This window comes from Paenibacillus sp. SJS-P3 (assembly GCF_056711585.1).
On the sequence record NZ_CM160043.1, the window covers coordinates 857,561 to 915,231 of the forward strand.

The 57,671-nt window shown below is 53.3% G+C and carries 51 protein-coding genes, 1 pseudogene, 1 riboswitch and 1 other annotated feature (2 of these 54 running past the window's edge); of the genes and pseudogenes, 35 read left to right on the forward strand and 17 right to left on the reverse strand.

Translation table 11 applies throughout. The annotated features are described in order from the left end of the window. On the forward strand, window positions 1-665 hold the end of the coding sequence (locus AC06G8_RS03910; protein WP_480284432.1) for an MDR family MFS transporter. Its footprint begins 961 nt before the window's first position; 665 of the gene's 1,626 nt are visible here — the last part of the coding sequence; its start codon lies beyond the left edge, outside the window; it ends in the stop codon at window positions 663-665. A 293-nt stretch (window positions 666-958) separates the two neighbouring features. Continuing rightward, window positions 959-2,119 (forward strand): MFS transporter, encoded by a 1,161-nt coding sequence (locus tag AC06G8_RS03915; RefSeq protein WP_480284433.1) that lies wholly within the window; start codon window positions 959-961, stop codon window positions 2,117-2,119. Here AC06G8_RS03915 and AC06G8_RS03920 read toward each other — a convergent pair. Beyond that, entirely contained in the window at window positions 2,104-2,346 is a 243-nt protein-coding gene (locus AC06G8_RS03920; protein WP_447662395.1) for a hypothetical protein, read from the reverse strand. The genes AC06G8_RS03915 and AC06G8_RS03920 overlap by 16 nt on opposite strands. 250 nt (window positions 2,347-2,596) lie before the next feature. Between AC06G8_RS03920 and AC06G8_RS03925 the strand changes: the two genes are divergently transcribed. Beyond that, entirely contained in the window at window positions 2,597-3,529 is a 933-nt protein-coding gene (locus AC06G8_RS03925) for a manganese-dependent inorganic pyrophosphatase (RefSeq protein ID WP_447662396.1), read from the forward strand. 257 nt (window positions 3,530-3,786) lie between these two features. Here the strand turns inward: AC06G8_RS03925 and hflX are convergent, their stop codons facing one another. Continuing rightward, the gene (hflX, locus tag AC06G8_RS03930) at window positions 3,787-5,076 is read right to left on the reverse strand and encodes a GTPase HflX (protein WP_480284434.1); all 1,290 of its coding nucleotides are present in this window, start codon (window positions 5,074-5,076) and stop codon (window positions 3,787-3,789) included. Window positions 5,077-5,643: 567 nt separating this feature from the next. Here hflX and AC06G8_RS03935 point away from each other — a divergent pair. Further along, entirely contained in the window at window positions 5,644-6,471 is an 828-nt protein-coding gene (locus AC06G8_RS03935; protein WP_480284435.1) for a DUF4362 domain-containing protein, read from the forward strand. Window positions 6,472-6,597: 126 nt separating this feature from the next. Here the strand turns inward: AC06G8_RS03935 and AC06G8_RS03940 are convergent, their stop codons facing one another. Together AC06G8_RS03940 and AC06G8_RS03945 are read right to left on the reverse strand one after the other, a co-directional pair. Further along, complete coding sequence (locus AC06G8_RS03940) at window positions 6,598-8,106, reverse strand: glycoside hydrolase family 30 protein (RefSeq protein WP_480284436.1); 1,509 nt, start codon at window positions 8,104-8,106, stop codon at window positions 6,598-6,600. A 242-nt stretch (window positions 8,107-8,348) separates the two neighbouring features. Then, a complete protein-coding gene (locus AC06G8_RS03945; RefSeq protein ID WP_480284437.1) occupies window positions 8,349-9,365 on the reverse strand; it encodes a LacI family DNA-binding transcriptional regulator in 1,017 nt (338 codons plus the stop codon). A gap of 306 nt (window positions 9,366-9,671) precedes the next feature. On the opposite strand from AC06G8_RS03945, the gene AC06G8_RS03950 reads away from it, so the two are divergent. From AC06G8_RS03950 to AC06G8_RS03975, 6 genes are all read left to right on the forward strand, one after another. Beyond that, complete coding sequence (locus tag AC06G8_RS03950) at window positions 9,672-10,718, forward strand: LacI family DNA-binding transcriptional regulator (protein WP_447662403.1); 1,047 nt, start codon at window positions 9,672-9,674, stop codon at window positions 10,716-10,718. A 15-nt stretch (window positions 10,719-10,733) separates the two neighbouring features. Continuing rightward, window positions 10,734-11,648, forward strand: coding sequence for an ABC transporter permease (locus AC06G8_RS03955; protein ID WP_447662404.1), 915 nt, complete (start codon window positions 10,734-10,736; stop codon window positions 11,646-11,648). Between the two features lie 12 nt (window positions 11,649-11,660). Continuing rightward, a complete protein-coding gene (locus AC06G8_RS03960; RefSeq protein WP_480284438.1) occupies window positions 11,661-12,548 on the forward strand; it encodes a carbohydrate ABC transporter permease in 888 nt (295 codons plus the stop codon). An 803-nt stretch (window positions 12,549-13,351) separates the two neighbouring features. Beyond that, the gene (locus AC06G8_RS03965; protein ID WP_480284439.1) at window positions 13,352-14,977 is read left to right on the forward strand and encodes an extracellular solute-binding protein; all 1,626 of its coding nucleotides are present in this window, start codon (window positions 13,352-13,354) and stop codon (window positions 14,975-14,977) included. Window positions 14,978-15,187: 210 nt separating this feature from the next. After that, the gene (locus AC06G8_RS03970) at window positions 15,188-15,484 is read left to right on the forward strand and encodes a hypothetical protein (protein ID WP_480284440.1); all 297 of its coding nucleotides are present in this window, start codon (window positions 15,188-15,190) and stop codon (window positions 15,482-15,484) included. Next, complete coding sequence (locus tag AC06G8_RS03975; protein WP_480284441.1) at window positions 15,481-16,236, forward strand: Ig-like domain-containing protein; 756 nt, start codon at window positions 15,481-15,483, stop codon at window positions 16,234-16,236. Before AC06G8_RS03970 ends, AC06G8_RS03975 begins: the two co-directional genes overlap by 4 nt. Window positions 16,237-16,753: 517 nt before the next feature. Here AC06G8_RS03975 and AC06G8_RS03980 read toward each other — a convergent pair. Further along, window positions 16,754-16,912 carry a hypothetical protein gene (locus AC06G8_RS03980; RefSeq protein ID WP_480284442.1) on the reverse strand — a complete coding sequence of 53 codons (159 nt, stop codon included), beginning with the start codon at window positions 16,910-16,912 and terminating at the stop codon, window positions 16,754-16,756. Continuing rightward, on the reverse strand, window positions 16,903-17,397 hold the full coding sequence (locus tag AC06G8_RS03985; RefSeq protein ID WP_480284443.1) for a hypothetical protein: 495 nt from the start codon (window positions 17,395-17,397) through the stop codon (window positions 16,903-16,905). Before AC06G8_RS03985 ends, AC06G8_RS03980 begins: the two co-directional genes overlap by 10 nt. A 915-nt stretch (window positions 17,398-18,312) precedes the next feature. Between AC06G8_RS03985 and AC06G8_RS03990 the strand changes: the two genes are divergently transcribed. Both AC06G8_RS03990 and AC06G8_RS03995 read left to right on the forward strand, forming a co-directional pair. Continuing rightward, window positions 18,313-18,795 carry a toll/interleukin-1 receptor domain-containing protein gene (locus AC06G8_RS03990; RefSeq protein WP_480284444.1) on the forward strand — a complete coding sequence of 161 codons (483 nt, stop codon included), beginning with the start codon at window positions 18,313-18,315 and terminating at the stop codon, window positions 18,793-18,795. A gap of 135 nt (window positions 18,796-18,930) precedes the next feature. Continuing rightward, window positions 18,931-19,452 (forward strand): hypothetical protein, encoded by a 522-nt coding sequence (locus AC06G8_RS03995; RefSeq protein WP_480284445.1) that lies wholly within the window; start codon window positions 18,931-18,933, stop codon window positions 19,450-19,452. A gap of 321 nt (window positions 19,453-19,773) precedes the next feature. Here the strand turns inward: AC06G8_RS03995 and AC06G8_RS04000 are convergent, their stop codons facing one another. Beyond that, window positions 19,774-20,679, reverse strand: coding sequence for an AraC family transcriptional regulator (locus tag AC06G8_RS04000; RefSeq protein ID WP_480284446.1), 906 nt, complete (start codon window positions 20,677-20,679; stop codon window positions 19,774-19,776). Between the two features lie 121 nt (window positions 20,680-20,800). Here AC06G8_RS04000 and AC06G8_RS04005 point away from each other — a divergent pair, with 121 nt between their 5' ends. The 9 genes from AC06G8_RS04005 to AC06G8_RS04045 all read left to right on the forward strand — a co-directional run bounded on the left by AC06G8_RS04005 (window position 20,801) and on the right by AC06G8_RS04045 (window position 31,082). After that, window positions 20,801-22,183: an MATE family efflux transporter gene (locus AC06G8_RS04005; RefSeq protein WP_480284447.1), complete on the forward strand. Its 1,383-nt coding sequence runs from the start codon at window positions 20,801-20,803 to the stop codon at window positions 22,181-22,183. 83 nt (window positions 22,184-22,266) lie between these two features. Next, window positions 22,267-22,896, forward strand: a complete 630-nt coding sequence (locus tag AC06G8_RS04010; RefSeq protein WP_447662410.1) for a sugar O-acetyltransferase — start codon at window positions 22,267-22,269, stop codon at window positions 22,894-22,896. A gap of 547 nt (window positions 22,897-23,443) precedes the next feature. Then, window positions 23,444-24,040, forward strand: a complete 597-nt coding sequence (locus AC06G8_RS04015; RefSeq protein WP_480284448.1) for a TetR/AcrR family transcriptional regulator — start codon at window positions 23,444-23,446, stop codon at window positions 24,038-24,040. A gap of 39 nt (window positions 24,041-24,079) precedes the next feature. Beyond that, complete coding sequence (locus AC06G8_RS04020) at window positions 24,080-24,580, forward strand: hypothetical protein (protein WP_480284449.1); 501 nt, start codon at window positions 24,080-24,082, stop codon at window positions 24,578-24,580. Between the two features lie 445 nt (window positions 24,581-25,025). After that, window positions 25,026-26,972 (forward strand): PhoX family protein, encoded by a 1,947-nt coding sequence (locus AC06G8_RS04025; protein WP_480284450.1) that lies wholly within the window; start codon window positions 25,026-25,028, stop codon window positions 26,970-26,972. A gap of 527 nt (window positions 26,973-27,499) precedes the next feature. Then, a riboswitch (Lysine riboswitch) is annotated at window positions 27,500-27,682 on the forward strand. A 104-nt stretch (window positions 27,683-27,786) separates the two neighbouring features. Beyond that, window positions 27,787-28,611 (forward strand): transporter substrate-binding domain-containing protein, encoded by an 825-nt coding sequence (locus AC06G8_RS04030; protein ID WP_480285382.1) that lies wholly within the window; start codon window positions 27,787-27,789, stop codon window positions 28,609-28,611. A 66-nt stretch (window positions 28,612-28,677) separates the two neighbouring features. Further along, window positions 28,678-29,397, forward strand: a complete 720-nt coding sequence (locus AC06G8_RS04035) for an amino acid ABC transporter permease (protein ID WP_480284451.1) — start codon at window positions 28,678-28,680, stop codon at window positions 29,395-29,397. Between the two features lie 20 nt (window positions 29,398-29,417). Continuing rightward, window positions 29,418-30,167, forward strand: a complete 750-nt coding sequence (locus AC06G8_RS04040) for an amino acid ABC transporter ATP-binding protein (protein WP_480284452.1) — start codon at window positions 29,418-29,420, stop codon at window positions 30,165-30,167. 330 nt (window positions 30,168-30,497) lie between these two features. Further along, a complete protein-coding gene (locus AC06G8_RS04045; protein ID WP_480284453.1) occupies window positions 30,498-31,082 on the forward strand; it encodes a YdeI/OmpD-associated family protein in 585 nt (194 codons plus the stop codon). A 319-nt stretch (window positions 31,083-31,401) separates the two neighbouring features. Here AC06G8_RS04045 and AC06G8_RS04050 read toward each other — a convergent pair whose 3' ends face one another. From AC06G8_RS04050 to AC06G8_RS04075, 6 genes and pseudogenes are all read right to left on the reverse strand, one after another. Continuing rightward, complete coding sequence (locus tag AC06G8_RS04050; protein WP_447662422.1) at window positions 31,402-31,704, reverse strand: putative quinol monooxygenase; 303 nt, start codon at window positions 31,702-31,704, stop codon at window positions 31,402-31,404. Beyond that, a complete protein-coding gene (locus tag AC06G8_RS04055) occupies window positions 31,701-32,723 on the reverse strand; it encodes a helix-turn-helix transcriptional regulator (protein ID WP_480284454.1) in 1,023 nt (340 codons plus the stop codon). Before AC06G8_RS04055 ends, AC06G8_RS04050 begins: the two co-directional genes overlap by 4 nt. A 43-nt stretch (window positions 32,724-32,766) precedes the next feature. Then, window positions 32,767-33,258, reverse strand: a complete 492-nt coding sequence (locus AC06G8_RS04060) for a DinB family protein (protein WP_480284455.1) — start codon at window positions 33,256-33,258, stop codon at window positions 32,767-32,769. A gap of 293 nt (window positions 33,259-33,551) precedes the next feature. After that, window positions 33,552-33,845, reverse strand: coding sequence for a hypothetical protein (locus AC06G8_RS04065; RefSeq protein ID WP_447662425.1), 294 nt, complete (start codon window positions 33,843-33,845; stop codon window positions 33,552-33,554). A gap of 107 nt (window positions 33,846-33,952) precedes the next feature. Further along, a complete protein-coding gene (locus AC06G8_RS04070) occupies window positions 33,953-34,150 on the reverse strand; it encodes a helix-turn-helix domain-containing protein (RefSeq protein WP_480284456.1) in 198 nt (65 codons plus the stop codon). A 215-nt stretch (window positions 34,151-34,365) separates the two neighbouring features. Continuing rightward, window positions 34,366-34,788 (reverse strand): annotated as a pseudogene (locus tag AC06G8_RS04075) (AraC family ligand binding domain-containing protein); the annotation flags it as partial. Between the two features lie 133 nt (window positions 34,789-34,921). On the opposite strand from AC06G8_RS04075, the gene AC06G8_RS04080 reads away from it, so the two are divergent. The 4 genes from AC06G8_RS04080 (at window position 34,922) to AC06G8_RS04095 (ending at window position 41,291) form a co-directional block, all read left to right on the forward strand. After that, window positions 34,922-37,024, forward strand: coding sequence for a beta-galactosidase (locus tag AC06G8_RS04080; protein WP_480284457.1), 2,103 nt, complete (start codon window positions 34,922-34,924; stop codon window positions 37,022-37,024). A 64-nt stretch (window positions 37,025-37,088) separates the two neighbouring features. After that, entirely contained in the window at window positions 37,089-38,027 is a 939-nt protein-coding gene (locus AC06G8_RS04085; protein ID WP_480284458.1) for a DNA-3-methyladenine glycosylase family protein, read from the forward strand. 324 nt (window positions 38,028-38,351) lie between these two features. After that, a complete protein-coding gene (locus AC06G8_RS04090) occupies window positions 38,352-39,995 on the forward strand; it encodes a hydroxysqualene dehydroxylase (RefSeq protein WP_480284459.1) in 1,644 nt (547 codons plus the stop codon). A 24-nt stretch (window positions 39,996-40,019) separates the two neighbouring features. Further along, window positions 40,020-41,291 carry an ATP-binding protein gene (locus AC06G8_RS04095; RefSeq protein WP_447662431.1) on the forward strand — a complete coding sequence of 424 codons (1,272 nt, stop codon included), beginning with the start codon at window positions 40,020-40,022 and terminating at the stop codon, window positions 41,289-41,291. Here AC06G8_RS04095 and AC06G8_RS04100 read toward each other — a convergent pair. Beyond that, window positions 41,255-41,737 carry a hypothetical protein gene (locus tag AC06G8_RS04100; protein ID WP_447662433.1) on the reverse strand — a complete coding sequence of 161 codons (483 nt, stop codon included), beginning with the start codon at window positions 41,735-41,737 and terminating at the stop codon, window positions 41,255-41,257. The genes AC06G8_RS04095 and AC06G8_RS04100 overlap by 37 nt on opposite strands. Window positions 41,738-41,809: 72 nt before the next feature. On the opposite strand from AC06G8_RS04100, the gene AC06G8_RS04105 reads away from it, so the two are divergent. From AC06G8_RS04105 to AC06G8_RS04115, 3 genes are all read left to right on the forward strand, one after another. Beyond that, complete coding sequence (locus AC06G8_RS04105; protein ID WP_447662435.1) at window positions 41,810-42,325, forward strand: DUF6886 family protein; 516 nt, start codon at window positions 41,810-41,812, stop codon at window positions 42,323-42,325. Window positions 42,326-42,612: 287 nt separating this feature from the next. Further along, a complete protein-coding gene (locus AC06G8_RS04110) occupies window positions 42,613-47,733 on the forward strand; it encodes an S-layer homology domain-containing protein (RefSeq protein WP_480284460.1) in 5,121 nt (1,706 codons plus the stop codon). Between the two features lie 376 nt (window positions 47,734-48,109). Further along, complete coding sequence (locus tag AC06G8_RS04115) at window positions 48,110-48,640, forward strand: DinB family protein (RefSeq protein ID WP_480284461.1); 531 nt, start codon at window positions 48,110-48,112, stop codon at window positions 48,638-48,640. Between the two features lie 217 nt (window positions 48,641-48,857). On the opposite strand, the gene AC06G8_RS04120 is transcribed toward AC06G8_RS04115, so the two are convergent. Further along, window positions 48,858-49,685, reverse strand: coding sequence for an SDR family NAD(P)-dependent oxidoreductase (locus AC06G8_RS04120; RefSeq protein WP_480284462.1), 828 nt, complete (start codon window positions 49,683-49,685; stop codon window positions 48,858-48,860). A 156-nt stretch (window positions 49,686-49,841) separates the two neighbouring features. On the opposite strand from AC06G8_RS04120, the gene AC06G8_RS04125 reads away from it, so the two are divergent. Further along, entirely contained in the window at window positions 49,842-50,744 is a 903-nt protein-coding gene (locus AC06G8_RS04125; protein WP_480284463.1) for a LysR family transcriptional regulator, read from the forward strand. Between the two features lie 84 nt (window positions 50,745-50,828). After that, on the forward strand, window positions 50,829-51,323 hold the full coding sequence (locus tag AC06G8_RS04130; RefSeq protein ID WP_084781601.1) for a VOC family protein: 495 nt from the start codon (window positions 50,829-50,831) through the stop codon (window positions 51,321-51,323). A 130-nt stretch (window positions 51,324-51,453) separates the two neighbouring features. On the opposite strand, the gene AC06G8_RS04135 is transcribed toward AC06G8_RS04130, so the two are convergent. Further along, complete coding sequence (locus AC06G8_RS04135; protein ID WP_480284464.1) at window positions 51,454-52,047, reverse strand: TetR/AcrR family transcriptional regulator; 594 nt, start codon at window positions 52,045-52,047, stop codon at window positions 51,454-51,456. 154 nt (window positions 52,048-52,201) lie between these two features. On the opposite strand from AC06G8_RS04135, the gene AC06G8_RS04140 reads away from it, so the two are divergent. Continuing rightward, window positions 52,202-52,960: an MBL fold metallo-hydrolase gene (locus tag AC06G8_RS04140; protein ID WP_480284465.1), complete on the forward strand. Its 759-nt coding sequence runs from the start codon at window positions 52,202-52,204 to the stop codon at window positions 52,958-52,960. A 381-nt stretch (window positions 52,961-53,341) separates the two neighbouring features. After that, window positions 53,342-53,704 carry a VOC family protein gene (locus AC06G8_RS04145; protein ID WP_480284466.1) on the forward strand — a complete coding sequence of 121 codons (363 nt, stop codon included), beginning with the start codon at window positions 53,342-53,344 and terminating at the stop codon, window positions 53,702-53,704. 203 nt (window positions 53,705-53,907) lie between these two features. On the opposite strand, the gene AC06G8_RS04150 is transcribed toward AC06G8_RS04145, so the two are convergent. Next, complete coding sequence (locus AC06G8_RS04150; protein ID WP_480284467.1) at window positions 53,908-54,312, reverse strand: DUF1259 domain-containing protein; 405 nt, start codon at window positions 54,310-54,312, stop codon at window positions 53,908-53,910. 620 nt (window positions 54,313-54,932) lie between these two features. On the opposite strand from AC06G8_RS04150, the gene AC06G8_RS04155 reads away from it, so the two are divergent. From AC06G8_RS04155 to tyrS, 3 genes are all read left to right on the forward strand, one after another. Then, on the forward strand, window positions 54,933-56,099 hold the full coding sequence (locus AC06G8_RS04155; protein ID WP_480284468.1) for a GNAT family N-acetyltransferase: 1,167 nt from the start codon (window positions 54,933-54,935) through the stop codon (window positions 56,097-56,099). A gap of 112 nt (window positions 56,100-56,211) precedes the next feature. Continuing rightward, window positions 56,212-56,967 carry a class I SAM-dependent methyltransferase gene (locus AC06G8_RS04160; RefSeq protein ID WP_480284469.1) on the forward strand — a complete coding sequence of 252 codons (756 nt, stop codon included), beginning with the start codon at window positions 56,212-56,214 and terminating at the stop codon, window positions 56,965-56,967. Between the two features lie 156 nt (window positions 56,968-57,123). Beyond that, window positions 57,124-57,359: a binding site (T-box leader), on the forward strand. A 117-nt stretch (window positions 57,360-57,476) separates the two neighbouring features. Beyond that, window positions 57,477-57,671, forward strand: partial view of a tyrosine--tRNA ligase gene (gene tyrS / locus AC06G8_RS04165; protein WP_447662442.1) — the start only. The gene runs 1,095 nt beyond the window's last position; 195 of the gene's 1,290 nt are visible here — the first part of the coding sequence; the start codon lies at window positions 57,477-57,479; the stop codon falls past the right edge of the window.

The window sequence follows — 57,671 nt, forward strand, 5'->3', positions numbered from 1 at the left end:
TCATGACCAAGCTGAAGTACCGGACCCTCATGATGCCGACTCTTGCCATCCTCGTGCTCGGCCTCGTGCTGCTCGCGACGATCGGCGAGGGAACGAACATCTGGACGCTGAGGCTGTTCATGATTCTGGTCGGCCTGGGCATCGGCGCTTCGTTCTCGGTACTCAGCAATGCAGCCATCTTCTCCGTGCCTGTCTCGGACCGGGGGACTGCCAGCGCGACGCTGAACTTCCTGCGTTCGCTCGGCATGGCGCTCGGCATTACGGTGTTCGGCATCGTCCAGAGCCATCTGTTCAGCGGCCGCATGAAAGATCTGCTTGGCGGAGCGGCAGCCGCTCCGGGAGCGGCTGCCGGCGCCGATGCCGCTGGAGCGGGCGGCACGGCGGGCGGAGCTGTCGCAGGGGCAGCCGGAGGAGCCGGCCTGCCGGAGGGTCTGAGCTTCAAGGATCCGCGCCAGCTGCTGGATCCCGAAGCCCGCAAGCATATTCCGCAGGAGGTTCTCGACTCCATCACCTCGGCGCTCAGCTCCTCCATCGTGCATACCTTCGCTTGGGCGATCCTGCCCGCGGCCATCGCTCTTGTGTTCTCCTTCTTCATGGGCAGCGGCAGAATGGATCCGCAGGAGGTCGCCCGCCAGGAACAGGAGCATGCGGCTGCGATGCATTGATCCGGCAAGCTGAACGCTGAACGCGGAGCCTCATCAGAGCACACCGATTCGTTCGGGCCGCAGGCCGCTTCCCATCCTGATTTTCAGGATGCGGAGCGGCCTTTTTTGTGCTACACTGGCGTAATGTCTTTTGGGCTCCAGGAAAAGCAAGTTTCGATTTCGAGGAATGCAAGTTTCGATTTCAGGAAAAGCAAGTTTGAATTGCGGGTCAGCAAGTTTGAATGTAGAGAAAGCAACCTTGGCCCTACTCTAGTTCGAATAAATGGAAACCTGGAAAGAAAGAGGTACGCCCTATGCGTGGAACAGCTCCGATCAAAGCATTTAATTTTCTCTATTTCGCCCTGCTGGCCATGTTCTTATCGTTCATGCCGGTCTATCTGAGCGATCAAGGACTGAGTCCGGCCCGCATCGGCCTCATCACGGGAACGGGCGGCTTCATCACGATCATCGCCCAGCCGCTCTGGGGCATGATCAGCGACCGGATGCGCACCGTGCAGAAGGTGCTGCTCCTGCTCGTGGCCTGCTCGTCCGCCATCGGCTACTTCCTGTACGACTCCTCGAGCTTCGGCATGCTGCTGCTGTTCGCCATGCTCATGTACTTCTTCCTGATGCCGGTCGATCCGCTCATCGAGAGCCTGAACTTCCGGACCGCGGAGCGGCTGGGGACGAGCTACGGCTCCATCCGCACCTACGGAGCGCTCGGTTATGCCGTCATGTCGCTGGCGGTCGGCTACGTCATGTCTTACCTCGGAGCAGGCAGCTTGTCCTGGCTGTTCGCGGGCGCAGGCATCGTCAGCCTGCTGGTGGCGCTTATGCTGCCCGATGCCGAAGTGTCGGGCAAGCCCGTCACGGTCGCCAGCCTGCGGGTATTCCTCTCCAATCGGAGGACGCAGCTGTTCCTGCTGCTCATCTTCATCAGTGCCGTGCCGCAGCGGATCAACGATACCTTCCTCGGCGTCTACATCAGGGAGCTTGGCGGCAAGTCCGAGCTGGTCGGCCAAGCCTGGTTCCTGGCCGCCGGCAGCGAGATTGTTGTCTTCGCGCTGAGCTTCTGGTGGCTCCGCCGCGGCAAGGAGATGCTGCTCATCTCTATCGCCGGCTTCTTTTACTTCATCCGCTTCTTCCTGTCCGCGTGGATCACGGAGCCTTACGGCCTCGTTGCGATCCAGCTGCTTCAGATCGTCACGTTCCCGGTCTTCTATTCGGCTGCGATCCAGTACCTGTACCGGATCGTTCCGGAGGAATGGCGCGCGACGGGGCAGACGGTGCTCGCTCTGCTCTTCTTCGGCGTGTCGGGCATCGTCGCTTCTTACGGAGGAGGGTGGCTGTATGACCGCCTTGGCGGCCATGTGCTATACCTGACGATATCGGGCTTGTCCCTTGCCGGCCTGCTGTTCGGAATCGGGCTGTACCGAGCTTCTTCGCGGGAGGATGCAGCTCAAGCCCGGTCGTAATAGTGCTTGAACGTGTCCTCCATCACATGCCAGACGCGGAGCTTGCGCATGTCCGACCTGCGCAGGGCGTCACTCAGCTCGACCTCGGAGGAGCAGTCGCTGTCGGAGACGGCGCTGACGAGATCGAAGATCGTTTCCTTTTTCGTTATCGAGTGCCGGTAGATGAAATAAATTTGCACGACCTCCTGGGTCAGGAGATGGCGGTATTTTTGTCCGATGGCATACATGGTAGCTTCGCCTCGCTTCTGTTCATGGATGGGCAGCTGTAGAGTCCAAGTATGGTTTCGCATAAGAAATTTACCCTTGATCTCAGCATATGAAAGCTCGTACGCATCGGATTGGGCGGATCTCCTCGGAGGCTCGAAGCTAAAGATGATCGGAATGGTCGGTTTTTCGCTGCGCAGGTATGGTGACACCCGGAGATTTACGGTATAATCGGGGACGAGCTTATGAATTCATTGACGAAGGAGTACGATGATGGAAAAAGTACTTGTTTTTGGCCATAAGAACCCCGATACGGATACGATTTGCTCCGCGATCGCCTACGCGGACCTGAAAAACCAGCTCGGCTGGAACGCCGAGGCGATCCGCCTCGGAACGGTGAGCGGAGAAACCCAATACGCTCTCGACCAGTTCGGCGTCGGCGCTCCGCGCCTCGTCGAGGCTGTCGCCGCCGAGGCGAAGCAAGTTATTCTCGTCGACCATAACGAGCGCCAGCAGAGCGCATCCGATATCGACGAGGTGACGGTCATCGAGGTCATCGACCATCACCGCATCGCGAACTTCGAGACGAAGGCGCCGCTGTACTACCGCGCCGAGCCGGTCGGATGCACGGCTACGATCCTGCTGAAGATCTTCAAGGAGAACGGCCTGTCGCCGCGCAAGGAAATCGCCGGCCTGATGCTGTCCGCCATCATCTCCGACTCCCTGCTGTTCAAGTCCCCGACCTGCACGGAGCAGGACGTCGCAGCGGCGCGCGAGCTCGCTGGGATCGCCGGCGTCGACGCCGACAGCTACGGCCTGAGCATGCTCAAGGCCGGCGCTGATCTCAGCGACAAGACAGTCGCCGACCTGATCAGCCTCGACTCCAAGGAATTCTCCATGGGCGCAGCCAAGGTCGAGATCGCTCAAGTCAACGCCGTTGACCTGAACGATGTGCTCTCCCGCCAGGCGGAAGTCGAAGCGGCGCTGAACGCGATCATCGCTTCCAAAGGATTGGATCTGTTCGTGTTCGTCACGACGGACATCATCAACAACGACTCCGTCGCGATCGCTCTCGGCAAGCACACGGCTGCCTTCGAGGAAGCGTTCGGCGTGAAGCTGGACGACAACAAGGCGACGCTGAAGGGCATCGTGTCCCGCAAATCGCAGGTTGTTCCGGTTCTGACGGAAATTCTGGCGAAGAAGTAAGCGTACGAAAAGCCTCTTTCCCTTATAAGGGAAGGAGGCTTTTTTAATCCTGCTTGGCAAGGAGCTTTCGATCTGCGATGACTCGGACCGGGCGGAATTCATGACTGGAGCCGTTTCTAATCTGACCTGCGCCTTCATCCTGTATTGACCTGGGATGATGGAGATGTGCGCGTCTCGAGACGCTGTCTTTTGCGGGAAACAAAAAAAAAGCATTCCGGAAACTCTCCCGGAATGCTTTTCCTTCTTATGAGATGCTCTTAAGATTCATTCGTTTCTGGGATGCCGACCTCGCTCTTGAACCGGTTCAAGTCCGCCTCGCGGCATTCCAGCTTGAGCCGTGTTCCGCCTTCCTCGTATTCGGTTTCGAGAATATGGGCGTTGTCGTTGAAGAAGGCGACCCAGCTGCCCTTGTCGTAAGGCACGACAATCTCGGTCTCGACATAGTCGGTGAAAATGCTCTTGCGGATCGAGTCGACCAGCTCGTCGACGCCTTCGCGGCGATATGCGGACAGATAGACGCGGCTGTCCTCCACGCGCGGATAAGAGACATCCGCCAGATCCGACTTGTTGTAGGCATACAGCATCGGAATATGATCGGCGCGAAGCTCCTTCAGCGTCTCTTCCGTCACCCGGATCTGCTGCGCGTACTCGGGATTGGACGTATCGACGACATGCACGAGCAGGTCGGCTTCGGATACTTCCTCCAGCGTGGAGCGGAATGCCTTGATGAGATGATGGGGAAGCCCGCTGACGAATCCGACCGTATCGGTCAGCAGGAACGACTTGCGGTCCGGCAGCTCGATGCTGCGCACGGACGTCTCCAGCGTGGCGAAAAGCATATCCTTCGCGAGCACGCCTTTGCCCGAATCCGGATGGAAGGTGTCGACCATGGCGTTGAGCAGCGTCGATTTGCCCGCGTTCGTGTAGCCGACGAGGCAGACGACGGGAATTTCGTTCTTCTTGCGGCGCTGCCGCTGGATCTGGCGCTGGGCGACAAGCTTCTCCAGCTCGCTCTCAAGCCCGTGGATGCGCTCCTCGATCCGTCTGCGGTCCAGCTCGAGCTTGGTCTCTCCGGCACCGCGGTTGGCGAGGCCCGATCCGCCCCCGCCGCCCTGGCGGCCCAGCGATTCCCGCAGGCCGACCAGACGGGGCAGCATGTAGCTGAGCCGGGCGACTTCGACCTGCAGCTGCGCTTCTCTCGTCTGAGCCCGCTCGGCAAAGATGTCGAGAATCAGAATCGTGCGGTCGATGACCTTGGTCTTGAGCTCCGCTTCCAGGTTGCGGATCTGGGAAGGGGACAGCTCGTTGTTGCAGATGACGGTCGGCTGGTCGAACTGCTCCACCAGCGCGGCGAGCTCCTCGATTTTGCCGGAGCCGAGATAATGGGTTTTGTGGATCCGCTCCGCCTTCTGCGTCAGCTCCGTGACGGTCTCGACGTTGCAGGCTTCCGCCAGATTGCGCAGCTCCTCCATGGAGTAGGCGAATTGATGGTTGTTCTGCTCGTGGACGCCCACGAGGATGGCTTGTTCTTTTGGCGCTATGGTCATAAGGTTGATCTTCCTTTCGATGTGCGAGTGGCATTGCAGCCGCCTGGTTACATATAGGATACCCTGATTCGGGAAGCAGCAAAAAGGACACAGGCATAAAAAGCCCGTGTCCTTCGTAGGTCTGCTGGATATGGCGGCGGCAGGAAGGGCGGCGATGACAATCGCTGACCCTTCCTTTCCAGGCATAGCCTCATATAGAGCCGCCACGGCGGCCTTCCCGCACCTTGGGGGCGGATAGGCCGAAATGGAGGCAGCTAGAGCTATGTACGTGGACAGACCACATCTGAGTTCCCTGCGCAAGGCAGAACATGGGCGCTATTCAATTAGCGACGCACCGTGCGAACTCGGATGCAGTTAATCACACGTAACCCTCCGTTCAAATTCAAAGTGGTTTGAGTGTACCATATGATTCCAGGGAAACGCAACCGGGGCGCATGCCTGGACAGGGGCAGTCAAGCTCCGGATGAAGGAGCCGAGTTGGGGGAAGAGAGAGCGGAAGCAAGAAAAGGGAGTGGAGCGACAACCATTTGCCGGCTATTGCCGTCAGGGAATGTGGAGGTGTTATTTATGCGGAAATCAATCGTCTTATTGGCAGCTGCGGCCATGCTTGCCGGCGCTGGCGGCTGCGGGGATGGACAAAGTGGAGGCGGAGCATCGCCGCCAGCCGCCAGTCCCGTTTCTATCGCGGAGCCAGCTTCAGCTGCCAGGGCGGCCGACGGGGTCACGGTGAGCCGCTCGCTCCGCTTTGGCCAAGTCAATGCGGCTCTTTACGGCAGCTTTTCGGAAAAAGGTCAGATCAAAGCCTTCGAGAAGGCGATCCGATCCGCCACGAAAATCGAAGGCATTCTCGACGTGGCCCAGCCGGATTACGACGTCGCGGTCACGGAAGACGGCAAGCGGAAGGAGATTCACCTATGGCTCGATGCCCGGTCGAAGCGAGGCATGTATGCGTATGTATCCGACATGGGGACGGGCTACACGCTGACGGAGGCATCGACCCGCCAATTGTACGATCTGATCTGGGGGCTGAAGTACGGGGCGGATCAAGCGGCGGCCAACGGTGATTTCGTGAATGGCCGTGGCTTGACGAGGAACCGGGATCAATGGGGGACATTTATCGCGAATGTGGAGGCTGGCGTCCAGGACGAGCTCCAGATTGTTCATTATACGATTGAAGGCGACCCTGTCTTCGATAATCTGTCCTTTGATGGAAAGACGATCATGCACAGATACGACAATACGCATGACGCGTTCGGATCGCCTAGGAAGTCGGTTGATTTTTGCCGATCGATCGAGGGGAAGAAGAAGGATGACGGGACGGAGTACGTTCTCGCTTCCTGTGGAGAGGGCAGCGCCGAGGGCGGGAGGTTCAGCCTGTATCTGGACCATCCGTGAGGCAGACAAAAGCTGTCCATAGCAGCGGGTCGAACGAAAGCAAGACAAAAACAAGCAGCCGGGCAGGCTGCTTGTTCGTCTGTCTTCGCCGCTATGCACGAAGCTGAGGGGCGAGGAGGGTATCCGTCAGGAAGCCGTGCCGTACCATTTGTAAGTCATGGCGGATTTGGCCGGAATCGTCACGTTGAAGCTCTGGCTGCCCCACTGGATTTTCACGTTGCGGGCAGAGGTCGAGGAGTTGTAGGCGACGACGACTTTGGAGCCGTCCGGGTTTTTGAACGCGACATCCTTGATCTCGCTGCCCGTGTTCGTCGAGATCCGGTACGCGCCGGGAACGACGAATTTGCTGAAGTGCCCGAGCAGGTAGTACTGCTTTTTGTACGTGACGATATTTTCCGGCCTGCTGTTGTTGTTGTCGGAGTTCTGGATCGTAATCATGCCTTTGTTGCTGTTGTTGTCGCCGAGCAGCGAAGGGCCGTCCTTCTGGTCAAGCGCCGCATTCCACAGGATGATGGACTTGGACCAGTTGCGCGTGATGTTGATGAACTCGTTCATCATCGTATCGAAGCCTTGCGACGTGCCGTTCTGCGGATCGTTCCAGTTGCCGAAGCCGCCCTCTGTGAACCAGACATCCTTGTCCGGATGGGCATTGTGCATCGAGGTCATCTGCGAGCCGTCGCCGCTGTCGTAATGGTGGAAGGCGCTGCCGGACACATAGCCACCCTTGCCTGCATTTTTGAGGCTGGTGATGACGGTATTCGGGAAGTTCCAATCCAGATAGTTGTGGTCGAAGGCGATGATTTTCGTATTGATGCCGGCGTTTTTCAGCGTCGGTCCGAGATAGTCGCCGATGAAGCCGATCTCATCCTGGGTGTTCATGCCCATGGACGGGTAATGGGTCGGCTCATACAGCGGCTCGTTCTGCACGGTGACCGCGTAGATCGGAATTCCTTGGCCCTGATAGGCTTGAATGTATTTCTTGAAATACTCGGCGTAGGTGCCGTAGTATTCGGCCTTGAGCTTGCCGCCGTTCAGCGTCCCGGAATATTTCATCCAGGCCGGGGCGCTCCAAGGGGAAGCGAATACTTTGATGCCGGGTTTTTTGGCCTGGGCGGCCTTGATCATCGGAATGATGTACGACTGGTCGCGGCTGATGCTGAAATTGTTGAGAGCCGTATCGCCCGCCGTGTCCGCATACGTATAGGCGCTCCAGGTGAAGTCCGAGCTGCCCATCGGCTGCCGCAGGACGCTGAGCCCGATGCCTGTATTGCCGAACAGCTTCTCCATGACCTCGGCCCGCTTGTTCGCGTCGAGCTTGTAGTTCAGCAGCCAGGCGGAGGAATCGGTGAGGGATACGCCGAAGCCGTCCATCTGCTGGTAGGTCGTGCCCTCGTTCACCGTGATCGTATAATCGGCGCTGCCCGCGCTGCCGCTGAAGCTCTTGTCGCCGATCCGCGTCAGGCGGGCGCTCGGACTGAGGCCTACAGCCGGCTCGGAGTTCGGGTCGGAGGTGGAGATCCAGACTTCGACCTGTTCGCCTGCAGCCTTGGCCGGCTGAGGGGCGTAGGAGCCTCCTGCAGCGACAAGCGCCGCGGCCAGCACGACAGAGGCGGTTTTCTTTTTCCAAGCCATCATCAATCATTCTCCTTTCGGGGATAAGTGATTCAAGGTTGCATATGCCTTCGTTGAGCCGCTAGGGAAAAAATGAAATCCAGTTTCCAGCGGGGAACTATAGAGCACCTCCCATTCTGTAATCGATTACAAAATATTGGGGACAAAACCCGGATTCCCGCTTTTTTGGAAGCGTTTACCGGGTGAAAATATCGTAAGGGATCGTTATCCAAAAATCAAGGCCGAAAATTTCGGGTCCGCAGCCTTCACGATGGGTTCCGCTGGAAGGAGGATGAGCTCCGCACCAGCAGCTCGGAATCGACCTTGAACACGCGCCTATCGCTGAACAGGTCTTCGTTCATAGAGTCGATCAGCTTCTCGACGATAAGGGCTCCCATCGTATATTTCGGCTGGTTGACGGTGCTGAGCGTCGGGGTGATGTACTTGCTGATGCGGTTGTTGTCGACGCCTACGACAGCGAGGTCCTCGGGTATGCGGATGCCGCGCTCCCTGCAGCTCTTGTAGATGCCGAGCGCCATCTCGTCGTTGGCGGCATAGACGGCGGTGAAGCCGCCGGAGCGCGACAGCAGCCGCTCCATCGCCTCGTAGCCGCCTGCCTCGCTGAAGTTCCCGTTCTCGATCAGCTCGGGACGGAACGGGAGGCGATGCTCCTTGAGCGCCTTCATGTATCCTTCCAGCCGCTCGTAGCTGTCGATCGATTCCGCATAACCGCTGAGGAAGGCGATATTCGTATGGCCCATCTCGACCAGGTGGGTCACGACCTCGGTGGAAAATTTGACGTTGTCGGTATAGATGCAGGGCACGCCTTCATGCTCGATGTGGCGGCCGACGATGCCGATGGCGTAGCCTCTGCCGGCAATGTCGAGGATGTCGGAATCGGGGATCGCGGGAGCGACCAGGATCGCGGCGTCCACAGTGCGGTTCATCAGGAGCGTAAGGTATTCCAGCTCCTTGGACGGCTGGTTCTCGGCATCGCAGATCAGCACCTTGTAATGCTTCACGTAAGCCATGTTCTCCATTCCCTTGATGATCTCCGTGAAATAGGACACGTTGATATCCTGCACGATGACCGCGATGGTCTTCGTCTTCTGCACGCGCAGGTTTTTGGCGACGGCGTTGGGGTAATACCCCAACTCCTTGATCGCCTGAAGCACTTTCTCTTTGGTATTGGCCGTGACGCCGGAGCTGTCGTTCAGCACCCTGGACACGGTGGCGGTAGAGACGCCGGCTCGCTGGGCGACATCGACAATCTTCACATCCATGATAGACATCAACCTTTATAGTAGGACTAGTTCCGATCGGCTGGAAGAAGCAAAGGGAACTGTAATCGTTTTCAGCATTGCTTTCATTTTAGTCGATCCAACCCGGGAGGCACAACCTAAAAAAGTTCTTGTAATCGTTTTCCGACCTTGATATACTCCGAAATGTAACCGCTGGACAGAAATGGAATGGGAAATCAAGGAAGATTGCCCTTCTTCCTGGCGGAGCCATTTTTTTTCATTCAAAATGTAATCGATAACATTACGAGCCAAGTTGAAGCAAGAGAGAATGTGAATGAGTTGAAAGACATGAAAGCAGACAGCACGATCAGCGACGTGGCCAAGGCGGCCCGCGTATCGGTCGCTACGGTGTCCCGGGTGCTCAACGAAAGCGGGGCGGTGAGCGCCAAGACGAGATTGCGCGTCGAAGAGGCGATCCGGGAGCTGAGCTTCATGCCGAACGCTTCCGCCAAAAGCCTGCGGGCGCTGCGCACGATGACGATCGGAGTGATCGTCTCGGACATTCTGGTCTCTTACTACGCGGAAATCATCAAAGGAATCGAGAATACGGCCAATTCGCTGCACTACAAAATCATCATTTGCGACGCTCAGAACCAGAAGGAGAAGGAATCCGACTACATGACGCTCGTCATGAACCGGACGGTGGACGGCATCATTCTCATCACGCCCAAGCTGACGGATGCCGAACTGGCAGCCTACGCGGAGAAAGGCTATGCGATCGGGCTGATCGGCAGATCGATCGACCATCCGCTCATTCCTTGCGTGTACACGGACAATGTAGGAGCAGCCCAGGAAGCGGTCAGCCACCTGACGATCCAAGGGCATGAGCGGCTGGCATTCCTGAGCGGATTCGCGGATGCGACCGACAGCTACGAGCGGCTGGAGGGGTATATGAAAGCGCTCCGGCTGGCGGGACTGCCGTTCGTACCGGAGCTGATCGAGAACGGCGGCTTCAGCGAGAATGGCGGCTATGATGCGTTCCACCGCCTCATGGACAAAGGCTATCCGTTTACCGCAGTGTTTGCAGCCAATGACGAGATGGCGCTGGGCATCTATCGGGCCTGCTCCGAGAGAGGCCTTTCGATCCCGGAGGACATAGCGGTCATCGGCGTCGACAACAACCGGGTCAGCAAGTACATATCGCCGACGCTCAGCACGGTGGACCAGCCCAAGTACAGCATGGGCGCTCTGCTCGCCGAGAAGCTGATCGATCAGCTTGGCGGCAACCAGTACGCGGACAAGAGAACGTTCCAGGTGAGATCCAAGCTGCTTGTCCGGCAATCATCCCTTTTCGAGGTAAAAAGAAATCGATTACAGCAACCATCATCCGACTAAGCCGGAGGTAATCCAATGAAAGGCTTTCTCCAAGAGCTGTCCCGCAACCGAATCATGTTTCTCATGATCCTGCCTGCCCTGATCTTTTTCGTCATCTTCTCGTATATCCCCATGGTCGGCGTCTACTACGCCTTCACGAACTTCGACTTCGAGGGCGGCCTGTTCGGCAGCGAGTTCGTCGGCATGCAGAACTTCAAGTTTCTCTACGATTCGGGCGTGCTGTGGAACCTGACCAAAAACACCGTCCTCTACAATCTGGCCTTCATCCTGCTGGGCAACGCGCTCCAGCTGCTCTGCGCGATCTTCCTCAGCGAGCTGCCGGGCAAATGGTTCCGCAAGCTGACGCAATCCATCATGTTCCTGCCCTTCTTCGTCTCGTTCGTTCTGGTCGGAGCCTTTGTGTTCAACCTTTTCAACTCCAGCAACGGCGTCATCAACACGGTGCTGGTCCAGCTCGGCCTGCAGCCGTATGATTTCTACCTGCACACCGCTCCGTGGAAGTACATCATCATCTTCTTCAACATCTGGAAAGGGCTCGGCTACGGCACGATCATCTATTTGGCCGCGATCATGAGCATCAGCGACGAATACCATGAAGCCGCGAAGATCGACGGAGCGAATATTTTCAAGCGGATCCGCTACATTACGCTTCCGATGCTCGTTCCGACCTTCATCCTGCTGATCCTGCTCAGTCTGGGAGGCATTTTGAAAGGGCAGTTCGATCTGTTCTACCAGATCATCGGCAGCAACGGCGTCCTTTACAACTCGACGGACATCATCGACACGTACGTCTACCGCTCGCTTGCCGTCAACTTCGATATCGGCATGGGCACGGCCGCGGGACTGTACCAGAGCTTCTTCGGACTGGTGCTGGTCGTTACGGTGAACTACATCATTCGCAAAACGCATAAAGACTACGCGTTGTTCTAGGAGGAGCCGCTCATGAAAATCCGCACGGAGAAATCGACCCATGTATTCAACGCGATCGGATACGTCTTGATGACGCTCTTCGCCCTGCTCTGCCTGCTGCCGTTCCTGCTCATCGTGTCGGGATCGTTCTCCTCGGAGAACGAGATCATCACCGAGGGCTTCAAGCTCGTCCCGGATCAATTCTCCGTGGATGCCTACCGCGCCGTCTTCAGCGATCCGACGCAGATCTTCAACGCCTACCGGGTATCCATCCTGCTGACGATATGCGGGACGGTGCTGGGGCTGTTCCTCACCTCGATGGCGGGATACGTCCTGTCCCGACAGGATTTCAAATACCGGGGCAATCTGGCGTTCTTCATCTACTTCACGACGCTGTTCAGCGGCGGCCTGATTCCCTGGTACATCCTCATCGTCAACCATCTGCAGCTCAAGGACAACTACTTGGCGCTGCTGCTTCCAGGCCTGCTCAGCGCCTGGAACATCATTCTCATGAAGAACTTCATGAAATCGATTCCGGAGTCGATCTCCGAGTCGGCCAAGATCGACGGCGCCGGCGACTTCACCATCTACCGCAAGCTGATCCTGCCGCTGTCGGCTCCAGGCTTGGCGACGATCGGATTGTTCATGGCGCTGGCCTACTGGAATGATTGGTTCACGGCCAATCTGTTCATCACGACGGAGTCGAAGTATCCGCTGCAGTTTCTGCTGTACAAGATTCTCGCCAGCGCAGCCGTGCTCAAGACGAGCATTGCGGGCAATCTGTCGCCGGACTTCAAGCCGCCGGCCGAGACGCTCAAGATGGCTGCCGCTGTCATTGTGACGGGCCCGATTATTTTCTTGTATCCGTTCGTGCAGCGCTTCTTTGTGAAGGGGCTGACCATTGGGGCGGTGAAGGGGTGATGGCTCGCCTTTTCCGCAAACGTGGCTCGCGTAATTGCGCAGGCATGCTTCGAAGCACGCTCAGGGATTCTGCTGGGATGCTCCGAAGCACGCTCAGGGATTCCGCTGGGATGCTCCGAAGCACGCTCAGGGATTCTGCTGGGATGCTCCGAAGCACGCTCAGGGATTCTACTGGGATGCTCCGAAGCACGCTCAGGGATTCCGCAGGCGGATAGCCCTTCCAATCGCTGTTGAACCCGGATTTCTTCGATCCACTAAGCCATTCGGCTGTGGAAATCCGGCTTCAAAGGCGACCGCTGACGCTTTTCCAGAGCTATTCCGCCCGCTCCATCCCCTCGCGGATGGATTACCCCTCCGATTGCGCGAACTCGCTCCGCTCTCACGCTTGGGGAAGGGAAGGGCAACTCGCTCCGCCCTTCCGCTGAGGAGAGAAGAGAATAGCGAACTCGCGCCGCTCGTCCGCGCTAAGGGAGCAGGGGAAGAGCGAACTCGCTCCGCTCCCGAGTTAGGATCAGGAGGCGCGAACTCGCTCTGCTTCCGCGCCTTTAGGAAGAAACGGGCGCACCGACAGTCATGGGGCGGCTGAAAAGCAAGTCGGAAAGCGCTTACGACGTGGGCTGGCTCATGAAGAAGCGTCAGCGGTCGCTTTTGCAAGCCGAATGGCTCCTTTCTGCGAGTCCGGCAAGCAGACGCGATGATAAGAGAGACATGAAGGAACGAGAGCAAAAAACGAGAGCAAGGAACGTGAAAGAAAACGGATCGGGGTTGCCATTTTGCATAACCTAACTAGGAGGAAGTCTATCATGAACAAAAAGAAAACAGTCGGCCTGGCGATGACCACGGTGCTGCTGGCAGGAGTGCTGACAGCCTGCAGCGGAAACGGAAACAACGGAAACAGCGGCAACAACGGCAGCGCCGAAAACACCGGAGCTGCTGCAGCCAATGGCGGCGCTGCCGCGAACAACGGAGCAGCTCCGTCGGCTGATCCGGCGAAGATCGACACGTCCAAGAAGGTGGAGCTCGTCTGGTACGTGCTCGGCGACAGCCACAAGGACAGCCCGCAGGTACAGGAAGAAATCAACAAAATGCTGGAGAAGGACATCAACGCTACGATCAAGTTGAACTTCACGACCTGGAACGACTGGCAGACGAAATACAACCTGCTGCTGACGTCCGGCGAGAAGGTGGACATGGTGTTCGCCTCCACCTGGGCCGATTACTACAAGTTCGCGGATCAAGGCGCGTTCAAGGATCTGACGGACCTGATCCCGACGTATATGCCGGAAACGTGGAAAACCGTGCCGAAGCAGGACTGGACGGAAGCGACGGTTCAAGGAAAGATCTTTGCCGTACCGAGCACATATCCGGAGTACACGCCTGACGGGCTCGTCTATCGCGAGGACTGGCGCAAGGAGCTGAACGTGCCGGAGATCAAGGATCTCGATTCGATCGAAGCGTACCTGGAAGCCGTCAAAACGCAGAAGAAGGTCACGCCGATCAACGGCAAGGCCTGGAACGAAGTATTCACGCTTTTCAAAGCCTATGAAGGCTACGAGCAGATCGGCGGAGACAGCGGCGTCATCGTCGCAAAATCCTATGATACGCCGCGCGATATTATCAACTATGCCGAGACGCCGGAGTTCGAGCAGTTCGTCAAGCGCATGAAGACATGGTCGGAAAAAGGCTTCTGGACCTCAGATACGCTGTCCTCGCAGAAGGAAGCCGGCGATGCCCTCAAGGCAGGCACGGGCGGAGCTTACTGGCGCAACGCTCCCGGCGCCGGCGGATTCATCGTCGATGCCGAGAAGGCGAACAAAGGCGCGGCCGAGTACGGGTACTTCCCGTTCACGCGCTTCCATAACTACGCGATGCCGACGCTGTCGGTCAACAACGCGATGGCGATACCAAAAAGCTCGAAAAATCCGGAGCGCTCGCTGATGGCGCTGGAAAAAATCCGGACGGACGAGAAGTATTTCGACCTGCTCACCTACGGCATCAAGGACTTGGACTACAATCTGAGCGAAGACGGCAAGCTGGTCATTACGCCTCCAAAGGGCAAGGAAAACGACAAAACCTTCAAGAACTACGGCATTACAAGCTGGGGCTGGCGTGTGGAAAGCCTGATCAAAGAAGAGCAAGCCGGGGGATGGAAGCAATTCCCGACGCTGCTCGAGGAATTCAAGGCCGAAAGCAAGCCGAATATCTTCTCTCCGATCATCATGGACTACAAGCCGGTGAAATCGCAGCAGGCTGCGGTCAACCAGGTCATTCAGCAGTACGGTATGCCGCTCATGATGGGTCTGGTGCCGAATGTGGACAAAGCGCTGGAAACGTACCGCAAGCAGCTGAAGGCGGCCGGTGTCGATCAAGTGATGGATTACGTGAAGGAACAAGCCAACAAGTACTATGACGAGAAGGGCATTCAGTAAGGAGTTTCTGCAATTGCAATCGATATAAAGTTATTGCCTGCCGTCCCTTGGAGATGAACTCCTTGGGACCTTTTTTCTGTTCGATGTCGCGGCAGATTTATTTTTTCTATTAAAATACTTATACTTTTACAACCTGACAGGAAGCACTTTCTTTTCAGTCTGGATCCTGCCCAAGCTCTGACGGTTGCGGGGGCGACTTACCTTTCGGTAATGGATCATGTGTATGCCTACAACGCTTCAAGCTTGGTCGTCGGGCCGAACCCCATTGGGATTACGGTGACGGCTGAAGACGGCGCAAACACAGCATATGTGGTCACTGTCATCCGCAAAGATGTCATTGGAGAGCCGATCAAATTAGACCCTTCGGTCCGTACGCTGACCTACCTTGGCGGGCTCACGATCAAGCTGCCTGACGGACTGGTCATTCCCGAAGGGGCGACATTGACGGTGAAGGATTCAAACGCCGCTCCGTCGGAGCCGTCAAGCTGGCCAAAGCCGGACAAGTGATCGATTTTCAATTTGCAGGCCTAACCATCGATCAGCCTGTAGAGATTACACTCGGGTTTGACGAGAATTCAGATCGTTGCAAACTCGCTATTTTCTATTTCAACGAACGGACAGGCAAGTGGGATTATCAGCCTTCCCAAGTGTCGGGCAACGGAGTCAAGGCGTCGGTCAGCCATTTCTCCATCTATGGGGTACTTGCGGATACGACCGCGCCGGATCAGGTAACGGTCACGGCGGGTGCCGTCACGACAAGCTCCATTACGCTCCAGCTCTCGGCGCACGACGAGTCGGGTATATCCAGCTATCAGATTTTCCGCGATGGGACGCTCATTGAAGAAACGTCGGATAGCACTTATGTCGATGCCGGTCTTTCCGCTTCAAGGACGTATACCTATACCGTCAAGGCTGTTGATATGCTGGGCAATAGCTCGAATGGGAGCGAAAGCATAACGGTCGCAACGAACGGCGGCTCAACACTGACACCGAGTGACACTAACAGCGGCAGTGGCGGCTCCTCTACACCGCCGCCGGCGAGCGACTCTAGAATCATCTCCACAAACGGCCATTTAACGCTTCCCGCTGGCCAAGCGGGGGAAGTCAGCCTCGACGATGAGATCAAGATCGTCATTCCTCCTAATGCCAGCGGCAAGGAAATGGTAATAACGATTGAAAAGGTCTCCGATATCCAGACGCTGATTGCGAGCAAGGATTTTCTGCTCAGCCCGGCTGTGTTGGATGACAAGATCAAGTGACTGAAATCTTCGTTCGTCACTGTCGAACTTTCAGGTTCGAGCCGCACTGCCGCTCTGAATGGAAGATTTCTTGTGGGGCATGGGGTTTCAGAGTCTGAGCATTCGCACTGTTGGCCCGAACTGAGCCGCACTATCCAGACTGGTGAAGGAAAGTGCAGTTGAGAGCAGCGTTGGTGCAGCGGAAAGTCCTTAAGACACATGGAAGTACGTCGAGTGCAGCACTGTTGGATTGAACTGTGACAGTCGCTTGGCAATCGTTTTGTTTTGTCTAGGAGGCGCAACCACGTTGTGCCGTTTTTGGTTTGGGTTGCGAGTCTTCGACAGGGCGGCAGAGGACAGGTGAAGAGCGGCTGAAAAGTCTTGGTGCGCTTGAAAGTGCGACAGGGCGGGTGAAAGAGGAGAAGCGGTTCAGCTCACAAAAACTTTTCAACTGCCGGGCAACGGTTGTCTTCTCCAGCCGAAGAACAAGCAACTCGGACTGGAGACGCAGATCGATGGCGTGGACGGTGCTGAGGATCTATTTGACCACTTGGAGGTTGATTGGTTCCTCGCTCTTGTAGAAGAGGTCGAAAATGGCGCTTTGCGTCAGTTCGCAAGCCTCCAGCTGCTCCAAGAGGCTGTCTTCTTCTTCGACGAGTCGCTTGTACGTCTCGTATGGGTTGGTTGTCACATCCACGTTTCATCAACTCCTGCCGTCCCTAGTTTCACCTCGATCTCTTCTCGTTCTTGTGTCTTCTTGTTTGAAAATAGGTCTTCGAGCCGAATGCACAGTAACGACTCGGTCAGTTCGCTTGTCCATCGTATTGCGGTGAGAACTTGGGAGCCGTGCAACAGCGGCGCATCGGCAAAGCTTTCGTCTTCCCAGACGAATTCCACTACCTGTTGCTGTTCGTCCACTTCAAGGAAGAAGTCCGAGCCGTCAACGTACGGATTTGCTTCTTCGCCGGGTTCACGGATTCGCAGCACCACACGGACGCGATGCGAGGGTTTCGGCTCGACGAGACTGCTGTTATCACCGTTCTCGTCTTCACAAAAGGACGTTGCTGTAACGGCCATTACCCAAACGTTTCCGTTATTGCTGCTCCTGTCGAACGTTTCTTTCATTTTCTGAACGATGAGCTCACCTGTCGTCAGTTTCTTCTCGCTTGTTCGTTCAGCCATTCTTCGTCCTCCTCGTCATGTGTTCCCGCCTCTGTGAAGATTGTGCCAAGTCGTCAACATCGGTGTGTACTTTGATGATTCTCATTTAATAGTCTCCCTTCTTAAATAAAAGATAAGAGCCCTAGAACTAAGGACTCTCTCAAGTAAATAATATATATTTTAAAATTTTTTCATTGCGATTTGTTAGCACTCAATAAAATCGAGTGCTAGCGAGATAGCGCAAGATTAAGGGGGTATTTGTACCTGTTTTCGGGAAAAACAGACGAAAAAGGGCTAAAATCGCCTAATAGCGACTTTAGCCCTTTTGACTTAATTAATGGGAAAGATATACAATAAAGATGGGACAGAGTACTTCCACTTGTCCGCTCGGTAATACTCAATGTGGGGACATTGAATATTCTACTAAATGCTTGTCCGTTTCTTCTACTCAATGAATTCATAGTATCAGATGCTAGATTGGTAGACAAGAAAAACTTGATATTATGACAAAATGTTCATAAAGCGTTCGGCTTTTTGTTCGAAATAGATGATGCGGATTAGTAGAGCGACAAAAAGCTGGGGGGTCACTACATAGAAGGAAATCTTCCTGTCCCAATAAAAACAGGAGGGATCATATGTATTCAGGGCATGTATGTGTTTTAAATAGGCGGTATAATATGTCAGAACTACTCATTCAAAGGAGGTTGAAACATGGCTAGATGCACGGCTCCAGTAAGGGGACATAGCTCAGCGAGTGCCGCAGAAAATTGCCCAGCGTGTCGGGGGCGGCGTGGAGGCTATGGTGGTGGTTACAGAACCTACGAGACGTATTCGTCCCCGTCTTACACCCAGTCAAGTGGGGGCAGCCGAAGCAGTGGCAGCAGTTCCGGCAGCCGCAGTATAAAGGCGAAATGGTCGAGAGCAGATTCCACAGTGTTGTACACGCCTGCAGAAGTTCGGGCACTTACACCAATCCGCAACAACGTCGAAAAACTGGCAATTGAGAAGCCTGACCTTCGGGACGTTTTTCTCTGCCATGCATGGGACGACCGGAAGGGGGTTGCCAAGGATCTGCACGATCTGCTTGAGTCACGTGGTGTCTCTGTCTGGTTCAGCGAGAAGGACGCAATCCTTGGTGTGCCGTTGCTTCGCTCCATCGACAAGGGTTTGGCGAACTCGCGAGTTGGGATTGTGCTGGTGACCCCTGCTTTGCTAAAACGCCTTAAATCAGAGGGTATCGCAGACAAAGAACTTTCAGCACTCCTCGCTCGTGATCAACTTGTTCCAATTGTGCACGAGACCACGTATGAAGAGCTCCGCGATGTCAGTCCATTGCTCGGTTCGCGAACCGGCCTAGACACTGCAGAAGAACCAATGGCAGACGTTGCAGACAAGCTCGCAGAGCTGGTCGCCCCCTAAGAGTAAGCGTCAACTAGCCCTCATCTTTCATCTAGGTGCTTGGAACATCGTGTAGTTTAATAGTTGCAACTAGAAATATTATACTAATTTTTGGAACCTCTTTGTTCTACATGATTAGTAAAGGGAGAGACAGAAATGGGTTTGCATTTGGAGAACTTAGACAAAACAACAAGGGAATACATGATGAAAGAAATTGAACTCGATATTCAGAATGGTAGCTTATATATTAGTGGTAGACTCACAGAAACGGGTAAGATTATTTATCCAGAACTACTAAAAGAATATGCCAAGAATGGAAATGACGAGTCATTTGCAAGGAAACTCAAGGAATATATAGCGGCAAAGGAAATAGCTAGAAAGCCAGGCGGTCGAGGATTCATTGAAAAAGATGTCCCCTATACAGCGAATGAGACCCTAGCTGAAGGAGAGTTTAATTCTTATTACATTAGAGGGCTTTGTTCACGTGTAATTGATGAGAAGATAGGACATTTGCATATTTATCGAGCAAAAGAAGTTGATGACCCACGGCCAGAATCTCAAGGGATGATAGGACAACCTGTTGATGCAGCTAAATTACTTTCTACACTAAGAGATCCAAGAGCTAAATTTAACGCTATACCTAAGCCTAATTCTGGTTTGAGTGTAAGAAAAAGTTAGTGAGTTTCAAGTTTAAGGACACTTACAGGTGTCCTTTTTTGTTTTAGGTAAATGAGAAGGAGAGGTAAGAACGAATTAACCATACCTTTGCAAAACTTGCCGTTACAGACAGCGCGGAGAACCGTATCATAAATAACGGTGAAATAGGATGAAATTAGCTTTTTTGTAAATAAAATATAATGTGAGAGCAGGAGGAGACGGCAATTTAAAGATTGCAGCTTCTTCTTTTTTTGACATAACAAATGTGTAACTCCAGATTTATCTGCAAGCTTCGGTACTCAGGATGGACGTATGGGACGTGCAGGCGGCCTAGGTTCGAACTCAATCTCTATGCTCTTTAGTTGTCGATTGCAACCTTTGCTTACGGTATTCCTGCGGAACTATTCCCTTCTCCTTACGAAAAACAAATGAAAAATAACTTGCACTTTGGAAACCGCAGGATATAGCTATCTCACTTATCGTTCTATCTGTCTCTTGCAACATTTCACAGCTTTTTTGGAGGCGATATCGGGTCAGATAGGAGTTAGGTGTTTGACCTAGGCGCTTACCGAACAACTCACAACACCGACTCCTGCATACTGAACCCGCAGATGCAATTTCATCAAGCGTTATCTTGTTCTCATGATGCTTATGAATAAAGCTTATCATACTCCAGACAGTTGCCCATGACTGATCGATAGCATGATGTCCAGAATTCTGATTGATATGGTCTCCCAAACATGCACATAAAGATACAGCTTGTGACAGTAAACGTAGTGGATTGCTTGCATGATTGTGCATCTCATCGTAGATCTGATTCACCGAGAGCAGGACTTCCTGATGCCATGAAATTTGCTCTGTAAGTAAAATATAGTCTTCAGTATTTGAACCGAATTTTTCTTCCCAATATTGTTTTCCAACCCATGAATCCTTACCAACCAGTGAAGGATGTATGGCAACCACAATGTAGGTACAGTCGGTCATATTAGCAGAATAGCCGTAATGTAACCTTTCGCTGTTAACGAAAATCCCATTCCCCTTATCGATATGCACAGTTACTCCGTTTACAAAATAGTCCATCGAACCTTCAAGCACTAATATAAGCTCTAAATCGGGATGCCAATGACATGGGGCAGCATATTTATCAAATTGGTGCAGTGTGCCTTTACGCGCATAGAGCTGAAAATTCGACAAATTGTAGTTTAAACGTTCTGATAAATCAGAAAATAAAACCAGCTTTGTACGCACTCTATCATACCTCACAATAAATACAATTTTGTTAGTATTATAGACGATTTTGGATGGATTTCTCAATAATTATATACTATTTTTATATCAATACTATTTTCAGAAAGAAGGGGGGAGGGAAGTGCGACGCCGTATTCTTATGGTAACTCCTCTCGGTAATTTGAATCGTGATTTGACCAGGTTGGTAATACCCATTGCATTACAGAACCTCATCACAGCAACAGTCATTACGGTAGACGTAGTGATGTTAGGTGTAATTAGTCAGTCTGCAATGTCCGCTGTATCTTTGGCAGGTCAAATTACCTTTGTATTGACCCTATTCTATATGGGACTGTCAACAGGGGCAGGAATTCTTACTGCCCAGTATTGGGGGAAGAGAGATGTAAAGACGATACAAAGCGTCCTTAGTATCGCTTGTATATTTTCGATTTGCATATCTATTTTCTTTTTTGGATTATCACTGATTTTTCCAGATATGCTGATGCGCTTTTTTACGGATGACGAAGAGTTAATTCGATACGGCTCGGGTTTTCTGCAAGTGATCTCATTTTCTTATCTCGCTATGGGAGCTTCACAGATGTACCTGAGTGTCATAAGAAGCATGGAGAATGCACGGTTGAGTGCATGGATTAGCTCTTTGTGTCTGATTCTAAACATCCTGTTCAATGTACTTTGTATATTTGTATTTTTCCCTGACATGCCTGAAAAGGCGATAAAGGCTGTAGCTACAGCAACTGTTTGCGCACGATTCATTGAACTTGGTTGTTGTATTGTGCATTCTATTACACGGGGGAATATTAAATTTCAATGGCCTAAGCGTGATGGTATTCAGTTGAAATTGCTTAAGGATTTTTTGAAATACACTGTGCCTGTTCAGGGTAATTATATCGTTTGGGGCTGCGCTTTGACGGCATCGGCGGCGATTATAGGACATGTAAGCGCTGATATGGTTGCAGCTAATTCTGTCGCAACAGTAGTGAAAAATTTAGCCATCGTATTATGCGGAGGTATTGCGAGCGGTGGATCTGTGCTTATCGGTAAATATCTGGGCAACGGTGAACTGGATATGGCCAAAAGAGCCGGCAACAAGATAACCTTCTATGCTCTCCTATTTGGAGTTTTAGCAGGGTTCACCATTTTTCTGATAAAACCGCTGGTCTTTAGTATGGTGAGCTTAAATGATACTGCTCAAGGCTATCTTAACAGTATGCTTTATATCTGCGCTTTCTACTGTATTGCTAAATCGATAAACTCCACAACCATCGGAGGTATTTTCACTGCAGGAGGAGACGCCAAATTTGGTTTTTGGTGCGACACTGTCGCGATGTGGGGAATAATATTGCCATTAAGTTATTTGTGTGCTTTCTTGTGGCATGTTCATCCCATTGTTCTATACGCAGTAATCAGTTTAGATGAATGGATTAAGCTTCCAGCCTCAATCATTCGTTTTCGCCAGTATAAGTGGATAAAGAATATTACGAGAGATTTTGATGAAGCAAGGTAAGAACGAAGAGTTCTGTAGTTTCAATTACTTGATAATCGCTATAGGACCCTGTTTAGAAAAGCAAATATAAAGGAGTATGGCATATGAACATTAAAGAAAGAATGGCAAGCATCCAATTGTTCACCGACCATGACTCTAATTACCCGGAGCAAGCGGCCGAGCTAGCCCGTGCACGCCAGAGAGGTAAGGCTCTGTGCTTTGAAATTAATCGTTTGCATCCCGATGACACAGAAGGACGCTTGAAACTGATGAAAGAACTGTTTGGAAGCATTGGAGAGAATGTATGGATGGAGCCCCCAATCCGGATGGCATATGGTTCTAACACCACGGTAGGCAGCAACGTGTACATTAACTTCAATTTAACCGTTGTAGATGATTATAAGGTTACGATTGGAAATAATGTTATGTTTGGTCCTAACGTAACCATTGCAGTAACCAATCATCCCATACATCCCGACGTGCGCAGGGAAGGTGGAATGTTTGCCCTGCCAGTGGTTATTGAGGATGATGTTTGGATCGGCAGCGGTGCAATTATTGTCCCAGGAGTCACCATTGGAAAGGGCAGTGTCATTGGGGCTGGAAGTGTAGTTGTTAAGGATATCCCTGAAAACGTAGTTGCTGTTGGAAACCCATGTAGGGTTCTCCGTGAAATTACAGAAAACGACAGAGTTTATTATTACAAAAACATGCGTGTGGATCAGGTTCAATGGTAAATTTACTTTCAATGAAAGAATATAGTGGAGTGATTCCATGGAGCAACCAGTGGTGAACGGTCGCTCCATCTTTGATTTAGCTGAAAGCCGAATAATTTCGAGTATGCGGAGGCAGTGGTACTGCCAGCAGCAATGGTCTGGACCTCCCTTTTTTGTAAGAAAAATCGGTTCTCCTATAACCTGTGGATGCTAATAACAGGGATTCCAAATCAAAAAGGGCCGGGCTTCTCTTCGATGCCCGGCCCTCTATTCTTGTGCCTGCTTAGTAGCCAGATCCGAAAACCACGCCTTGTGGGGCAATCGCATCGATTTGGGCAAAGTCAAAGTCATCCTGTGTCAGCTCAACGTCTAGAATGGGGCATGGACAAGCCCTCGGGCAATTCCACCGAAATTCCGAGTGTGCTCTTTTTAGCTTTTTAAGTGATACGCTGAACCGTACCATAAGTGACGGCAAGTTTTTGCTGAATTAGTGAAAAGGGCACAAACCATTTTTTGATTGACTAGTTAGTCAATAATGCTATATAGTACATTCGAGGTGGTCATACCAATGTCGGCGAAAAGAAATGAACGGAATGATAAAAATAAGGAGGAGCGCAGGAATCAAATTTTGGAGGCAGCATTGGAAGTGTTCGCGCGGCGAGGCTTCGTCGGAACGAAAGCGAGCGACATTTCCAAGCGTGCTGGCCTCAGCCATGGGCTGACTTACCATTACTTTGAATCGAAGGACGAAATATTTACTGAGTTAGTCGAGGATGCTCTAAAGTCCGCGGCGATGGTCATCGACTATGCGATCATGCAGCCTGGCAATTCAGTTGCTAAGTTAAATTGGTTGACTGAAACAATTCTTACGCATACGGGGCAGAGTTCCTCCTATAATTTTTTACTTATGATGCAGGCTTTCACGATGGAATCCATTCCGCCCAAGGCCAAGGAGTTAGTGGAGCGGCATGAAGGGTTACCGAGGATAAAGATGGCGGAATTGGTTCGAAAAGGTCAAGAGGAAGGCTTCTTCATGGAAGGGGATCCCCAGCAATTAGCCTATCTCTATCTTTCCACAATACAGGGCTTGAATTTCAGTTGGTTTGCAGCGGGACAATCTTATCCCATAAACCCAGATCAAGTTAATAAGCTGCTATTAAAATAGAACGACACCCAACGAGTAGTGGGAAAGGAATGCATCATTATGAGATCATGGATGAAACACGAGGATCCGAATAATAAATACGGAGCCACGTTTACCCTCGGCGACAGGGAAATCGAACTTCCTTCAGGTGCGGTGATTTCCGTAACCAGAGGTGAGCAGTTCAATATTCCAAGGTTAATTATCAACGGGATTGTAAATCAATTTATTATGAAAGCCATGACGAAGAATGAAGATTTACTTTATGCCGAACTTAGCGGTCAGATGCAAGGGGGAATTGGCCAAACTTTAACCGTTTGGAAAGACGGAAAGCGGATGAATCGCTTTAGGACAAGCGGTTCGCACAACTTTGCACGGAAATTCTTTAGTTGGGTCTTTTATAGCGGGAAGGTACAGTCTTACTTTTTGACATGGCCGCACCAGGGGGCTCTTCCATCCTCAGAGGAGATAACGGATTTCGTTAAGATACATGGTCGGCATTTTGACGGCGGGATATTAATCAAGAAAGCAAATCATTCGATCCAATTAAAAAAAGATGCGTAATAACGGGAAAACTGACTATAAAGGCGTTGCATCAACAAACAGTTTAACTTGCCGATACAAACAGCTCGGTGAACCGTATCATAAGTAAATGAGGTTTTTTGATAGTTTGGTTTACCACTTTTTTTATAATCAACCTAAATGAATACTGCAATTCAATAAATGAGCAGGCTCATAATGGCCTGCTCATTTACTGCTTTTATGATTTAGAAACTAAATTTAAAGGTTGCTTAACCAGAAATGCCAATACCTCCGGAAGCAGCAAAGGACGTTTCAATATGATGTATCATGCATTTCAATACAATTTTCTACTAATGGAATACTATGATCCTCTCTTGATGACCGCCGCAAAAGGCTTACAAGAAATTAATATTATATTGATATTGAATTAATATTGAGCTGGTTTAATTGAATTGTATAAGATAAATCTACTAGGAGGAATATCTAGATGATTAATAAGAAAGTTGTGAAAACAGGAGCTACTCTAGCTCTTGCTTTAGCTATTACAGTTCCAGCAATATCACCGACAGCAGCGGCAGCTAAGGATAATAGTAAAATAGAATTTGTTAAATTTAACGGAATGAAAGCACCATCTACTATTGATGAAATGGTAAAAACGTATACAACTGCAACAGTTGATGTGAAATATAGCAATGGAAAAGTAAAAACATTTCCGTTGTCTTATAACTACCTTTTTAAATCGGAAGATAAGGTAGCAACAGTTAAAGGGGAAAAAATCCCTGCAGGTACACCGATTGATGTGAACGGAAATCCAATCGTTGATCCAAGTAGTACAGATGGAAAATACTTTGTTTCAGATGCTCCGGATTCAAATAGTTTATTAATGCCAAATGACGGCAAACTTTATATGGTTACACATTATGAATATCAAACAGTTGATGCTGCTGGTCAATCAGCTTACGGTTTAGTTCCAGCATCTATGTCTTTAACTGAGATGGATCAGGACAAAAAAACAGGTGAACTTAAACCTGCCAATGTTAAAAAAATTGATTTTTCAGCAGTAAATGGACTTTGGATTCCATGTAATGGATCTTTATCACCTTGGAATACACACTTAGGTTCAGAAGAATATGAGCCAGATGCTCGCCAATTTGCAGATCCTACATCAAAAACAAGAAGTCAAGTTGAAACATTTGCTCAATTCTATTTTGGAGATAAAGCAAAGGCTAATCCTTATTTCTATGGCTACACCCCTGAAATTACTGTAGATAAAAAGGGTAAAGTATCAGTTGAAAAACATTACAGCACAGGACGTTTCTCACATGAGTTGGCTAAAGTAATGCCTGATAACAAAACTGTATTTTACGGTGATGATGGCGGTAATACAGGAATGTTTATGTATGTAGCCGATAAAGCAAAAGATTTATCAGCGGGTACACTATACGCAGCGAAATTTAAACAAACAGGAACTGAGAATGGTGGTTCAGGAGACTTACAATGGATTAATTTAGGACATGCAACGGATAAAGAAGTGAAAAATATTATTGACAGCGGCATTACATTCAATGATATTTTTGAAGCTTCTGATGTACCTAAAGAAGGTTTTACAGCGATAAAACAATATTCATATGGTAAAACAGAATATCTAAAACTTAAACCTGGTAAAGAAAAAGCAGCGGCCTTCCTTGAAACACGCCGATACGCAGCAATGCTTGGTGCGACTACTGAATTTAACAAAATGGAAGGTGTAGCGTTAAACGAAAAGGATAAAAAAGTATATATTGCTATTTCCGATCAAAGTAAGAGCATGGAAAAAGATTCAACAGGAAAAGATCCAGCAGACCATATCCAATTACCAAAAATTAAAGCTGGTGTAACTTATCAATTAGATTTGCAAGGTGGTCAAAAGGATAGCGGAGGAAAAGTTATTGATAGCTCTTATGTAGCACCATCAATGCATGGATTGGTAGTAGGGGAGGATCTTCCTAAAGCTGATGCATATGGAAACACTGCAAATGTAGACAAAGTAGCGAATCCAGATAACTTAAGTTATTCAGAAGCAATGAGAACCCTCTTTATTGGTGAAGATAGCGGTGCTCACACAAATAACTTTGTTTGGGCATATAATGTTGATACGAAAGACTTGCAACGTATTTTATCTGTCCCAGCCGGAGCGGAAGCAACAGGATTATTTGCTGCAGATGACCGCAATGGTTTCTCATACATTTTCAGTAATTTCCAACATCCTGGTGATGAAGTAGATAGTAAGTCAATTACAGCTGTTAACAAAGATGAATTAGTTAAAGCTGTTGACGAACAAATTGGTATTAATAAAACAGGTGGTATTGGTTATATCTCTGGTATACCTTCTTTAACAAAATATAATAATGGTAAATATCAAAAAGACTTAGAAATAGATAATGAAGGAAAATAAGTTTAGGGAAAAGCTAAGTGAACGAGCACAAATTTAAGTATCAGCAACTGATGTAGCAGGGAATATATGTGCTTCCAGTAAACCGTACCATAATAGGTGCGGTTTTTTCTTTCATAGCTTTTAAAATCAAAGCCTTCTTTATGTCGAATTATTATCAGAATTCTGACGAGTTTAAAAGTTGCACTCTATTGGACAGCGGTACGAGAATTAGGAAAATGAATATTGACCGTGTTCTAAATAATAAATCTTAAAAAACAAACCTCATTTAGATATATCACGGTGAACCGTACGATAAGTGATGATAAAATTAGAAAACGATTCCAATAAGCCCAAGGGAACCACGACGCTAGTTGTACGAGAGGCATCAAGAATATACATGTTAGATAATGTACATGATAGTTTAGAAATGAAAGAAACATTCAAGCCGTTAGAAATGGTATATTTTCACCAATTAACCCGTGTATATACATTGACAATCCTCCGCTTCATATAGCATAGTTACTATAACTGAATATTGCCTCATGTTATGGTGAGGTAGAGGTGCGGCGTTTAACAGTTTGTAGCGGAGCTTGAGAAGGCGATGAGGCTATGAAGAAGGAAATGCCGCCGAAGTGGGTAATACGCTCCGTATTGCTTGCTGGGTCTGCAGTTAAGAGCTGCAGGACTGTCTCAATGAACCTCCCCGTTCATTGAGTTGAGCTATCTTCCCAGGGAAGCAGAGGCATGTAAGGTACTAGGCATAGTGCGGCCCGAGCTGATCTCAGGCCGCTTTTTGTTTTGAAAAAAGAGATATCGGGAGGATAAAAAAATGAAGATGAAAACAAAGGTTTTTTCGATCTTGCTGCTTTCAACGATGCTTATGATAGCGGGCTGCGGTTCAAATGGAGATTCCGGATCCACGGCTGAAGATACGTTCAAGGTTGGATTGGAAGCGGGTTACGCACCGTTCAACTGGACTCAAAAAGATGATTCCAATGGCGGCGTAAGCATCGCCGGAACTTCTGAATTCGCAGGCGGCTACGATGTGGAAATAGCGAAGAAGATCGCAGACGGCTTGGGCAAGAAGCTTGAGATTGTGAAGACGGAGTGGGATGGACTTGTTCCAGCCTTGACTTCGGGCAAGATCGACGCGATCATTGCCGGGATGTCCCCTACCGCAGAGCGCAAGGAAACGATTGATTTCTCCGAAAACTACTACAAATCCAACTTGGTGATGGTCGTGAAAAAAGGCGGGAAATATGAAGGCGCCACTTCCATCCAGGATTTTAACGGAGCGAAAGTGACGGCTCAATTAAACACCTTCCACTATTCGGTCATTGACCAAATTTCGGGCGTATCCAAGCAGACGGCGATGGACAACTTCCCGGTGATGAGAGTTGCGCTTGAGTCCGGAATGATCGACGGTTATGTCTCGGAGCGCCCGGAGGCGGTGAGCGCTTCTGCAGCCAACGGCAACCTCGTCATGGTCGAATTCAAGGATGGCTTCCAAACCTCCGAGGATGACACGGCGATTGCGGTCGGCCTCAAGAAGGGCAGCGAATATACGGCGAAAATCAACGATATTCTAAAAGGAATTTCGGAAGAGCAGCGCACAAGCATCATGGATGCAGCGATAAAAAATCAGCCTGCGTCTAAATAGTGCCAACGGAGAACCGGCTGTATGCCATACAGTCGGTTTTGTAATGAATGAATGGGAGGCATCGGCATGAGTTTGGAATGGATCTTGAAAATTGTCGAAGAAAACTGGCAGATGTTCCTGCGCGGGGCAGGGATGACGCTCTTGATCTCATTGGTGGGAACCGTCATCGGCGCCTTCATCGGCTTATTGGCAGGCGTGATAAGAACGATACCGACGCCTGGGCGTGTCGCCCAGCGAGTTTTGCTCAAGAGCGCGAACTTTCTTTTGACGGTATATATTGAAGTGTTCCGCGGCACGCCTATGATCGTGCAGGCTGTAGTCATTTATTACGGTTCGGCACTGGCTTTCGACTTCAACATGAATGTGCTCACCGCAGCATTTATTGTCGTGTCCGTCAATACGGGAGCTTATATGGCGGAAATAGTTCGGGGCGGAATTCTGTCTGTCGATAAAGGACAGTTCGAAGCGGCTCATGCGATCGGCATGAATCACATGCAGATGATGGCCAACATTATTTTACCGCAGGTCATCCGCAATATTTTGCCGGCAACAGGCAACCAATTCGTGATCAATATCAAAGATACCTCTGTACTTAACGTGATTTCCGTCTCGGAGCTGTATTTCCTGACGAAGTCGGTTGCGGGCAACAACTTCCGGTATTTTGAATCCTTCTTTGTCGCATGCGTGATTTACTTTGTCATGACCTTTACCGTCACGAGAATTTTGCGCTATTTCGAAAAAAGGCTGGATGGTTCCAAAAGCTACGAGATGGAACCCGCCCGATAAGCAAGAGGAGACAGAAACCTATGGAAAAAGTCATTGAAATCCAACATCTCAATAAAAGCTACGGCATGAATGAAGTGCTGAAAAATATCGGATTTTCCGTCCATCAGGGCGAAGTGGTCACGATTATCGGCTCCTCGGGCTCGGGGAAGTCGACGCTGCTCCGCTGCATCAACCTTCTGGAGATTCCCAGCGGCGGGGAAATCCATTATCGGGGCCAGAATATTCTGGATGGCAGCCACCATATTCCCTCCTATCGTAAAAAGCTGGGGATGGTGTTCCAGCAATTCAATCTGTTTGAGAATCATGATGTGCTGAGCAATTGCATGGTCGGCCAGATCAAAGTGTTGAAGCGCTCCAAGGCTGAAGCGGAACAAACGGCTCGGAAATATTTGAAGGTAGTAGGCATGGAAGCTTATATCAACGCCAGGCCCCAGCAATTGTCGGGCGGCCAGAAGCAGCGCGTGGCGATTGCCAGAGCGTTGTCCATGGAGCCCGATGTCCTGTTGTTCGATGAGCCTACATCTGCCCTCGATCCCGAGATGGTAGGCGAGGTGCTCAAGGTGATGAAGGAGCTGGCCCATTCCGGCCTGACGATGCTCATCGTCACGCATGAAATGGATTTTGCAAGGGAAGTGTCGGATCGGGTGGTGTTCATGGATAAAGGCGTCATCGCCGAAGAAGGGACACCGGAGCAAATGTTTAGCCGGCCTAAGCAAGAACGCACGAGGGAATTCCTGAAGAGGACATTCGTCGAGCATGATCGGGCCTGAGCTCAATGATTTAATGAGCTCTTGAAGGTCGGTCGCGTGAATGCCTTCTCCGGTCATTGCGCTAGCTGGCGACCATGAACGGAATGCGGGGGTTTGTGTACTTAAAATGGTTTTTTTGGGGCTTTCCCGTAAGCAGGGGGAAGTCCTTTCTGCTAGTTGGCCAGCGGAAGCGGCCGCGCTTCAGGTGTGATAAGATGAAACGAGCAGCTAAGGTAAACCGGAAAAGCCAACCATGATAACGAGCAGTTGGAACCGAAAACTACAGGGCAATTGTACATAGACTCATTTCGTGTCCATCCAACCTTATATGAAATCGGAGTGTTCTCAATCATGACAACGAATCCAAAAGTAGATGGATTTATTCGAAAATCTAAAAAGTGGAAGGCAGAATATGAGAAGCTGAGAACGATCGTTCTTGACTGCGAGCTGACCGAAGACTTCAAGTGGATGCATCCTTGTTATACGTTCGAGAACAAAAACATCGTGATTATCCATGGGTTTAAAGATTACTGCGCGCTTCTGTTCCACAAAGGCGTCTTATTGAAGGATGCCCATGGCATTCTCATCAAACAAACGGAAAATGTACAGGCGGCGCGCCAGATTCGGTTCACCAATCTCCAAGAAATCGTTGATAAGGAAACGATCCTGAAAGCCTATATCAATGAAGCCATTGAAGTTGAAAAAGCCGGTTTGAAAGTGGAATTTAAAAAGAACACGGAATACGTCATTACAGAAGAATTTCAAACGAAACTCGATGAGATGCCTGCCTTGAAGGCTGCTTTTGAAGCCTTGACACCTGGAAGGCAGAGGGCCTACCTTCTTTATTTTGCTGCCCCCAAGCAATCCAAAACTCGAGCGTCGAGGGTGGAGAAATATACGCAGGCCATTCTCGAAGGCAAGGGATTGAATGATTAGGGCATGTTTGCAGGGCTGAGCGGACGCAATCATTATCGGAGCAGGCTTTAACCATAACCAAGCCCCGATTCTGTTGGCAGATAGGGAAACGAGGCTCAAACGAGGCTAAATAAAACAACACAACGAGGCTGCCGCAGATTATAAGGCTGCCTCGTTTTTTTCAATTCCAGAGTGCTCATTTCATGGATGGAAGGAGCAAATAATCATGGGCATTATATTGGCAATTGGATTCATATGCATCCTAAGTTATCTTAGAGCCATCCATATCTCTCTTCAGAAAGGTTTGAAAAAGATGGATGAAACGAATCGATCTTAATGCTTACAATCCGACGCCGCCGACCGGACGGACGCGGATCGGCTCAATCTCGGCGATGAGCGGCCTCGCTTGGCCGATGACGGCAAGCACCTGCTCGTTGCGCAGGGAAGCGGCATGAGCATCCTCGTCCCGCCACAGCTCGGTAATCCAGATCGTGTCTTCGTCATCGACCGCTTCGTGGATGATGTAGAGCTCGCAGCCTTCCATCCGATCAAGGCTTTTGGAGGCATCCAGCAGAAGGCCGAGCAGCTCGGCACGCTTTCCTGGATGGGCTTTCATTTTACCGAACATCGCATATTTGCTCATGATCTCAATCCGCCTTTCGATGATATCGAGTGACGTTTCAGCATTTCGGCATAATGGGCCGCGGCTTCCGAGCTCACCTGCACCATCCGCTCGATGAGGCTGGCTGGCTCGATAATCGTCAGGGAGCGGCCGTAAGGAAGGAGGAAGTAAGGAACGAAGGTTCGGAGGGAATCCGCGCCGAGCCGCAGATGCAGCCTTTCCGGAAGCCGCTCTGCGACGGAGTGTCCGAACAGCCAGTGGCGGCACAGCTCCCCGAGCGCAAGCGGCGCTCCTTCCAGGACGACGTCGACGAGCTGCTCCTGCTCCAGCGCTCCAGGCATCAGGCTGTTCAGCAGATGCTCCTTGGCGGAGAAGCCCTCCGGCTTCTCGAACCGGAGGCTGCTGCTCTCGACGCTTCGGATACGGTCGGCACGGAAGCTTCGCAGCTCTCCGCGAAGCCTGCAGAATCCAACCGTATACCACGCCCCCTTCCAATGGACGATTCCGTACGGATCGAATTCCCGGCGTCTTGAAGCGGTGCTTGAACCGGATTTTCCGTGACCCTTGTCGTAATCCATGATGACCGTCTCGCCTGAGGCGGCGGCCTTCTCCAGCTCCCGGAGAGCTTCTTGCTCTCGCGGGCCGATCGGGGAATGGACGACTTCCAGCCCCTCCGCGTGTCTGTCCAGGCGGCTCCGCTGTTCTTCCGTGGAGTATCGCATGAGCTTGTCCAGCGCATGAGCGAGGTCGCCGCTGTAAGGATAGCCTGCTTCCCGGGCGAATACGGAGGCTTGGACGAGCGCGCGCTGCTCATTCGGATCGAAGAATAGAGGCGATTCGCTGAACGAATCCAGAATCCGGTAGCCGCCGTTCGGGCCGGAATCGGCCAGGATCGGAACGCCGCTGGCGCAAAGGGAATCGATGCAGCGGTAGATCGTGCGCACATGCACCTCCAGCGACTCCGCCAGCTGTCCGGCGGTCATCTTGCGGCCGGACCGCAGCAGCCAGAGAATCGAGAGCATATTGTCCGCTTTGGCCATTGTCCTCATTCCCTTCTCGAATATCCGTCACGTCATCTGTCATTCAGGGCAGGGGAGCCATTCCCTTCTCCACCCAGGTATCATAACTCGGGCCGTATACATCCGGAACGCGCAGGCCCGCCTGCCGCATCAGCACCGTCATCTGCCCCCGGTGATGGGCCTGGTGCATGATGGTGAAGCGGAGCGAAGCTCCGTTCGCCCAGAGCTCGCCGCCGATCTCCTGCTTTTGAAGCAAAGCCTCATCGCTCCATCCGGAGCGGACGGCATCTGCAATATCGCGGCTGACGCGCCTGTATTCCGATGCAATCCCGTCTGCGGAACCCCTCTGTCCGGCATCTGCTGCCGTGAAGTCCAATCCCATGGAAGCCATATAACCGATCGACTCCGCCAGATGCCAGGCAATAGCTCCGAGCGTGCGGCGGTTTGCCGCCACCGGCTGGGCGAGCGATTCATCGGTCAGGGCGTCCAGTACGCCTGCGGTCAGCTCCGCTTCCGCTCTCCATTCCTTTTCAAAATCCTCGATTGATGCAAACATCAAGCATCCCTCCACTGGGGCGGCCATGCCGCCGATTCCGTTACAGAACAAGCATAACGTACAATCCCTGACAGATGCGGTCAGTGATTGGAAGGTTTACTTTACAATTTTCCCGTTGACGTATGTACGCCCTGCCATCGAAGCCTCAAGACACCCACGTGTCGAGAGCTGTTGTGCTGATGTAGATCTTTCCAAAGCATGATCTCTTCCATCCTATCCGAAGAAAATATCCATGTCACGGAATAAATGGGCATGAATGGATGAATGGATGGCTGGATCGGAATTTCTTCACGTCAAATCCGGGTCCAGATCGGGCAGCTTTTCGCTCTCTTCGACCAAAGGGAGCAATGGTACCGGACCAGGCGCGGCTGAAGCGGACTGAGGCTGGAATTCACGCCTTTCTTCAGCACATAGGGGACGAAGCCGCTGCCGACAAAGATGAGGGCTTTCGCCAAATGCCCCTCCTCCATCAGCCAGGCGGTGGCGGAGCCCGCGGCGAAGTCGAGCCATACCATCTGATGGAAAGCATGCTTCGGCAGGATGAAGATGAACTGGCTCTTGCGGACGAACGGAATGGGGACGGTCATAGCCTGGCCTCCTTGCAAAGGAAAAATGGTATGGACCATCCTATTCGCTAGGTGAATTGTCCCATTCCAGGTGAAGGCCGGTCCCGATCAGCTTCGCCATGAAGTTCTCATGCCCGCCCGCTTCGGAATCGGTCCGGCGTATCGCCGGTCAGGCGGCGAAAGGTCGCGATGAAGTGGCTGACGTCGCGGAAGCCGGTCTGGCCGGCAATGACGCGCAGCGGCTCGCCCGGACGGCTGAGCAGCAGCTCGCGGGCTCGGCGGATGCGCAGCCGTACGAGGTAGGCGTAGGGAGACAGGCCGAACAAGGCTCGGAACAGCGTGTTGAGCCGGCGGCCGGAGAGGCCTGCGGCTGCGGCCAGATCCCGAGCCCGATCGCCGGCTGATGAAGATTGGCCTCCAGCCAGGACAGCAGCGGCTCGAGCTGGCGCAGCCGCTGCGACACGCCGGCGGCTTCGTCGGTGCTGGAGTACGTGCGCAGCGCCAGCAGGAAGCGGTACGCTTGCTGGGACGATTCCAGCCCGAGCGGATCGGCTCGGCCTTCGAGCACCTCCAAGCTGTTCAGCAGCAGGCTGTCCAGGGGAGATCCGGGCTCCCAGCGGTAGAGCGCCGGACTGGACAGCGTCAGCGACGCCAAGAGGCCCGGCAGCTCGGATCCGGCAAAGGTCAGATAAGCCGTCTGCCAGACGCCGCCGCTGCTGCGGTAGCGATGGGCCTCTCGCGGCGGCAGGAGCAGTCCGCTGCCGGGCGGCAGCGTCTCCGCATGGCCTTGCCAGGAGACGCGCCCTTCGCCGGCGAGCGTCTGCAGCCAGTGGTAGACCGGGTAGCCGTCTCCGCGATGGAACGGCTCCTGGTCCGGGTTGAAGCCGATGCTTTCCAGCTGGACCGGCAGAGGCCTGTCCTGCAGCTGGACGGGAACGACCCGGCGATGTCCGGCGATGTTCATCGTTATGCGCCTCCTGAGCTCATCTTAGTTCCATATTCTTATATAGGCCAGCCATAAGATTGGATTTTAAGGAGATCGTTCCTTTTTTAAAATGAAGATATCCTTATATTACACCTGGAAGAGGTGCCTGATCATGATAAATTCGAAGCTGCCCAAGATTTGGTATGGAGGCGATTACAATCCCGAGCAGTGGGACGGGGACACCTGGACGGAGGACCACCGGATGTTCAAGCTGGCGGGCATCGACGTCGCCACGATCAACGTGTTCTCCTGGGCTCTCGATCAGCCGGACGAAAATACGTACGACTTTGCCTGGCTCGACGAGCAGTTCGAGCTGCTCCACGGGCAGGGCATCGGCATCTGTCTGGCGACCGGCACGGGAGCCCATCCGGCGTGGATGGCGAAGCGCTATCCCGAGGTGCTGCGGGTGGATTGGGAAGGCCGCAAGCGCCGCTTCGGCGGGCGCCACAATTCCTGCCCGAACAGCCCGGTCTACCGCCGCTATTCCACGGCGCTGGCAGGCAAGCTGGCGGAGCGCTACGGCCGGCACCCGGCTCTGCTCATCTGGCATATCAGCAACGAGTACGGCGGCTATTGCTATTGCGACAACTGCGCGGCGGCCTTCCGCGGCTGGCTGAGGCAGCGGTACGGCTCGCTGCAGGAGCTGAACCGCGTCTGGAATACCCGGTTCTGGGGCCATACCTTCTACGACTGGGAGGAGATCGTGCCGCCTAACGCGCTCAGCGAGGAATGGGGAGGCAGCCGCACCAACTTCCAGGGCATCTCGCTGGACTATCGCCGCTTCCAGTCGGACAGCCTGCTGGACTGCTTCAAGCTGGAGCGCGATGCGGTCAAGGCGTCGACGCCCGATATCCAGGTGACGACGAACCTGATGGGCTTCTATCCGGAGCTGGATTACTTCAAATGGGGCAAGGAGATGGACATCGTCTCCTGGGACAACTACCCGTCCATCGATACGCCGCCGAGCTTCACGGCGATGGCGCATGATCTCATGCGGGGACTGCGCGGCGGCCAGCCGTTCATGCTGATGGAGCAGACGCCGAGCCAGCAGAACTGGCAGGCGTACAACTCGTTGAAGCGTCCCGGCGTCATGCGGCTGTGGAGCTGGCAGGCGGTGGCCAGAGGAGCGGACACGGTCATGTTCTTCCAGCTTCGGCGCTCCGTCGGAGCGTGCGAGAAATACCACGGCGCCGTCATCGAGCATTCCGGCCATGAGCATACGCGGGTATTCCGCGAGGTCGCGGAGCTCGGGCGCGAGCTGCGGCAGCTCGGCGATACGCTGCTGGACGCAAGGGCGGATTCCAAGGTCGGCATCGTCTTCGACTGGGAGAACCGCTGGGCGACGGAGCTGAGCAGCGGTCCGACGGTGGCGCTGAACTATGCGCAGGAAGTCCACAAGTATTACGATGCGCTGTACAGCCAGCATATCCAGGCGGACATCATCGGAGTCGAGGAGGACTTCTCCCGCTACGATCTCGTCATCGCTCCCGTGATGTACATGGTGAAGCCAGGCTTCGCGGACAAGGCGGAAGCCTTCGCCGCAGCCGGAGGAGCGTTCGTCACGACGTTTTTCAGCGGCATCGTCGATCAGAACGACCTCGTCAGAACCGGCGGTTATCCAGGCGAGCTGCGCAAGCTGCTCGGCATCTGGTCCGAGGAGATCGATGCGCTTCTGCCCGAGCAGCGCAACGTGATCGTCATGGCGGCAACCGGAGAGCTTGCGGGCGGTTCGGACGCTCAAGGCGGCAGCGGACGGAGCGGCGGCCCGCGCGCCGGAGCCGGCATGCGTTCCGAGTATGAGTGCGGCCTGCTCTGCGACTTGATCCATAGCGAAGGAGCGGAGGTGATGGCTGTCTTCGGCGACGACTTCTACCGCGGCATGCCGGCTCTGACCGTGAACAAGTTCGGCGAGGGAGAAGCCTGGTACGTCGCCTCCAGCCCGGAGCCGGCTTTCCTCCGTGACTTCCTCGGAAGCCTGTGCAGCGGACGCGGCATCCAAGCGCTTGTGGAAGAGGCGTCTGCAGAGCTGGAAGCCGCCGTCCGCGTCAAAGACGGAAAACGATACCTGTTCCTGCTCAACCATGGGGCGGATGAGGGATGGGCGGAGCTTACGGCAGGCGAGGGCGTCGATCTGCTGACCGGAGCGACCGTCGGCGGACGTGTCTCCGTGCCGGGAAAAGGCGTGCGGATCGTACAATCCGGCCGGATTTCATAAGCAATTATGCTAAAATAGCCCTTAGAGGGCAGGAAGCCCCAGCCATACGAGGGAGGATCTGCCGATGAACGGAATTACGCCTCATGCGGGCGCCGGGCCCATTGTCGTACCTGTGCCCGAACATTTCAATTACCTTGCCGCCCTGGCTTATTTGAGCCGCTCCAGCGATGAAGCTCTCTATGCCGTTGAGGGGGATTCGCTGGTCAAGCTGTTCGCGCGAGGCGGAGAAGAGATTCTGGTCCAGGTGGATTACGAGGAGGAGAGCGGCGTCTTGCCGGCCGCCGGCCGTCTCGTCGCCTCCTTCCCGATGGGAGACAGTCCTTCCGCGGACATGAGGGAGCTTATCGGGACCTACATGATGGAATGGTTCGATCTGGACCGGGACCTGGAGCCGTTCTATGTCCTCACGGAGAGCAGCGATCTGCTGCGCGAGGCCGGCCGGACGTTCCGCGGACTGCGGATGATCGGCATCCCCGATCTGTTCGAGGCGGTCTGCTGGGCGATCATCGGGCAGCAGATCAATCTGGCGTTCGCTTACACGCTCAAAAAAAGGTTCACCGAGACGTTCGGCCGTTCCGTGAGATGGAACGGGCGCGAATATTGGGCTTTCCCGGAGCCGGCTGCGGTTGCTTCGCTGGAGCCGGCCGACATTATGGCGCTGCAGATGACCGGCCGCAAGTCCGAATATCTGATCGGGGCCGCCCGTCTGGTCGCGGACGGTTCGCTGGACAAGCAGTCGCTGCTCGAGGCGGGCTGGGAAGGCGCGGAAAGCAAGCTGGTCTCTATTCGCGGCATCGGCTTGTGGACAGCCCATTATGTCATGATGCGCTGCTTGCGCATGCCGGAGGCGCTGCCGGCCGCCGATGTCGGTCTGCTGAACGCGATCAAGGCAGCCGGCGGCATGGAACGCAGGCCGACGGCGGATGAAGCCAGGGAGCTTGCACGGCCATGGAAGGGCTGGGAGGCCTATGCGACTTTTTATCTATGGAGAACCCTGTATTGATAGATGGGAAGCAAGCAGCCTCGACCAGGACGATCGGACCCGAACCGCAATAATTAGAAGGCGTCTCCGCCAGGGGACGCCTGTTTTTTAATCTCTTTTGGAGCCTCATCCGCCGCTGGAAGCGCTTGCCGGCAGGAGAGCGGATGCCTGTTCGTGCCCAAAGGATGGGATGGATGCCTATCGCAGAAATTTATTTCATTAATTGATAAAATTCGACAGTAATAGACATTAGTTCGATGGTACTATGTGGGAAAGAGTTTATGTGTATATCGGCCTATTGGTGTTGGCACACAAATAATGGATGCTAGAGAAGGAGATGGCGATTTGAATAAGGTCATGCCGAAAATTGTCATTTTGGGCGGGGGCGTAGCAGGAATGAGCGCTGCCCATGAGCTCGCGGAGAGAGGCTTCAACGTTTCCGTCTACGAGGCAAGGTCCATACCGGGAGGCAAAGCCCGAAGCATGGATGTGAAGGGAAGCGGCACCGAGGGGAGAAAGGATCTTCCCGGAGAGCATGGCTTCCGCTTCTTCCCTAAGTTCTACAAGCATCTTCCCGACACGATGAAGCGAATTCCCTTCCCGGGAAACAAACGCGGCGTCTTCGATAATCTGGTGGAGGGCACTCGGCTCGGCGTCGCATTCGACGATCGGCCGATGCAGCCGTTCGTGACGGAGTTCCCGGCGAACTCCTCCGACTGGAAAGTGCTGCTGGAATCCATTTTCGGCAACGATCTGGGCCTGACCCGGGCGGAAGCCGAGCACTATGCCGGCAAGCTCTACCAGCTTGCCTCCAGCAGCGACCTCCGCCGATACCTGGAATACCAGCGTGTCTCCTGGTGGGATTTCATCGAAGCGGACAAGCAATCCCAGCAGTTCCAGCGCATTCTCGCAGGGCTGTCCCGCATTCTTGTCGCCGCCAAGGCCAAGGAGGCGAACGCCTGCACGATCGGAACGGTGGGAGCGACCTTGATGATGGACATGATCACTCCGGGAGGCAGCGCCGACCGGCTGCTGAACGCTCCGACCAACGAAGCCTGGCTGAAGCCGTGGCAGGACTATCTGCTCTCGCTCGGGGTCGAGTTCCATCGGAATGCCCGGGTCAAATCGATTGCCTGCCAGGACGGCGCCGTGGCCGGCGTCGCCGTCGTCATCGACGGCGAGGAGCGGACGGTTGTGGCGGATGCCTACATATCTGCATTGCCCGTAGAGGTCATGGCGGGACTCGTCACGCCGGAGCTTGCCAAGGCCGATCCTCTCCTCGGCAAGCTCAGGACGCTCAGCGAATCCGTCGAATGGATGAACGGCATCCAGTTCTATCTCAACGAGGACGTCGAGCTGATTCACGGGCATATCATCTGCATGGACAGCCCTTGGGCGCTGACGCTCGTCTCGCAGAAGCAGTTCTGGCCCGGCACCGATCTGTCCCAATACGGCAACGGGCGGGTACGGGGAGTCATTTCGGTCGATATCTCGGATTGGCAGGAGAAAGGCATCCTTTACGACCGTCCCGCCATGCAATGCTCGGCCGAGGAGATCAAGAACGAGGTGTGGGCCCAGCTCAAGAAAAGCTTCAACCATGAAGCGGAGCTGCTGCGCGACGATCAGCTGGAGCATTGGTTCCTCGACGAGGACATCCAGTTTCCCAATCCGAATTCAGTGACCAACATGGAGCCGCTGCTCGTCAACAGGGTGCATACATGGGATTTGAGGCCCAATGCCTATACGGCCGTGCCGAATCTGTTCCTTGCTTCCGATTACGTGCGCACCAATACGGATCTCGCCACGATGGAGGGCGCGAACGAGGCAGCCCGCAGAGCCGTCAACGCCATCATCGATCATTATGATCTCAAGGCCGACAAATGCAAGATATGGGATATGTACCAATACGATTGGCTGATCTTGAACCGGAGCAGGGACAAATCCCGGTGGGAAAACGGGCTGCCCTGGAACGGCAGAATCGTCGGCTAGAGTGGATAGGAAGGATTTCCTGCCGTGATTGAAAATATAATTGCACGCGAATTCCAAGGGCTGATGTATTATCTGACCGCATGCCTGCTCTTCTTGATCATTACTCCCAGAGTGTCGTTCATACGCCATGGCCGCAAAATCCTGTTCGTTCTCATCCTGATCGTCCAGAGCTACTTCTATCTGGCCTACGAAGAGATCGATCCCTTGGTCTACGCGCTCCATCTGACGCCGGTGTGCGTCGCCATGGTCGCCTTGTTCGAGGGGTGGATTCCAGGGACGGCAACGGCGGCGGCATTCGTATTGGGCAATGTCTTCATTGCGGGCAACGACTGGCTTCCGCCCACCATAGCATGCGCCGTCGTGACTGTGCTGGGCATCATCTTCCATTACCGGATCAAGCTGCCGGAGTCGATCAGGCTCATGATCATGCTGCATATTCTCTTGACCCTTGTTCATATCGGAATCAATTACGGCTTTATGGCCGAACAGGGATTCGAATTCAACCTGACGGAAGTGCTGTTGATTACAGCGGGCTCCATCCTCTCCGCCCCGCTTGTATCCTACACCTACTATTTGGTGAAGCACCAGGAGAGGCTGACCGAGGAGCTGTTCAACGCGGAGAAATACCATCTCATCGGGCAGCTGACCGCCTCCATCTCGCATGAGGTGCGCAACCCGCTGACGACGGCCAGAGGCTTCCTCCAGCTTATGGGCAAGCCGGGACTGGACCAGCAGGCGATGGACCGATACCGCAACCATGCCCTTGAAGGCATCGACGGAGCCAATGCCATCATTACCGATTATCTCAATTATTCCAAGCCCTCCGTCGACGAGCCGAAGCCGCTCGATATCCGGCAGGAGCTCAGCAGCGTCGAGCAGTGGGTCAAGCCTCTATGCGTCATGTCGGGCATCGAGTTCGTGACGAGCCATTCGACGGAAGAGCCGCTCATCATTGTCGGGGACTCCAAGAAATTCCAGCAATGCCTGCTGAATATCATGAAGAACGGAATCGAGTCGATGCCGGAAGGCGGCGTTCTTGCCATCAGCACGAGGCAGGAGAACGACAAGGCTCTGATCTTCATCCGGGATACGGGAGTGGGGATGAACGAACAGCAGCTGAAGCGCATCGGGATGCCGTTCTATACGACCAAGGACAAGGGAACCGGACTCGGACTCATGGTCGTGACCAACCTGATCAAGGCGATGGGCGGCCGGACGTATTATCGCAGCAAGCCGAATCAGGGGACGATCTGCGAGGTTCATTTGCCGCTGGCGCCGGATCCGCCGGCCTCTTGATCGTCGAGCCGGCGGAGCGTCAATGTCCAGGCGGCGTCATCCGGCCCGACATGGTTGCCCGATTGCCGGAGAAGCCTGTTCAGCGGAGCGGACAGATCAAGCAGCGTCAGCAGGTCGCTGCGTTGGAGCGCGATCAGCTGATAAGCGGTTCGCGCTCCTTTGCCGTTCGGACCGTGCAGGGCGCCCGGAAGGGGAGTTCCGTTGACCGCAAGCGCGGGAAGAATGGAACTGCCGCCTGTTATGGCTATGTCGGCCAGATAGATTCCGCCCGCTTTGATCCGGATTGCGCCGGTTGAGCTCAGCGATAAGGCTGGATGCCGGGCCGGGCAGCTTTTGCTGAACGCCAGCCCAGGCTGCGGCGCATCGGCCGAGCATCGCCTGCAGCCGGTGAAACGAATCATGCCGTCGTTCCCGCCGGATCGGCCGGCGGAGGATGCGCAAGTCATGGGATGCCTTCTTCCGCTTTGTATTCTGTCTTCCCAGCTATCTTATGCAGGAGCCGAGAGGAGAACGACGCCTTGGAATCTCTTCTTTACCACTTCAGCGAAGAGTCCGCGATCAGCCGCTTTGTCCCTCGGCCAAGGCCCGGACGCGACGATCTGCCTGCCGCGGTATGGGCTGTCGACGAAGAGCATAGAGTAAATTATTTCTTTCCGCGGGAATGTCCGCGGATCATCTACAATCGCCAGCCCGGGCTTGATGGGCGGGAGGAGCGGCTGCTCTTCGGCATGTCCGGCGCCTCACGGATTATTCTGGTCGAGAGCCGATGGCTGGAGCGGATTCGGGCCGCGGCTTTGTACCGGTATGATATGCCTGCCGATACATTCCGGATGGAGGACGAAAGCGCGGGCTACTATGTTTCGGATGAGACGGTTGTCCCCCGATCGGTCGATCGCATGCCTGATCTTCTAGGAGAAATCGCGCGCTCCGGCGCGGAGCTGCGCGTAACGCCAAGCCTCTTTCCCGCCAGGGACGCGATCATGCAATCGTCGCTGCGCCAGTTTTCCATCATTCGGTTCCGCAACGCGAGATGAGACTCTTCAGCCGTTTGGCTGAAGGGTCTTTTTTCCTATTTTCAAGGACTAGAAGGTATAAATAATTTGAAAATAGTTGACATAAGTTTAAGGTATATCTATAATTTCGTTGAAATTATGTTTTCGTTCCTTGTTTTACCAAACAAAACAGGAATGAAATCAAGGACAGGCCTGCAAGTCGAGAGAGAGAAAGAAAGAGGCTCTGACAGGGCAGCAAGGAAGCGTCAACCATGTTCATGACGGGAGGAATGGAATTGTCCAGTTCTAGTTGTTCGAGACAGCCATTATTGAAAGCGCTTTTATCGTGGGTGCTGGTTTTCGGTCTGATGACGCCTGCCTTCGGGTCGACGGCCGGAGCTTCTCCAGCGGGAGCATCGGAAGAAGGGAGCGTGACGGAATCCGCATACGGAGGCGTTCCGGATCAGGTATACGGAGGGAATACCTTGTTCTCCTCCTACATTACCGCAGAAGGAGACAAGCTGATGGAGGACGGCAGGGAATACCGCTTTGCCAGCCTCAACTATCCCGGGGCGCTGGGGGACCCGGCATTCTCCCAGGACGACGCCCTGCGCACGATCAAGGCGATGGGCGGGAAAGTGACCCGCTCCTATGTGCCGTCCGTTCTCCGTTATGACGGTTCCAACAAGGACTCGGCCTTCATCCTCGGACCGGATTCCAGCGGCAGGATGCAGTTCAGCGAGGAAGGCTTCGCCAAGATGGACCGCATGCTCGCTCTCGCCAATCAGACCGGCGTCCGGGTCATCATCCCGTTCGTCGATCAATGGCAGTGGGTCGGCGGCATTGAAAGCTACGTCAACTTCGTCCATCCCGGCACGATAACGGGGGATGCGGCGACGGATCCGGACGGCTGGAAGTTCTATACCGACCCGGAGGTCATCGGTCTGTTCAAGCAGGTCGTCCATTACATGATGAACCGCACCAACACGATTACGGGAGTGAAATACAAGGACGACAAGGCGATCCTTGCCTGGGAGACGGGCAACGAGCTGGGCGGCTACAACCAGGACAAGTTCCCGCAGTCATGGACGACGGAAATCGCCCGCTACATCAAGGAGGAGGAGCAGCCGCAGCAGCTGCTGCTCGACGGGCGCTTCTCGATCAACGCCGCATCGCTGACGGACGATCATATCGACATCGTCGGCAATCATTTCTACACCGGCAATTTCATCGACAAGATCAATGCCGACGCAGCCTTGGCCGCAGGCAAGAAACCTTACATTCTGGGCGAGTTCGGGCTCTACACGACCAAGGAGCCGGTTGAAGCCCTGTACAACGCGGCGTTGCAAAACGGCACCTCCGGCATCATGATCTGGTCGCTGAGGCCGCATAAGGAGGACGGCGGATTCTACTGGCATGACGAGGATCCGGGCAACTGGGCTTCGTATCACTGGCCGGGCTTCGCCTCGGGCGATTATTACGGCGAGACGGATATTATCCGGACGGTGTACAACTACGCTCATTACATGAATGCGCTGGATAAAGGCAAGACCTCCGCGGTTCCCGCGATTGCGGCGCCGGAAGGAGCTCCGAGACTGTTCCCGATCGATTCAGTCGCGGACATCAGGTGGCAGGGAGTTGTCGGAGCATCCGGCTACGAGGTGCAGCGCTCCGCCGACGGAATGAATTGGGAGACGGTCGCAGCCGACGCCTCCGACGGAGGACGCGCCGGAACGAAGGCTTTCCACGATGAGCAGGCCATCACCGGCACGTCGTATCAGTACAGGGTACGCGGAGTCAACGAGTCCGGCGTATCGGCGTGGTCCAATGTCGTGAGTACGACGGCGAGACATCTCATCACGGATGAAATTAGCCTCATGCAGAGTCCCAAGGAGAATCGCCAGACGTATGCCTACGACCAGTCCTCCAATGTGTTGAACAAGGCGGACAACTGGAATGAGCTCGGCCAAGGCTTCAAAGCCTATGTCGCCGGCTCGTTGCCGGGCACGCTTACCTATGCGGCGCCTGTTCCGCTGGAGGCGGTGCGTATAAAGACCGAGGGAAGCGGCAAGGTAAGGCTGTTCGTCTCCTCGGTCAACGGAAAGTATGCCGAAATCCAGCCGAGGCTGGCAGACGGGCTGTGGACGGCAGACGGGCTTCCGGCAGAAACCCGGTATGTGAAGCTGGCCATTGACGGCGGCAGCTCCGTTCTGGTCGACCGTGTCGAGCTGGAATACGCCTATGCCGGCCAAGGCTATCGGCCCGTCCCGGCGCCGGTGCGCAGCGGGTTGATCGTAGACCGCAGCTTCGACGGACAGCCGGACTCGGCATCGGGCAATCTGGCCGTTCGCGGGGCTTCCGCCGGCACGGAAGGGCTGCCGGTCCTCAGCCGCCTGGACGGAGAGCATGCGGAGCTTGTGTACGCAGCCGCAGGCGACATGAACTCCTACCGGTTCACCTCGTATGTGAAAGGAGGAGAGGAGCTGCAGCTGTCGGCTTCCATCGACGGCTTGAATTACCAGCCGCTGCAGCCGGCCGTGACCCGCAAGGAGACGGCGGACGGATGGAGCCGCCTCGTCTATGCGGGCTTCGAGCTCCCGGCCGGAACCCGTTACATCAAGGCCGCCTATCCGGCAGGCGGAAGCCCGGAGTCGCCGGCTCTCGCCAAAGCCGATATCGGCTTCGGAGCGGCTCTGATTCCGCTCACGGAAGCTCCGCCCGCGAACGTCCTCGAGGACGGCGAATACGATTACGGCAAGGACGACAGCATCGCGGCCCGGTATGAGCGGGATCAGGATGGCGGCGAGGCGTCGATTGCCCTCGATGCCGCCGCGAAAAACCGCGGCAGCTACGGCGCGAAACTCCAATACGAGCTTGGCTCCGCTTCGTTTGCGGGCTTGAGCAGGCCGATCGGCCATGCCGACCTGTCTTCCTTTGATGCCATGCATGCTTGGGTGAAGCCGGACGGCAGCGGCAACAAGCTCGGCTTCAGGCTCTCCACGGGAGATGGACGGATATGGGAAGCAGCCGCTTCGCTCGGCGGCACGGCGGCGCGTACGCTGGAGGTCAAGCTTGCGGACTTTGCGCTTGCGGCAGGGGATGCGGGCCGAGGCCCGATCGATCTGTCCGACGTAACCGGATTCGGCGTGTATGTGAGCAAGACGGATGGAGCTTCCGCCGCAGCGGGCACGATCGTCGTGGACGACGTGCGGATGGCCAATGCCTCCAAGCTGGACAATTTCGAAGGTTATGGCGGCTACAATGCCCTGGTGCAGAAAGCATTCGCGCGCAACAAGGGCGGCGGAGCGCTGGATGTATCGCTGGACGGCTCGCGCAAATCCGAAGGCGATTATGGCTTGCGGATGGACTACGACTTCAGCGGTCCGGGATATGCGGGAGGCAGCTTCAGCCCCGATTACCTGAAGCTCGATGGTTATGACGGCTTCAGCTTCTGGCTGCAGCCGGACGGGTCGAACAATGAGCTGGCGATTCAGTTCTCCGACGACGCCGGGAAGTTCTGGGAGACGAAGACGGTGTTCCGCGGCAGCGATCCGCGCTTGATGTACGTTCCATTCAGCGCCTTCCGCTACCCGAGCTGGTACGGAGGCAATCCGGACGACCGTCCGGATCCGAACCGGCAGATCAAGACGTTCTCCCTGTATCTCGGCGGATCGCCCGATTCGCTGTCGGCATCGGGTACGCTGTATGTCGACGACATCCAGGGAGCTGACTTTACCGACAGGCTGAACGCGGCGTCCGTGGCCATCCAGGATAGCGGAGCCGTCATCGGGACGCTGCCTTACACCCTCAGGGGCACGGCCAGCGGCGCGGAATTCGTCCGCATCCAGGTCGGCAAGCAGACGTTCCACGCTCCGGTGAAGCCGGACGGAACCTGGTCGTACACCACTTCCAAAATCGCCAATGGCATGAAGGAGGCGACGGCTGCCATCGAGCTGTTTGACGGGACCGTCCTTCACAGCAGCACGGCGGCATTGAACGTGAACGTGCCGGGCAATCCTTATGACGACGGCACTGCGCCTGCTGCGAACAACCGGCTGCTCAATCCGGGCTTCGAGGAGGCGGTCGATGCGGGCGCATGGCCTGTGCTGCCGAAGCACTGGTCCAGCAAAGACGCCGATGGCGCCGAGGTGACGAGCGGCATCGTCAAGCTGGAGGGCGGGGCGCGCAGTGATCAGTATGCTCTCGTCCACTGGAACGACCAAGCCTATGAAGTCACGACTTCGCAGGAAGTCGTTGGCCTCGAGCCCGGCATCTACGAGCTGAAAGCCTGGACGAAGTCCAAGGGCGGCCAGATAACCGCCGAATTGACGGCTGCTGGCGATCAGGGAGCCGTACGGAAGGCGGCGATTCCGCAAGGAGAGAGCTCATGGGCATCCGTTAAGGTATCCGGGCTCGAGGTGCGGGAAGGCAAGCTGGCCGTTGGCTTCCATTCCAAGGATAGCGGGGGCAACTGGATCAAGGTGGACGACGTGTCGTTGATTAAGACCGCTGACCTGCCGGGCGGGGAGCCGACGCCGACGCCGACGCCAACGCCGACGCCAACGCCTGGGGGAGGAGCAACACCGACGCCTGGGGGAGGAGCGACGCCGACGCCTGGAGGAGGAGCGACGCCGACGCCTGGGGGAGGAGCAACGCCGACGCCTGGGGGAGAGTCAACGCCGACGCCTGGAGGAGAGTCAACGCCGACGCCTGGAGGAGGAGCAACGCCGACGCCTGGGGGAGGAGCGACGCCGACGCCTGGAGGAGAGTCAACGCCGACGCCGGGAGGAGCTTGGACACCAGTGCCTAGCGAGACGCCGTCGCCAAGCGCAACACTTTCACCCATCGCCACGCCTGCACCAAGTCTGACGCCGTCGCCAAGCTCCAAGCCAGTCCCTTCCTTTGGCGATTTGGGCGGGACCGATTGGGCGCGTTCCGCCATCAAAGAGATGGCGGCCAAAGGAATCATGCTGGGAGTAGGCGGCGACAAGTTCGCTCCGAACAAACCTCTTACTCGCGCCGAATTCATTACCGCCTTGTTCCGGGCGTTCCAGCTGGATGCTGCCGGATCGATGGCAGGCTTCAGCGACGTGAAGCCCGATACTTGGTATGCCGAGGCGGTGGCGGCTGCTGCCAAGCTGGGCATTGCAGGCGGCACCGGTGCCGGCCAATTCGAGCCGAACCGAGCGATCACACGCGAGGAAATGGCGGTCATGGCCGCGAATGCTCTCAACCATTTGGACCGTCTCAAGTCCGCCGACGTGAATGCGGAGCTCGCGGGCTTCAAGGACCGGGGCGAAATAGCGGTTTATGCCCGCTCTTCGGTCGCGCAGCTGGCTGCCCTCGGAGTCATGAACGGCGCCGGAGGAGACGGGTTTGCGCCGAAGGGCAAGGCTACCCGCGCTCAGGCAGCGGTTATGCTGCAGCGGATGCTGAAGCTGTTTGAATAACGACGCTGAATGACAAGAAGAAAGGCCGCTCCCCGTCATCTGGAGATGAGGGAGCGGCCTTCTTTGTCGAGCCCGAAATTTTACTTTGCCTAGCCGCCATCAAGCCTTCTTTGACGAATAGCAGCCTAATCCCTTGATCGTACATTTCGATCCTAACTGTATTGTGGCAAAGACGGCATCGCAAACCTATCGGACATACGATCCGTTATTGTTGGTCGCCTCGTGCTTGTTTACTGTAAATGAGACAAACTATAAACTTCGACGAACGGCTTCTTCTTGTTGAACTAACGGGCAGTTTAGTTCTTTTACAACATAAGATGCAAATAGAAGTAGCATTAAACAAGGTGTTTTGGTCCAGAAGGATGATTGGACTTTCTTGTTGAATACATTGGTATCCGACAAAAAGCAGAATTCAGAAAAGGGGAATAACGGTATGAATGTTTACTGTAGTGGCGTTTTCAAAGAGATGGATTTGGCGGTTAACTCTATTATCAAGTTGATAGACACATTGAGCGATGAAGATTTGAATATTAAACCGACTGAAGGAAAATGGTCGATTGGAGAGCTGCTCTCACACATTTCAGTTCTATGTAAGGCTGACTTTCTAATTGGAGCCGGAAGTTCGGAGGAGGAGTTGGACCGTTTCTATGAAGAAGCTGAGCCAGAAGCGAATCGCAAGGCAATTGCAGATGCCCTGATTTCCAATTACTCTTATCTAAAAAACGGTATAGCAGGATTAAAGGAAAATGAGTTATTACAGGAAACGACTTCGTTTTTTGGAGTAGTTCATTCGCGTTACGAATGGCTATTAGATACTCAGGCTCACCTGTTTCATCACCGTGGGCAGTTGCACGCGATGATTGTTCACGTTCTTAAGCAGGAACCGAACATCCAACTATTCGAGTAAGTCCAAAGAAAGGATCTCAAATTTTCATTGTGTTGTGCTAACGGAGCACACCATTATGATTACGAAGGATCAGCCCATCATCGCGACCGCGGCGTAGATCATCGGCATAAACGCATTTGTTCAATAATCAAGGAGCAGATTGCCGATGCGGCAGCTGCTCCTTTTATGATGAAGCCTTTTTGATTTACACCTTTTATGCAGTTCTAGTAACGGCTGTTTATCGGCCACCTTGCGCCGCGTTCGATACGGACTCCCATGACTCCCATGCCGCTAGACGATCAGCAAAGGCTTCGCGTATCAAAGGCAAGACCCCCGCACCGACTGCGAACCGAAGAGGCGGGTCTTGGGCATCTACGATTTGGAGAATCGCTTCGGCCGTCGCTTGCGGATCGCCTCGTTCTGCGGTCGCTAAACGGCCTATCACCCGGTCTCTAAGCTCGTCGTAGGCCTCCAATCCCGGGGATCTCTTCATCGACAAGGCGCTTCCAAAATCGGTTGCAAAGGCGCCGGGCTCGAGCAGCGTCACCTTTATGCCGAAGTCTTTTACCTCTTGCGCGAGGCTATCGTGAAGCGCTTCGACCGCCCATTTGGAGGCGCAATAGAAGCCGATGAGCGGTGCGGCCACAAGGCCCATGGCGCTCGATACGCCGAGGATATGCCCGCTGCCCTGTTGCCGAAGCAGCGGCAGGGCGGCTTGGATGACCCGAAGCGTACCGAAGTAATTGGCGTCGAACAGATCGCGGACGTCGGATTCGTCGGCTTCCTCGGTCGTACCGACCAGCGAGTAGCCGGCATTGTTAAGGATGACGTCCAGCCTGCCGAAGTGCGCGTGAGCCTGTCGAACGACCTGTTCCGCCTGACGACGATCCGTTACATCGAGTGCTAGGGGAAGGACGGCGTCACCAAAACGCGCCTTCAGATCGGCGATGCTCTCCAGCGTACGTGCGGTCGCGGCAACCTGATCCCCGCGCGCGAGAGCGGCCTCGGTCCAGATGCGCCCGAATCCGCGAGAAGCTCCTGTAATGAACCAGACTTTGTTTTTCATCGTGTATTCCTCCGTTACTGTTGAGTGGCATTGGTTAAACTTCTGATCCCCGTTCGTTCTTCTCTAATGTTACGACGCAGCCGCTTGATACGGAATTTCAAAAAGGTTAGCATGGTGTTAACTATTGGTTCATGCAAAAAGGAGAGCCGAACTGAAATGAATGAACAATTGAAGACATTTGTCCAAGTGGCGGAGTCCGGAAGCTTCTCTAAGGCAGCCGAGAAGCTGTTCATCTCTACGACAGCCGTGATGAAGCAGATGAACTTGCTGGAAAAGCAAGCCGGAGTTCCTCTCTTCAACCGTACCAACCACGGTGTCCGGCTTACGCAGGCAGGCTCCGCCTTTATTAAGGATGCGGAATTTATGCTGCGGTACTATCGGGAATCGCTCATTCGCATGCATCAAGCCGCGCAGGCGAATCGGCATATGGTTCGGGTGGGCACATCCATGCTCAACCCTTGTAAGGTTTTGATTGATATGTGGAATGGAGTCAGCGACCGATTTCCGCAATTCGGAATCAACATCGTTCATTTCGATGATGATGCACATACGCTCCCGACCACTCTCCGCACGCTTGGCCAATCGTTCGATATCATGGCGGGGCCGTTTCTTACCGATCGCTTGAATGATTGCTATCAAATGCTTGCTTTGGGGAGTTGCCGCGTTTGCTTTGCCGTATCCCGGCACCATAGACTGGCCTCTAAAAAGATTCTTACTGTCCAAGATTTGTACGGGGAAAAGTTAGCCGTGGTAAACGGCGGCGAAAGTAATGCGATCCAAGGCATTTGTGATTTCTTGGTTAGGAATCATCCACGAATACGAATAAAAGAGATTCCGCGCCTCTATGATTTGGATGTGTTCAATCGCTGCGAGGAAAGCAATACGGTGATGCTGACCTTAGAGGCATGGGCAGATATTCATCCATCCTTGTCGACCATTCCAAGCGATTTGGATTTTTCGGTTCCGTATGGTTTGCTATATCCGCTGCATCCGTCCGAGGAGATCCGGCAGTTCATAGAGATCATAAGAGAAATGCAGCCGATTCCAACGCACGGCTGAACGCAAGAAAAGAGCAATCGAAAAGAAATTAGCGGCTGCTTAAAAGGATATATTTAGAGGGAGCCCGAGGATGTGATTCGAGCCTTGATCGAAGGAATGAACCTAGAGGAGGGCATGACGATGCAGGACAATCAGGAACGCGATGAAAAGCTGGAGAACATTACGGGCGTAACTTGTATTTACGTACCCGTGAATGACGTTTACGCGTCGATTCAATGGTATCAAAAAATTTTAGGTTACCTGCCGGCGAACGACGACCAAGTTGAGCCCGGAATGACGACGGCAGTATTAAATGTTCCCGATCAGGCCGGCAACCTGCCTTCGCCCGGGTTAAGGCAAGTCGTCCCTGCGCTGTTCCTTCGCCAATCCGATGAAGCTGGCGGTCGATTGCGCTTTTCATGGTCTTTGGACCAAGGCAGACCTCATGCCATCGCATGCTTCATATCGCCGCGGATCGAGGAACTGCTTGAGCGCTTCAAGAAAAACGGCGTACCTATTATAAGCGAACGGGTCACGAGCGGACCTAACATCACATTCGCGGATCCGGACGGCAACCTTTGGGAAGTCTGGCGACCATAAGTCTCCGCGGGCGAACGTCAATCAGTTTCACTGTCGGGAGATGATGAAATAACCAGGGAGCAGATCGCGGGCTGTTTCTGCTCCTGATTTTCTTTGAAGTAGGGCAGGATAATGCATTAAAAGCTGACTGCTAGACTGCCATACCCCCATGAATATAAATCTTTACTTGGTTCGTGCAATGCCGAATGTATGTGTTGTCATTATACAATTTGCTCAACATAACCCCGCCTTCTATCAGAGCGATTATTACACTGCTTGCGGCCTCCACTTCGATTTCGCTTCGAAACTGCTTCCGCCTAATGCCTTCCTTGATGATTTCCCCAAGACTCGTCATGAGTTCATTCATTGCATGCTGGGCTCTTTGTTTTAACATAGGGTGGCCGTCGTCATTCTCAACAGCGGTATTCAATATGGGGCAGCCGCCTTCCCATATATTTTGTTCAACCACCTGGATATAAACATCACAAATAGCCAGTATTTTTTCTGCTGGCTCGGACCGCTCAGATATTGCCTCTGTCAAGAGACCTTTTAATTTAGCAAACATGTAGTCAAATGCGCTTAGCGCAATTTCATCTTTACTTTCGAAATGATTATAGATGCCCCCCTTGCGTACATTGGCACGCTCGATAATGTCCGACAGAGATGTACCTGCATACCCTTTTGTATTAAAGAGCTCGGCGGATTGGCGAATAATATGTTCTTTCGTAACTTGTCCTTTTCCCACAGCGATCCCTCTTTCAAAAAATACCGATTGGTCTTAAATTAGCATAGTTTCCTTTTGCATTCAATGCGAGCTGGAAAATTATGCTTGCTCTGTACGTTGGGCTATGTTAAATTAAAACAGACCGGTCGGTATTAAAATGGAAAGGATGATTGAAATGGGTATGTCGTTTCAACACATACGAAACGCTACGTCGGTATTAATCGTGAACGGCAAAAAGATATTGATCGATCCTATGTTAAGTGATCCAGGCGAGCTCCCGCCGGTTCCGTTCACTCGTACGCTTCGCCGAAACCCGTTAACGCCTTTACCTGTTCCGCTTCATTTTTTCGAACAGATGGACGCCCTACTTCTGACACATCGCCATTTTGACCATTTGGATAAGAAGGCCCTGTCCATATTGAATAAAAAATTGCCTGTCTTTTGTCAGCCCGAGGATCAGGCCTTCCTGCAGACAGCGGGATTTATGCATGTACATGCTATTCAGCAATCGTATGAATGGTGCGGCATTCAGATGAAACGTATAAAAGGACAGCATGCTCCTGGCTTCGCCGCCAAGCTGCTAGGCCCGGTATCCGGGTATATTGTAAGCACAGCAGAGGATGGTTCCATTTATATCGTTGGCGACTGCATCTACACACCCGCTATTAAAGAGACCTTCCTGAACTATCAACCGAATATTGCGATATTAAATACGCCCCGTGCACAGATGTTGTTAGGGACTATCATCACAATGACTGCAGAAGATATCCTTCGTCTTGCAGAATTGTCTCCAACCACGAGATTTATTGCCGTACATATGGATGCCATCAGCCATTGCACATTCAAGCGAGAGCACCTCCGGTCTTTCCTGAAGGAACGAGGATTGGAGCAAGTTGCTATTGTACCTGATGACGGGGAGGTTATGGATCTTTAATTTATTTAGGAATTGATTTATGACTCGTGTGCTGCGCTAAACATTCCTGTTGAGCCTATTGAACGAATTACCACTTCGCATCTCGTCGTAGGAATCGACATGGCCAAAGAAACGCATGTAGCTCAACGAATTTTGGATGACGGAGTTACATCCGTCCGCTCCAGTCCAATTGCAACGGCTTATTGTATAGGGTTGTTTTGCGCTGCATTCGAGACAGTCTCCCAGCCTTCCCAGGCAGCTAGACGGTCAGCATAGATGCCGCGTTTTTCGTTTGATAGACTGGCAGCGGTGACGTTAAGCCTACGGGCAGGTTAACGCAGGGATTCGTTTTTGATAAAGTTATAGTAAGTAAGAAATAAAACTAAAATTTGGAGGAAACGAATGAAAGCTTCTAAACTTCGACCATTCATTCCATCAGGCAAAGATTATGCATTAGCACAGAGTTTTTTTGAAGATCTTGGTTTTGAGAAATTGTACTCAGACAACGGATTAAGTATCTTCAGAATCGGGGAACAGGAATTTTTTCTTCAGAATTTCCACAACCAGGAATTCCAAAATAATTACATGGTAGAACTTGTTGTCGATGACCTTGATGCGTGGTGGTCACATATACAAGAAGTTACTTTTGAAAAGAATTATCCTATTAGGGTTAAAGAGCCAACCGTCTATCCTTGGGGAAAACGTGAGATAAACTTAATTGATCCAGCTGGTGTTTGCTGGCATATTTCAGAAGCAAAGAATTGAGTTTATCAAACGATAAATTATTCTGCGGTTCATATGCTCCAAATGGCTGCTGTGATTCTTTCCATAACGAACGGAAGCATGGACGTTTCTCAACTAACGGGATACGCTAGTTTAAAGGTAGTCCAAATGAATAAAATGAGTGAAAATAATAGGATTAAGAAAAATCAACTGCTCTTCCATTTATGAGTATTGCAGGAGTGCTATTACATCGTAGGGTAGCTTGTTAATGTTGAATAAGCATAGGCAACCTTTTTAGCAAAATTAAGAGGAGGCTCTACGGATTGAAAATGAATATATAACAGGTTTGGTTGAATAAATATCCAATGATTATGTAATGCGCTTACGATGATCCCTTGTTGAACCAATGCCCTATTAAATGCATACACCTCTTCTTCTAAAATTGCTACTTCACCTATATTGAGAGCATTTCCTGTCTCGTCTAAAGATTCAAACAAAACATTTGCGAGTAAAAAACCTTTACTTGGACGTCCCATTATCATTACTGGAAAGTTCCGTTTTAACGAAACAGAGCATACACCATTTTCAAACTTACCCTTCCCTTTTAAAATTTGACCAAATTGTTGACAAATCATTTGGTGTCCATTCAAATCTATCACCCTTTTTTAAGTATTGATGATTTAAATCTTATCTTTGGTGACGTAATATAAAGTAATATATGACACTTGGATCGATTTTATGAAGGTTAGATTATATTACTAATCATATGTTGTAACCGCAGACTTTCGGTTCACTAAACCACTAAGTTCATCCTTTCATAATTATATAATTTATAAAAGAATGTGAAAGATTGTACGTAAAGTAACGGAGAACGATAGTTAAATTAACCGCCTTTTCAAAGGGCGGTTTTATTTTTGGGGTAAAAAACAACATTAAGATTTAACATAGCCTAAAATTAAAGAAGGGAGCGTTCCTCAGTCGCTATGACTTGGGAATGCTCCCTTCTTTTTATGTTTTCGTGAAGTGCTTATCTCGGGAAGGTCTAGAATGATGGATGCGACGCATAGGGGATCTGTAGAATATGGGCTGAAGCGGATTCGTCTGCTTTCGGTCAAGGTAGGCCGAGGCACCTGAAGCAGGGGAGCTTTCATGTTAAGCCCGCACTCCAAGTCCTCGTGTTTCTTCGGCTATAACCGTTCTTTCCATATCCTACCCTCGCAGCCTGCAAGTATAGTAGGTGCAGGACAAAAAGCGGGAGTGAGCCATGAACATGAACATATCCGTAGAGCCGTGCGGCCTGAACCGCAAATTTATTCTGATGAATCTGTATCCGCTGTATCTGCATGATCTGGCCGGAATCCGCGAAGTTATGCCGAACCGCTGCGGTGTATTTGAAGAGGATGACGGAATCCGGACACTGCAGGAGCAGCAGGGCGAATTCGACATCTGGTGGGAAAAGGAAGGCCTTTTGTTCCCCTATCTGATCATGGCGGACGGACTTCCCGCCGGCTTCGCGCTCATTGCTTCCGGGCCGTACACCGAGTCCGGCAGCGATTATATGATGAACGAGTTCTTCATCCTTAGGCCATACCGAGGCAAAGGTATCGGTGAAGCAGCGGCTAGCGAGCTGTTCCGGCAGCATTCCGGAAGCTGGTCGCTGTTCACGACGCCGGGCGAGCGCAACCGGGGCTCCATTGCCTTCTGGCGGAAGTCGCTGGACCGCCATGCGGGGGAAGACGGATATACGGAGGAGGATCTGGATCTGGAGCACTTTGGCTGCAGCAAGCTGTTCCTCTTCTCATCGGCAGCGGAAACTTCCGGGGGAGTGCTTGAAGGAATAAAACAGGCCGTAGATGCTCCCGAATCCTCCACTTGGATGCTGGCCGAATCCACGGAAGCGTCTGTCGGATCACCCGCTGAGCCGCTTGGGGAATGTGTGAAACCGCCAGCTGGCTCCGTCGCCGAATTGCCTGCGGAATCTGCGGAACCGCCCGGCCAAGCCACAGCCTGCTCCACCGATGTCCGCAAGGCATCCATGGCCGACTTGCCGGCTATAGCCGCTCTGGATGCCAAGGTAATCGGCCATGGCGGACGGCTCGCCGAGCTCGAGAAGCATGTGCGCAGCGGCAACTGCCTCGCTTCTCTGCGAGAGGGCCGCCTAGCGGGCTTCGCCGCGCATGACCGGTCCTTTTTCGGGCAGCGGTTCCTGCAGCTGATCATTGTCGATCCGGACAACCGCCGGAGCGGAGTCGGCCGCAGTCTAATGGCGGCTTGGGAGGCCGGGTTCCCTGGAGAGAAGCTGTTCACCTCCACCAACGAGTCCAACATGCCGATGCAGCTGCTGTGCGAAGCGATGGGCTACGTCCGCAGCGGGATTGTCGACAACCTGGACGAAGGCGATCCCGAGATCATTTATTGCAGGCCTCCGGTTGCCTGAGCGACCCTTGTCTGGTACGGTTAAGCATGCAGACAAGCCAGGGTGCGAGCCAGTATCGGCTGGTTCGAACGGCGGACCCTGGCCTCATGGACGAGATTTGGAGGGATGATCGATGGACAGCAAGGAGCGGTTTTCCAGCCGTGTGGATAACTATGAGAAATACCGGCCGAGCTACCCGGCGCAAGCGGTAGACTACATCATCAGCCGTGGCGGGCTCAAGGAAGATTCTCCGGTAGCGGATATCGGTGCCGGAACGGGCATCTTCTCCGGGCTGCTGCTGGAGCGGCAGCTCCGGGTCATGGCCGTGGAGCCCAATCCGGATATGGCCAAGGCGGCCTGGACCAAGCTCGGTCCCGACGAGCGGTTCGGCCTGATGCTGTCGCCTGCGGAGGATACGGGAATGGCCGAGGATTCCGTCGAAGCGATCGTAAGTGCGCAGGCTTTCCACTGGTTCGACCAGGCTGCCGCGCAGGTGGAATTTCGCCGCATCCTGAAGACTGAAGGACGCGCGTTCCTGATCTGGAACTCGCGCGTGCTTGCAGGCACGCCTTTTCTGGAAAGGTACGAGGCGCTGCTGCATAAGTACGGGACGGACTATGCGAGCGTAAACCACCGCAACGTCTCTCCGGAAGCGCTGCAGGCTTTCTTCCGCGAGGGAACGATGGAATTGCAGACTTTCCCTAACCGGCAGATCTTCGATTACGACGGCGTGAAGGGCCGCCTGCTGTCTTCCTCGTACGCTCCCGCCGAGGGACAGCCCGGGCACGAGGAGATGCTGGATGAGCTGCGGCAGATCTTCGACGAGACGCAGCAGGACGGAACGGTCAGCTTTGACTACGAGACAGAAGTGTACAGCGGGCTTCTTTAGTCAGCTTTGACTACGAGACAGAAGTGTACAGCGGGCTCCTCTAGCCAAGGTTTGGATCCGGACGAGCCGGCTGAGAAGCGGATACGCTCCTTTCGGCATGTGCTCCGCCTGGAAGGAAGTTGACATATCCGCCGGGATTCGCTAAAGTGATAGCGATAAAGTGCGTTGAAGGGAATCAGTAGCGCCCGAGCGACATCGCTCTAGAGAGCCGGCGGTTGGTGCAAGCCGGTGCGGGGTCGGGCTGCGAATTACATCCTGGAGCATCCGCGTCCGAACCTGCCTGAGGCAGAAGGACCCGGACGGCAGCCGGCCGTTACCCGGCAGAGCGGAGCATTCTCGTCCCCGTACGGGAAGCTCAACATAGGGTGGTACCGCGATGACTCGTCCCTGTCTTTGGACAGGGAGGGGTCTTTCTTTTTGTCCATGAGCACGGGTCGCTGGTGCTGGCGGCATTCCCCATCAATCAGGATCAGCTGCAACACTCATTCAATCAAGTGGAGGGAACAGACATGGCACAAGAGCAAGCTGCGGCCGTCAATCCGGAACTGCTGGAGGACCTGGAATACCGGGGCCTGGTGTACCAGGTGACGAACCGCGAGGAACTGAGCAAAAAGATGAGCGAAGGCCGCGTCACGCTGTACTGCGGCTTCGACCCGACGGCAGACAGCCTGCATATCGGCAGCCTGCTGCCGATCCTGACGCTG

Excerpts from the sequence above, each read along its gene's own strand:
- AC06G8_RS03915 (WP_480284433.1), top strand. The coding sequence starts at position 959 with ATGCGTGGAACAGCTCCGATCAAAGCATTTAATTTTCTCTATTTCGCC.
- AC06G8_RS03920 (WP_447662395.1), bottom strand. The coding sequence starts at position 2,346 with ATGTATGCCATCGGACAAAAATACCGCCATCTCCTGACCCAGGAGGTC.
- AC06G8_RS03925 (WP_447662396.1), top strand. The coding sequence starts at position 2,597 with ATGGAAAAAGTACTTGTTTTTGGCCATAAGAACCCCGATACGGATACG.
- hflX (WP_480284434.1), bottom strand. The coding sequence starts at position 5,076 with ATGACCATAGCGCCAAAAGAACAAGCCATCCTCGTGGGCGTCCACGAG.
- AC06G8_RS03935 (WP_480284435.1), top strand. The coding sequence starts at position 5,644 with ATGCGGAAATCAATCGTCTTATTGGCAGCTGCGGCCATGCTTGCCGGC.
- AC06G8_RS03940 (WP_480284436.1), bottom strand. The coding sequence starts at position 8,106 with ATGATGGCTTGGAAAAAGAAAACCGCCTCTGTCGTGCTGGCCGCGGCG.
- AC06G8_RS03945 (WP_480284437.1), bottom strand. The coding sequence starts at position 9,365 with ATGGATGTGAAGATTGTCGATGTCGCCCAGCGAGCCGGCGTCTCTACC.
- AC06G8_RS03950 (WP_447662403.1), top strand. The coding sequence starts at position 9,672 with ATGAAAGCAGACAGCACGATCAGCGACGTGGCCAAGGCGGCCCGCGTA.
- AC06G8_RS03955 (WP_447662404.1), top strand. The coding sequence starts at position 10,734 with ATGAAAGGCTTTCTCCAAGAGCTGTCCCGCAACCGAATCATGTTTCTC.
- AC06G8_RS03960 (WP_480284438.1), top strand. The coding sequence starts at position 11,661 with ATGAAAATCCGCACGGAGAAATCGACCCATGTATTCAACGCGATCGGA.
- AC06G8_RS03965 (WP_480284439.1), top strand. The coding sequence starts at position 13,352 with ATGAACAAAAAGAAAACAGTCGGCCTGGCGATGACCACGGTGCTGCTG.
- AC06G8_RS03970 (WP_480284440.1), top strand. The coding sequence starts at position 15,188 with ATGGATCATGTGTATGCCTACAACGCTTCAAGCTTGGTCGTCGGGCCG.
- AC06G8_RS03985 (WP_480284443.1), bottom strand. The coding sequence starts at position 17,397 with ATGGCTGAACGAACAAGCGAGAAGAAACTGACGACAGGTGAGCTCATC.
- AC06G8_RS03995 (WP_480284445.1), top strand. The coding sequence starts at position 18,931 with ATGGGTTTGCATTTGGAGAACTTAGACAAAACAACAAGGGAATACATG.
- AC06G8_RS04010 (WP_447662410.1), top strand. The coding sequence starts at position 22,267 with ATGAACATTAAAGAAAGAATGGCAAGCATCCAATTGTTCACCGACCAT.
- AC06G8_RS04015 (WP_480284448.1), top strand. The coding sequence starts at position 23,444 with ATGTCGGCGAAAAGAAATGAACGGAATGATAAAAATAAGGAGGAGCGC.
- AC06G8_RS04020 (WP_480284449.1), top strand. The coding sequence starts at position 24,080 with ATGAGATCATGGATGAAACACGAGGATCCGAATAATAAATACGGAGCC.
- AC06G8_RS04025 (WP_480284450.1), top strand. The coding sequence starts at position 25,026 with ATGATTAATAAGAAAGTTGTGAAAACAGGAGCTACTCTAGCTCTTGCT.
- AC06G8_RS04030 (WP_480285382.1), top strand. The coding sequence starts at position 27,787 with ATGAAAACAAAGGTTTTTTCGATCTTGCTGCTTTCAACGATGCTTATG.
- AC06G8_RS04035 (WP_480284451.1), top strand. The coding sequence starts at position 28,678 with ATGAGTTTGGAATGGATCTTGAAAATTGTCGAAGAAAACTGGCAGATG.
- AC06G8_RS04040 (WP_480284452.1), top strand. The coding sequence starts at position 29,418 with ATGGAAAAAGTCATTGAAATCCAACATCTCAATAAAAGCTACGGCATG.
- AC06G8_RS04045 (WP_480284453.1), top strand. The coding sequence starts at position 30,498 with ATGACAACGAATCCAAAAGTAGATGGATTTATTCGAAAATCTAAAAAG.
- AC06G8_RS04050 (WP_447662422.1), bottom strand. The coding sequence starts at position 31,704 with ATGAGCAAATATGCGATGTTCGGTAAAATGAAAGCCCATCCAGGAAAG.
- AC06G8_RS04055 (WP_480284454.1), bottom strand. The coding sequence starts at position 32,723 with ATGGCCAAAGCGGACAATATGCTCTCGATTCTCTGGCTGCTGCGGTCC.
- AC06G8_RS04060 (WP_480284455.1), bottom strand. The coding sequence starts at position 33,258 with ATGTTTGCATCAATCGAGGATTTTGAAAAGGAATGGAGAGCGGAAGCG.
- AC06G8_RS04065 (WP_447662425.1), bottom strand. The coding sequence starts at position 33,845 with ATGACCGTCCCCATTCCGTTCGTCCGCAAGAGCCAGTTCATCTTCATC.
- AC06G8_RS04080 (WP_480284457.1), top strand. The coding sequence starts at position 34,922 with ATGATAAATTCGAAGCTGCCCAAGATTTGGTATGGAGGCGATTACAAT.
- AC06G8_RS04085 (WP_480284458.1), top strand. The coding sequence starts at position 37,089 with ATGAACGGAATTACGCCTCATGCGGGCGCCGGGCCCATTGTCGTACCT.
- AC06G8_RS04100 (WP_447662433.1), bottom strand. The coding sequence starts at position 41,737 with ATGACTTGCGCATCCTCCGCCGGCCGATCCGGCGGGAACGACGGCATG.
- AC06G8_RS04120 (WP_480284462.1), bottom strand. The coding sequence starts at position 49,685 with ATGAAAAACAAAGTCTGGTTCATTACAGGAGCTTCTCGCGGATTCGGG.
- AC06G8_RS04125 (WP_480284463.1), top strand. The coding sequence starts at position 49,842 with ATGAATGAACAATTGAAGACATTTGTCCAAGTGGCGGAGTCCGGAAGC.
- AC06G8_RS04140 (WP_480284465.1), top strand. The coding sequence starts at position 52,202 with ATGGGTATGTCGTTTCAACACATACGAAACGCTACGTCGGTATTAATC.
- AC06G8_RS04145 (WP_480284466.1), top strand. The coding sequence starts at position 53,342 with ATGAAAGCTTCTAAACTTCGACCATTCATTCCATCAGGCAAAGATTAT.
- AC06G8_RS04155 (WP_480284468.1), top strand. The coding sequence starts at position 54,933 with ATGAACATATCCGTAGAGCCGTGCGGCCTGAACCGCAAATTTATTCTG.
- AC06G8_RS04160 (WP_480284469.1), top strand. The coding sequence starts at position 56,212 with ATGGACAGCAAGGAGCGGTTTTCCAGCCGTGTGGATAACTATGAGAAA.